This window comes from Actinoplanes subtropicus, from assembly GCF_000721705.1.
Lineage (GTDB): Bacteria > Actinomycetota > Actinomycetes > Mycobacteriales > Micromonosporaceae > Actinoplanes > Actinoplanes subtropicus.
Genome location: NZ_JOJL01000027.1, coordinates 283,094 through 337,622 on the forward strand (window position 1 = coordinate 283,094; position 54,529 = coordinate 337,622).

Annotated in this window: 57 protein-coding genes and 3 pseudogenes (2 of these 60 cut by a window edge); 28 read left to right on the forward strand and 32 right to left on the reverse strand. The window is 72.6% G+C overall.

Going from position 1 to position 54,529, the window contains the following annotated elements; genetic code table 11:
- Positions 1-377: the 3' portion of a MarR family winged helix-turn-helix transcriptional regulator gene (locus tag IH26_RS0134755; RefSeq protein ID WP_030440501.1), read on the forward strand. It extends 76 nt beyond the left edge of the window; 377 of the gene's 453 nt are visible here — the last part of the coding sequence; its start codon lies beyond the left edge, outside the window; the stop codon is at positions 375-377.
- 160 nt (positions 378-537) lie between these two features.
- On the opposite strand, the gene IH26_RS0134760 is transcribed toward IH26_RS0134755, so the two are convergent.
- Positions 538-804 (reverse strand): helix-turn-helix domain-containing protein, encoded by a 267-nt coding sequence (locus IH26_RS0134760; RefSeq protein ID WP_030440502.1) that lies wholly within the window; start codon positions 802-804, stop codon positions 538-540.
- Between the two features lie 61 nt (positions 805-865).
- On the opposite strand from IH26_RS0134760, the gene map reads away from it, so the two are divergent.
- Complete coding sequence (map, locus tag IH26_RS0134765; protein ID WP_030440503.1) at positions 866-1,654, forward strand: type I methionyl aminopeptidase; 789 nt, start codon at positions 866-868, stop codon at positions 1,652-1,654.
- 246 nt (positions 1,655-1,900) lie between these two features.
- Here map and IH26_RS0134770 read toward each other — a convergent pair whose 3' ends face one another.
- Together IH26_RS0134770 and IH26_RS0134775 are read right to left on the reverse strand one after the other, a co-directional pair.
- Complete coding sequence (locus IH26_RS0134770; protein WP_030440504.1) at positions 1,901-2,932, reverse strand: 2-oxoglutarate and iron-dependent oxygenase domain-containing protein; 1,032 nt, start codon at positions 2,930-2,932, stop codon at positions 1,901-1,903.
- A gap of 117 nt (positions 2,933-3,049) precedes the next feature.
- Entirely contained in the window at positions 3,050-6,100 is a 3,051-nt protein-coding gene (locus tag IH26_RS0134775; protein WP_084599316.1) for an AfsR/SARP family transcriptional regulator, read from the reverse strand.
- Positions 6,101-6,241: 141 nt separating this feature from the next.
- Here IH26_RS0134775 and IH26_RS0134780 point away from each other — a divergent pair, with 141 nt between their 5' ends.
- Positions 6,242-7,159: a hypothetical protein gene (locus tag IH26_RS0134780; RefSeq protein ID WP_030440506.1), complete on the forward strand. Its 918-nt coding sequence runs from the start codon at positions 6,242-6,244 to the stop codon at positions 7,157-7,159.
- Positions 7,160-7,332: 173 nt separating this feature from the next.
- Here IH26_RS0134780 and IH26_RS0134785 read toward each other — a convergent pair whose 3' ends face one another.
- Positions 7,333-8,073 (reverse strand): esterase family protein, encoded by a 741-nt coding sequence (locus IH26_RS0134785; protein ID WP_030440507.1) that lies wholly within the window; start codon positions 8,071-8,073, stop codon positions 7,333-7,335.
- Between the two features lie 155 nt (positions 8,074-8,228).
- On the opposite strand from IH26_RS0134785, the gene adhP reads away from it, so the two are divergent.
- The 7 genes from adhP to IH26_RS0134820 all read left to right on the forward strand — a co-directional run bounded on the left by adhP (position 8,229) and on the right by IH26_RS0134820 (position 15,133).
- A complete protein-coding gene (gene adhP, locus IH26_RS0134790; protein WP_030440508.1) occupies positions 8,229-9,239 on the forward strand; it encodes an alcohol dehydrogenase AdhP in 1,011 nt (336 codons plus the stop codon).
- Positions 9,240-9,395: 156 nt separating this feature from the next.
- Positions 9,396-9,623 carry a universal stress protein gene (locus tag IH26_RS64055; RefSeq protein WP_051809067.1) on the forward strand — a complete coding sequence of 76 codons (228 nt, stop codon included), beginning with the start codon at positions 9,396-9,398 and terminating at the stop codon, positions 9,621-9,623.
- A 356-nt stretch (positions 9,624-9,979) separates the two neighbouring features.
- Positions 9,980-11,185, forward strand: a complete 1,206-nt coding sequence (locus IH26_RS54365) for a PAS domain S-box protein (protein ID WP_051809070.1) — start codon at positions 9,980-9,982, stop codon at positions 11,183-11,185.
- 13 nt (positions 11,186-11,198) lie between these two features.
- Positions 11,199-11,576: an STAS domain-containing protein gene (locus tag IH26_RS0134805; RefSeq protein WP_211268805.1), complete on the forward strand. Its 378-nt coding sequence runs from the start codon at positions 11,199-11,201 to the stop codon at positions 11,574-11,576.
- Positions 11,560-12,000 (forward strand): anti-sigma regulatory factor, encoded by a 441-nt coding sequence (locus tag IH26_RS0134810; protein ID WP_157437539.1) that lies wholly within the window; start codon positions 11,560-11,562, stop codon positions 11,998-12,000. The genes IH26_RS0134805 and IH26_RS0134810 overlap by 17 nt, the downstream gene beginning before the upstream one ends.
- Positions 11,988-13,025, forward strand: coding sequence for a SpoIIE family protein phosphatase (locus IH26_RS0134815; protein WP_051809072.1), 1,038 nt, complete (start codon positions 11,988-11,990; stop codon positions 13,023-13,025). The genes IH26_RS0134810 and IH26_RS0134815 overlap by 13 nt, the downstream gene beginning before the upstream one ends.
- Positions 13,026-13,087: 62 nt before the next feature.
- Positions 13,088-15,133 (forward strand): ATP-binding protein, encoded by a 2,046-nt coding sequence (locus IH26_RS0134820; protein WP_030440514.1) that lies wholly within the window; start codon positions 13,088-13,090, stop codon positions 15,131-15,133.
- Positions 15,134-15,211: 78 nt separating this feature from the next.
- Here the strand turns inward: IH26_RS0134820 and mgtA are convergent, their stop codons facing one another.
- Together mgtA and IH26_RS0134830 are read right to left on the reverse strand one after the other, a co-directional pair.
- A complete protein-coding gene (mgtA, locus tag IH26_RS54370; protein WP_051809074.1) occupies positions 15,212-17,629 on the reverse strand; it encodes a magnesium-translocating P-type ATPase in 2,418 nt (805 codons plus the stop codon).
- A 95-nt stretch (positions 17,630-17,724) separates the two neighbouring features.
- Positions 17,725-18,765 (reverse strand): zinc-dependent alcohol dehydrogenase family protein, encoded by a 1,041-nt coding sequence (locus tag IH26_RS0134830; RefSeq protein WP_030440515.1) that lies wholly within the window; start codon positions 18,763-18,765, stop codon positions 17,725-17,727.
- 110 nt (positions 18,766-18,875) lie between these two features.
- On the opposite strand from IH26_RS0134830, the gene ppdK reads away from it, so the two are divergent.
- Complete coding sequence (gene ppdK / locus IH26_RS0134835; protein ID WP_030440516.1) at positions 18,876-21,482, forward strand: pyruvate, phosphate dikinase; 2,607 nt, start codon at positions 18,876-18,878, stop codon at positions 21,480-21,482.
- Entirely contained in the window at positions 21,479-21,814 is a 336-nt protein-coding gene (locus tag IH26_RS0134840) for a hypothetical protein (protein ID WP_051809076.1), read from the forward strand. The genes ppdK and IH26_RS0134840 overlap by 4 nt, the downstream gene beginning before the upstream one ends.
- Positions 21,815-21,828: 14 nt before the next feature.
- Here the strand turns inward: IH26_RS0134840 and IH26_RS0134845 are convergent, their stop codons facing one another.
- Together IH26_RS0134845 and IH26_RS0134850 are read right to left on the reverse strand one after the other, a co-directional pair.
- Positions 21,829-22,536 carry a VIT1/CCC1 transporter family protein gene (locus IH26_RS0134845; RefSeq protein ID WP_245665781.1) on the reverse strand — a complete coding sequence of 236 codons (708 nt, stop codon included), beginning with the start codon at positions 22,534-22,536 and terminating at the stop codon, positions 21,829-21,831.
- Positions 22,517-22,999 carry a DUF2231 domain-containing protein gene (locus IH26_RS0134850; RefSeq protein ID WP_030440519.1) on the reverse strand — a complete coding sequence of 161 codons (483 nt, stop codon included), beginning with the start codon at positions 22,997-22,999 and terminating at the stop codon, positions 22,517-22,519. The genes IH26_RS0134845 and IH26_RS0134850 overlap by 20 nt, the downstream gene beginning before the upstream one ends.
- A 65-nt stretch (positions 23,000-23,064) precedes the next feature.
- On the opposite strand from IH26_RS0134850, the gene IH26_RS0134855 reads away from it, so the two are divergent.
- Both IH26_RS0134855 and IH26_RS0134860 read left to right on the forward strand, forming a co-directional pair.
- Positions 23,065-23,724 carry a response regulator transcription factor gene (locus IH26_RS0134855; protein WP_245665782.1) on the forward strand — a complete coding sequence of 220 codons (660 nt, stop codon included), beginning with the start codon at positions 23,065-23,067 and terminating at the stop codon, positions 23,722-23,724.
- Positions 23,721-24,941: a sensor histidine kinase gene (locus tag IH26_RS0134860; RefSeq protein WP_030440521.1), complete on the forward strand. Its 1,221-nt coding sequence runs from the start codon at positions 23,721-23,723 to the stop codon at positions 24,939-24,941. Before IH26_RS0134855 ends, IH26_RS0134860 begins: the two co-directional genes overlap by 4 nt.
- Positions 24,942-24,947: 6 nt before the next feature.
- Here IH26_RS0134860 and IH26_RS0134865 read toward each other — a convergent pair whose 3' ends face one another.
- The 4 genes from IH26_RS0134865 to IH26_RS0134880 all read right to left on the reverse strand — a co-directional run bounded on the left by IH26_RS0134865 (position 24,948) and on the right by IH26_RS0134880 (position 27,843).
- The gene (locus IH26_RS0134865; RefSeq protein ID WP_030440522.1) at positions 24,948-25,562 is read right to left on the reverse strand and encodes a sensor histidine kinase; all 615 of its coding nucleotides are present in this window, start codon (positions 25,560-25,562) and stop codon (positions 24,948-24,950) included.
- Position 25,563: 1 nt separating this feature from the next.
- Positions 25,564-26,208 (reverse strand): response regulator, encoded by a 645-nt coding sequence (locus IH26_RS0134870; protein WP_030440523.1) that lies wholly within the window; start codon positions 26,206-26,208, stop codon positions 25,564-25,566.
- Positions 26,209-26,563: 355 nt separating this feature from the next.
- Positions 26,564-27,499, reverse strand: a complete 936-nt coding sequence (locus IH26_RS0134875) for a universal stress protein (RefSeq protein WP_084599318.1) — start codon at positions 27,497-27,499, stop codon at positions 26,564-26,566.
- A 68-nt stretch (positions 27,500-27,567) separates the two neighbouring features.
- Positions 27,568-27,843: a hypothetical protein gene (locus tag IH26_RS0134880; protein ID WP_051809080.1), complete on the reverse strand. Its 276-nt coding sequence runs from the start codon at positions 27,841-27,843 to the stop codon at positions 27,568-27,570.
- Between the two features lie 147 nt (positions 27,844-27,990).
- Here IH26_RS0134880 and IH26_RS0134885 point away from each other — a divergent pair, with 147 nt between their 5' ends.
- Positions 27,991-29,874, forward strand: coding sequence for a cation-translocating P-type ATPase (locus IH26_RS0134885; protein WP_245665784.1), 1,884 nt, complete (start codon positions 27,991-27,993; stop codon positions 29,872-29,874).
- Positions 29,875-30,084: 210 nt separating this feature from the next.
- On the opposite strand, the gene IH26_RS0134890 is transcribed toward IH26_RS0134885, so the two are convergent.
- From IH26_RS0134890 to IH26_RS64295, 4 genes are read right to left on the reverse strand one after another with little or no spacing between them, the layout of a single operon-like run.
- Positions 30,085-30,693, reverse strand: coding sequence for a CBS domain-containing protein (locus IH26_RS0134890; RefSeq protein ID WP_030440527.1), 609 nt, complete (start codon positions 30,691-30,693; stop codon positions 30,085-30,087).
- A gap of 4 nt (positions 30,694-30,697) precedes the next feature.
- Positions 30,698-31,711, reverse strand: coding sequence for a type I glyceraldehyde-3-phosphate dehydrogenase (gene gap, locus IH26_RS0134895; RefSeq protein WP_030440528.1), 1,014 nt, complete (start codon positions 31,709-31,711; stop codon positions 30,698-30,700).
- A gap of 29 nt (positions 31,712-31,740) precedes the next feature.
- Positions 31,741-32,139, reverse strand: a complete 399-nt coding sequence (locus tag IH26_RS64290) for a cation transporting ATPase C-terminal domain-containing protein (protein WP_030440529.1) — start codon at positions 32,137-32,139, stop codon at positions 31,741-31,743.
- Positions 32,118-32,699: an HAD-IC family P-type ATPase gene (locus IH26_RS64295; RefSeq protein ID WP_157437542.1), complete on the reverse strand. Its 582-nt coding sequence runs from the start codon at positions 32,697-32,699 to the stop codon at positions 32,118-32,120. Before IH26_RS64295 ends, IH26_RS64290 begins: the two co-directional genes overlap by 22 nt.
- A gap of 135 nt (positions 32,700-32,834) precedes the next feature.
- On the opposite strand from IH26_RS64295, the gene IH26_RS0134910 reads away from it, so the two are divergent.
- From IH26_RS0134910 to IH26_RS0134920, 3 genes are all read left to right on the forward strand, one after another.
- Complete coding sequence (locus IH26_RS0134910; protein ID WP_211268806.1) at positions 32,835-34,682, forward strand: 4Fe-4S binding protein; 1,848 nt, start codon at positions 32,835-32,837, stop codon at positions 34,680-34,682.
- A gap of 102 nt (positions 34,683-34,784) precedes the next feature.
- Positions 34,785-35,378: a DoxX family membrane protein gene (locus tag IH26_RS0134915; protein ID WP_030440532.1), complete on the forward strand. Its 594-nt coding sequence runs from the start codon at positions 34,785-34,787 to the stop codon at positions 35,376-35,378.
- Between the two features lie 91 nt (positions 35,379-35,469).
- The gene (locus tag IH26_RS0134920) at positions 35,470-37,839 is read left to right on the forward strand and encodes a glycoside hydrolase family 65 protein (protein WP_030440533.1); all 2,370 of its coding nucleotides are present in this window, start codon (positions 35,470-35,472) and stop codon (positions 37,837-37,839) included.
- Here IH26_RS0134920 and IH26_RS0134925 read toward each other — a convergent pair.
- Entirely contained in the window at positions 37,829-38,269 is a 441-nt protein-coding gene (locus IH26_RS0134925) for a hypothetical protein (protein ID WP_030440534.1), read from the reverse strand. The two genes, IH26_RS0134920 and IH26_RS0134925, sit on opposite strands and share 11 nt — an antisense overlap.
- Positions 38,270-38,671: 402 nt before the next feature.
- Here IH26_RS0134925 and IH26_RS64720 point away from each other — a divergent pair.
- The 4 genes and pseudogenes from IH26_RS64720 to IH26_RS61590 form a co-directional block, all read left to right on the forward strand.
- Positions 38,672-38,959 (forward strand): annotated as a pseudogene (locus IH26_RS64720) (GNAT family N-acetyltransferase); the annotation flags it as partial.
- 317 nt (positions 38,960-39,276) lie between these two features.
- Positions 39,277-39,462 (forward strand): hypothetical protein, encoded by a 186-nt coding sequence (locus IH26_RS61580; RefSeq protein ID WP_030440535.1) that lies wholly within the window; start codon positions 39,277-39,279, stop codon positions 39,460-39,462.
- Positions 39,463-39,503: 41 nt separating this feature from the next.
- Positions 39,504-39,857 (forward strand): YbaB/EbfC family nucleoid-associated protein, encoded by a 354-nt coding sequence (locus IH26_RS61585; protein WP_030440536.1) that lies wholly within the window; start codon positions 39,504-39,506, stop codon positions 39,855-39,857.
- The gene (locus tag IH26_RS61590; protein ID WP_030440537.1) at positions 39,854-40,243 is read left to right on the forward strand and encodes a YbaB/EbfC family nucleoid-associated protein; all 390 of its coding nucleotides are present in this window, start codon (positions 39,854-39,856) and stop codon (positions 40,241-40,243) included. Before IH26_RS61585 ends, IH26_RS61590 begins: the two co-directional genes overlap by 4 nt.
- Here IH26_RS61590 and IH26_RS0134945 read toward each other — a convergent pair.
- The 3 genes from IH26_RS0134945 to IH26_RS0134955 are packed head-to-tail and all read right to left on the reverse strand — an operon-like array spanning position 40,237 to position 42,021.
- Complete coding sequence (locus IH26_RS0134945; RefSeq protein ID WP_030440538.1) at positions 40,237-41,094, reverse strand: WXG100 family type VII secretion target; 858 nt, start codon at positions 41,092-41,094, stop codon at positions 40,237-40,239. The two genes, IH26_RS61590 and IH26_RS0134945, sit on opposite strands and share 7 nt — an antisense overlap.
- Entirely contained in the window at positions 41,091-41,414 is a 324-nt protein-coding gene (locus IH26_RS60310) for a hypothetical protein (RefSeq protein WP_030440539.1), read from the reverse strand. The genes IH26_RS0134945 and IH26_RS60310 overlap by 4 nt, the downstream gene beginning before the upstream one ends.
- Positions 41,407-42,021, reverse strand: coding sequence for a hypothetical protein (locus IH26_RS0134955; RefSeq protein WP_157437543.1), 615 nt, complete (start codon positions 42,019-42,021; stop codon positions 41,407-41,409). Before IH26_RS0134955 ends, IH26_RS60310 begins: the two co-directional genes overlap by 8 nt.
- A 205-nt stretch (positions 42,022-42,226) precedes the next feature.
- Here IH26_RS0134955 and IH26_RS0134960 point away from each other — a divergent pair, with 205 nt between their 5' ends.
- The 3 genes and pseudogenes from IH26_RS0134960 (at position 42,227) to IH26_RS54380 (ending at position 43,848) form a co-directional block, all read left to right on the forward strand.
- Positions 42,227-42,649 (forward strand): hypothetical protein, encoded by a 423-nt coding sequence (locus tag IH26_RS0134960; RefSeq protein WP_030440541.1) that lies wholly within the window; start codon positions 42,227-42,229, stop codon positions 42,647-42,649.
- Positions 42,643-42,870: a helix-turn-helix transcriptional regulator gene (locus tag IH26_RS0134965; protein WP_030440542.1), complete on the forward strand. Its 228-nt coding sequence runs from the start codon at positions 42,643-42,645 to the stop codon at positions 42,868-42,870. The genes IH26_RS0134960 and IH26_RS0134965 overlap by 7 nt, the downstream gene beginning before the upstream one ends.
- Before the next feature lies 1 nt (position 42,871).
- Positions 42,872-43,848, forward strand: a pseudogene (locus IH26_RS54380) (NAD(P)-dependent alcohol dehydrogenase).
- A 14-nt stretch (positions 43,849-43,862) separates the two neighbouring features.
- Here the strand turns inward: IH26_RS54380 and IH26_RS0134975 are convergent.
- On the reverse strand, positions 43,863-44,549 hold the full coding sequence (locus IH26_RS0134975) for a hypothetical protein (protein ID WP_034216581.1): 687 nt from the start codon (positions 44,547-44,549) through the stop codon (positions 43,863-43,865).
- Between the two features lie 187 nt (positions 44,550-44,736).
- Here IH26_RS0134975 and IH26_RS0134980 point away from each other — a divergent pair, with 187 nt between their 5' ends.
- The 3 genes from IH26_RS0134980 to IH26_RS0134990 are packed head-to-tail and all read left to right on the forward strand — an operon-like array spanning position 44,737 to position 46,840.
- Positions 44,737-45,159, forward strand: coding sequence for a GbsR/MarR family transcriptional regulator (locus tag IH26_RS0134980; protein ID WP_051809110.1), 423 nt, complete (start codon positions 44,737-44,739; stop codon positions 45,157-45,159).
- On the forward strand, positions 45,159-46,052 hold the full coding sequence (locus tag IH26_RS0134985) for an ABC transporter ATP-binding protein (protein WP_030440545.1): 894 nt from the start codon (positions 45,159-45,161) through the stop codon (positions 46,050-46,052). Before IH26_RS0134980 ends, IH26_RS0134985 begins: the two co-directional genes overlap by 1 nt.
- Positions 46,049-46,840, forward strand: a complete 792-nt coding sequence (locus tag IH26_RS0134990) for an ABC transporter permease (protein WP_030440546.1) — start codon at positions 46,049-46,051, stop codon at positions 46,838-46,840. The genes IH26_RS0134985 and IH26_RS0134990 overlap by 4 nt, the downstream gene beginning before the upstream one ends.
- A gap of 52 nt (positions 46,841-46,892) precedes the next feature.
- On the opposite strand, the gene IH26_RS0134995 is transcribed toward IH26_RS0134990, so the two are convergent.
- The 11 genes and pseudogenes from IH26_RS0134995 to IH26_RS0135040 all read right to left on the reverse strand — a co-directional run.
- On the reverse strand, positions 46,893-47,285 hold the full coding sequence (locus IH26_RS0134995; protein ID WP_030440547.1) for an Hsp20/alpha crystallin family protein: 393 nt from the start codon (positions 47,283-47,285) through the stop codon (positions 46,893-46,895).
- A 135-nt stretch (positions 47,286-47,420) separates the two neighbouring features.
- Positions 47,421-47,894, reverse strand: coding sequence for a flavodoxin domain-containing protein (locus IH26_RS0135000; protein WP_063763781.1), 474 nt, complete (start codon positions 47,892-47,894; stop codon positions 47,421-47,423).
- A gap of 16 nt (positions 47,895-47,910) precedes the next feature.
- Positions 47,911-48,822, reverse strand: coding sequence for a universal stress protein (locus tag IH26_RS0135005; RefSeq protein WP_030440549.1), 912 nt, complete (start codon positions 48,820-48,822; stop codon positions 47,911-47,913).
- An 83-nt stretch (positions 48,823-48,905) separates the two neighbouring features.
- Entirely contained in the window at positions 48,906-49,403 is a 498-nt protein-coding gene (locus tag IH26_RS64725; protein WP_425394422.1) for a GyrI-like domain-containing protein, read from the reverse strand.
- Positions 49,392-50,228: pseudogene (locus tag IH26_RS64730) on the reverse strand (universal stress protein); the annotation flags it as partial. The pseudogene IH26_RS64730 and the gene IH26_RS64725, both read right to left, overlap by 12 nt.
- A 67-nt stretch (positions 50,229-50,295) precedes the next feature.
- Positions 50,296-50,745, reverse strand: a complete 450-nt coding sequence (locus IH26_RS0135015; RefSeq protein ID WP_030440551.1) for a hydrogenase maturation protease — start codon at positions 50,743-50,745, stop codon at positions 50,296-50,298.
- 4 nt (positions 50,746-50,749) lie between these two features.
- Positions 50,750-52,048 carry a Ni/Fe hydrogenase subunit alpha gene (locus IH26_RS64060; RefSeq protein ID WP_030440552.1) on the reverse strand — a complete coding sequence of 433 codons (1,299 nt, stop codon included), beginning with the start codon at positions 52,046-52,048 and terminating at the stop codon, positions 50,750-50,752.
- Positions 52,045-52,764, reverse strand: coding sequence for an NADH-quinone oxidoreductase subunit B family protein (locus IH26_RS0135025; protein WP_051809082.1), 720 nt, complete (start codon positions 52,762-52,764; stop codon positions 52,045-52,047). The genes IH26_RS64060 and IH26_RS0135025 overlap by 4 nt, the downstream gene beginning before the upstream one ends.
- Entirely contained in the window at positions 52,764-53,564 is an 801-nt protein-coding gene (locus IH26_RS0135030; protein ID WP_051809114.1) for an FAD/NAD(P)-binding protein, read from the reverse strand. The genes IH26_RS0135025 and IH26_RS0135030 overlap by 1 nt, the downstream gene beginning before the upstream one ends.
- Positions 53,561-54,022, reverse strand: a complete 462-nt coding sequence (locus tag IH26_RS0135035) for a cyclic nucleotide-binding domain-containing protein (protein ID WP_169789866.1) — start codon at positions 54,020-54,022, stop codon at positions 53,561-53,563. Before IH26_RS0135035 ends, IH26_RS0135030 begins: the two co-directional genes overlap by 4 nt.
- Positions 54,016-54,529: the end of a 4Fe-4S dicluster domain-containing protein gene (locus IH26_RS0135040; RefSeq protein WP_034216583.1), read on the reverse strand. Its footprint extends 614 nt past the window's final position; 514 of the gene's 1,128 nt are visible here — the last part of the coding sequence; its start codon lies beyond the right edge, outside the window; it ends in the stop codon at positions 54,016-54,018. Before IH26_RS0135040 ends, IH26_RS0135035 begins: the two co-directional genes overlap by 7 nt.

The window sequence follows — 54,529 nt, forward strand, 5'->3', positions numbered from 1 at the left end:
CCTGCGACCTGGGCGCCACCGACCTGTACGCGCTCAACATCCTCGAACTGTCCGGCGCGATGACCCCCGGCGAACTCGGCACCCGCACCGGCCTGACGACCGGCCCCACCACCCGGCTGATCGACCGCCTCGAGGCGGCCGGCTACGTCAAGCGCAGCCCCGATCCGGGCGACCGCCGCAAGGTGATCGTCGAACCGGTCGGCCGGCCGGCGGAGCTGGACCGGGTGCTGGCCCCCGCCCGGCAGAAGATCGGCGAGATCCTGGCCGGGTACTCGGCCGAGCAGCTGGAGACGTTGTTCGACTACTTCACCCGGGCCGCGCAGGCGTACCAGGACGCCGGCGAACACCTTGCCGGCGGCCGGCCCGAGGGCGAGTGAGGACCCGCGGCTCCTCGCCGCCGGGGCCCCTTGTGGTCTTGGGCCGGGCGCGCCCGGCGGCCGGAGTCGGGGCCGGTGTCGCACCCAGCGGTCCGGGCACGCCGGGACTCGTCTGTCGCTCGTACGGTCAAGGCTGCGGGAGCGGAACGCCCAGCGCGACTTACCGCCCGACGGTTTCGGGGGTGGCGGTCAGCCAGATCTCGGCCAGTTCGCCGATCGGGACGCCCAGCACCTCGCTGAGGCAGACGACGGTGCCGAAGGCGGGGGTGGGCAGGCGGCCGCCCTCGATCTTGCGCAGGGTCTCGGGCGAGATGCCGGCGGCGAGGGCGATCTCGGCCTGGCTGCGGTCGCCCCGCGCGGCCCGCAGCGCGACGCCGAGACGACGGCCGGCGGCGATCTGGTCGGGGCTCAGCGGTGGGCGGTTCACAGGGAGCAGCATAGGCCCCTTCCGGCGCAGTGGTATACCTATACCGCTGAGGAGGGGTCACATGATCGAGCTCAAGGAACCGGACGAGATCGCCCGGATGGCGGTGACCGGGCGGTTCGTCGGCGAGTTGCTGGCCGAGCTGGCCGGCCTCACCGAGGTCGGGGTCAACCTGATGGACCTCGAACACCACGCCCGCGGCCGGATCAAGGAGCGCGGCGCCGAGTCGTCCTACTGGGACTACGCGCCCTCCTTCGGCAACGGCCCGTTCCACAACGTGCTCTGCCTGTCGGTCAACGACGCGGTGCTGCACGGCCTGCCGCACAGCTACCGGCTGCGCGACGGCGACCTGCTCAGCATCGACATGGCGGTCGCGATCGACGGCTGGGTGGCGGACTCGGCGGTGTCGGTGATCGCCGGCACGCCCGACCCGGCCGACCTGAAGCTGATCGAGGCCACCGAGGTCGCGCTGGAGGCCGCGATCGAGGCGGCCCAGCCGGGCGCCCGGATGGGCGATATTTCGGCGGCGATCGGCGGGGTGGCCCGGGAGTACGGCTACCCGGTGAACCTCGAGTTCGGCGGGCACGGCGTCGGGCGCACCATGCACGAGTCGCCGCACGTGTCGAACGACGGGCGCGCGGGCCGCGGGATCCGGCTGCAGCCGGGGCTGACGGTCGCGCTGGAGCCGTGGTTCTGCGCCACCACCGATAAAATCAAGTTCGACAAGGACGGCTGGACGATCCGCTCGGCCGACGGGTCGCGGACGGCCCACTCGGAGCACACGGTCGCCATCACCGAGAAGGGCCCGCAGGTCCTCACCCGCCGCCCCGGACCGGAAGTTGGGTCGCGCTGAGCGATCCGGTCCCGCTGATTCGACCGTACGTAGCAGGATGAACTCGCGGTACGGGATGTCGTACAGGTAGCCGTGCGCCGTCAGCGGCATCTACCACGACCGGCACGGGTTCGAGGACGAGACGTTCCCCGTCCTCGAACCCGGCGGCACCCTACCGGCCGGTTCGCCGCCCAGCGGTTACCGCTCAACGGAACGAAGTCCCTTCGCGGAACCCGGCCGAGGCCGGCCCGGCGCACCTGACGGCGTTCAGTCTTCCGCCAGGGCGGTGAGCAGGGCGAGGCGGTCCTCGGCCAGGATGCGGCGGGTGGTGATCCGGTCCGGGTAGCAGCGGACGAACATGTTCGTGAAGTGCGTGCCGTAGTGGATGGTCTCGTCGTTCGCCGGGCCGAACAGCGGGCGTACCGTGCTCACGAAGCTCGGCTCGTGGAAGTAGGCCATCGCGAAGCGCTCCCGGGTGTTGAGCCGCACCTTGTGCGGCGTCGACAGCAGCAGGCCGCCGGTGAGGAACTGCAGGATGTCGCCGGGAAAGACGGTGAAGACGTCGGGAACGGGCGCCACGAAGGTCCACGGCTCCTCGTTCTCGTACATACCGGCCGAGCTCTCGCTCGCCAGCCAGTTCCGGTTGCGCTTCTCCCCCTCGACCGGCGGCCGGATGTAGAGCCCGCCCACGTCGTCCTGGGCCGCGATGACGAGCATGCCGTAATCGGTGTGTGCGCCGATGCCGCGCGCGGTCTGCTCCGACCGCGCCGGGAAACGCAGGACCCGCATGTGGTGCCAGCCGTCGGCGGTGTACCTGGTCAGCGCGTCGATGTCGGGAAGATCCAGCCCCAGCGCCACCAAGCGCAGCAGCCGTTCGCCGATCGAACCGAGCATGCCCATGAACGCCCGCATGCGCGCCCGGTAGTCGTCGTCCGGCCACGGCACCGGCCCGTGGCAGGGCCACCGCGCCTCCACCCGGGCATCGTCGAGCGGGATGTCCGGGCAGACCGTGAAGATCTCCGAGTAGTCGGCCTCTCCCGCCGTCACCTCCTCGCCCGATGCGATGTAGCCGCTGTAGGTCAGATCGCTGACGTGTTGCGCCTTCACCTCGAGCGGCGCCCGGAAGAAGCGCCAGCTCGCCGCGATCGCCGTTCGCGTCGTCTCCCGCTGCGCGGGGTCGGCCGCGACCTGGAAGATCCCGTCCGACTGCCAGGCGCGGATCAGGTCGTGCCCCAGATCTACGGTGGCCCGCGTCCTCGCGACCGACGTGGGCAGATGGAACGTTTGGAGATCAGTCATCGTACGTACTCCCTGTCCCTGGAATAGCCTGCCCTTGCTACGGCCGGTCTCGGCAACCGGTTCGCGTTTTCTTGAATCGACCAAGAAAATGGCACGCCGGCCCGGCGGGTCGTCGAGTCATCGACCGACCCGGTCGGTTGCGGCCGCCGGCGAACCCGGCAGGCTTCGCACGTGGTCCTCGTCCTCGCCGAGGAGTGCGAGCAACCGGGCCGCCCGTAGCCGCCCGGCGTCGTAGCCGATCCGCGCCGCGTCCCGCACCGCGATCCGGGCGTGTCGCGCTGCCTCCCGCGGGTCGCCGCCGGACAGGGCGGATTCGGCCAGCCCGAGCAGGGCTTCGACCTGAGTACGCGGGACGCCCGCGCTGCCCGCCAGCTCCCATGCACTGCGGTAGAGCCCCGCGGGGTCGGGAGTAACCGCCCCCAGCGCAATCCTCGCGAGCGCCTCGGTGCGCGGGTCGGCGACATCGCGCGCCAGCGCCAGCGCCGCCTCCGCGTGGCCGCCCGCGAGGCCGGTCCGGCCACGGTCCGCCTCGACCCCGGCCAGCACGATGTGGACGGCCGCGAGGCCGTCACGGTCGCCGATCGCGGTGCTGTGCCGCAGTGCCTCGGCCAGACAGGCCTCCGCCTCGGCGAGCCGCCCCAGCTCCCGGTGTGCGCGGCCGAGGCCGGTCAGGGCCAGGGCCTGGCCGTGCAGGCTGCCGGAGCGGCGGTTCAGGTCGAGCACCTGCTCGTAGCAGGCGATCGCCCGGCGATGCTGGCCCCGGTCGAGCAGGACGGCGGCGAGGTTGCCGAGGTTGTTGGCGTAGCCGGCGCGCCGGCCGGTCCGGCGGTCCACCTCCAGTGCCTCGGTCAGGCGGTCGGCGGCGGTGTCCAACTGGCCTTGGGCGTGCAGCACGATACCCAAATTGCCGAGCAGGGTGGCCTCCGCCTCGTGCCAACCGGTGGCGCGGGACAGCCGCAGCGCCTCGGCATAGTGCTCGAGGGCGGCCTCGTGGTCCGCGATGCAGCGGTGTGCGGTGCCGAGACTGAGCTCGGCGGCGGCCTCGGCGCGGGCGTCCCCGAGGCCGGTAGCCGCGACCAGCGCGGTCTCGGCCACGGCCAGCCAGTCGGCGACGTACCGCCGCAACTGAAAGTAGCCGCGCAGGCCGTCGGCGAGCCGGCAGACAACGCGGCGCAGGTCGTCGGCGTCGCTGGTGGCGCCCTCGCGGATCGCCGCCACGAGGTTGGCGCGTTCGGCGTCCAGCCAGGCGTACGCGGCGGGGTGGCCGGCGAACGCCGCCGGGTCACCCGAGGGCGGCGACATGCGCAGCATGTGCGGGTAGAGCAGGGCGCCCGCGGCGTCGACCTGCCGCAGGTACCAGTCGTAGAGGCGACGGCGGGCGGCCGCCCGGACGTGGCCCGGGTCCTGGCGGAGGCTCAGCCGGACCGCGTACGCCTGCACGAGATCGTGCCGCCGGAATCGGTCGCCGGCCGGTGCGATCAGGTGCACCGCGGCGAGCCGGCCAAGCTCCCCGGCCGTATCCGGTCCGGCCAGCGCCTCCGCGGCCGGAACGCTGACCTCTCCGCCGGGGGTCAGGCTCAGCAGGCGAAACACCCGCCGGGACGACTCCGGCAGGGCCGTGTACGAGACATCCAGCGCGGCCGCGACACCGGCCTGCGCGTCCCCGTCGACGGCGAGCGTACGCAGCGTGTCGGCGCGGAGCCGGTGCACGAGTGCCGTTATCGGCAGGTCCGGCTGCCAGAGCAAGGTGGCCGCGGCGATCCGCAGGGCCAGCGGTAGGAAGCCGCAGGCCTGTGCCAGCTCCGCCGCGCGTCCCGGCTCGGCGGTCACCCGGGCGCCGCCGAGCAACCGGCTCAGCAACTCGGTGCTGTCGGCGGGGTCGAGCGTGCCGACCGGCACCGGCCGCGCACCGTCCAGGGCGACCAGCCCGCCGAGCCGGTCCCGGCTGGTGACCAGCACGAAGCAGCCCGGCTCGCCCGGAAGGAGCGGGCGGACCTGTTCCGCGTCCCGCGCGTTGTCGAGCATGATGAGCAGGCGGCGCCCCGCCACCAGCGTCCGGTACAGCGCGGCGGCCCGGTCGAGCTGGACCGGGACCTGCTGCGGTGGCACGCCGAGGGAGCCGAGGAAGCCGGACAGCGCGTCGAGCGGGCGTACCGGCGGGCCGGGGGCGAACCCCCGCAGGTCGACGAAGAGCTGACCGTCCGGGAAGCGGTCGCGCACGCGATGTGCCCAGTGCACCGCGATGGTCGTCTTGCCGGCCCCGGCCAGGCCCGCGACGACCGCGATCGGCAGGCCCTCCTGCCCGGAGATCGTGTCCAGGAGGGTCAGTTCGGCGAGCCGGCCGGTGAACGCCACAGGCGGGGCGGGCAGTTCGGCCGGCACCATGGCGGGGGCGCGACGGACCGCCGGCGAGGACTCGGGCCACGCTCGTAGCGCCGGATCGTGCCGCAGGGCCGGATCGTGCCGAAGGATGGCGGTCTGCAAGTCGCGAAGCTCGGGTCCGGGGTCGACGCCCAGCTCGTCGCCGAGGACCTCGTGCAGCCGCTGGTAGGTCGCCAGCGCGTCGGCCTGCCGCCCGGCGCGGTACAACGCGACGATGAGGTGCCCCTGCAACCGCTCGTCGAAGGGGCGCTCCCGCGCCAGCCGCTCCAACTCGGGCAGCACCTCGGCGTGCTCACCCAACCGGATTCGCGCCTCCATCAGAAGTGCCGTGGCCCGGTCGCGGAGCTCGGCGAGCCACGCCCTGGCCTCGTCGAACCCGGTCAACCCGGCCAGCTCGGCGAGCGCCGGTCCGCGCCACAGCCCCAGGGCCGTCCGCAGCATCCCGGTCCGCCCGGCCGGGGCCGGCTCCCGGGCCGCCGCGTCGATCAACTGTTCGGCCCGCGCCACATCGGTCGGCACCGCGCACCGGTAACCGGGGGCGCGGTATTCGATGGCGTCGCGGTCGCCGAGGCACTTTCTCAGGTACGAAACGTGGCTTTGCACGGTCGCCGCCGCGGTCGGCGGCGGGGCTCCGTTCCAGACCGCGTGGATCAACAGTTCCTTGTCGACAACCGTGCCCGGGCGCAGTGCCAGCATGGCCAGAACAGCCTGGCGGCGTACGCCGGGAATCGGAGTCACGCGGTCCCCTGTGACGACGTCCACGCTGCCGAGCAGTCGCACTCGCATCCCGCCAGCATATTGACGATCACCGTGTCCAAGACCTTCCAGTACCGCCGCGTTCTAGTGCCGTTCCCGTCCCGTTCCAGGGGTCCCGAGCAGCCTGAACGCAACCGCGGCGAACCACGCCGACAACGGGAAGGCAGCCCCATGCACACCAACTGTCCGAATTCCGATACCCGCCCGCGAAAAGCTGTCCGGTTCCGCCGGCGCGCCGTTCTCGCGATCGGCGCGGCCTCGGCGCTGATGGTCGCCGCGGTCGTCCAAGCCGCCGGGATGACGCCGGCCGCCGCGACCACGATCCCGGTCGGCAGCATCAAGGTCGTCGAGGTCGCGTCGGGATTCAGCGCCGGGGCGAGCAAGACCGTCACCGCCGCCTGCCCGGCATCCAACCCCCGCGTGCTCGGCGGCGGATTCACCGTCGTCGGTACGCACATCGTCGTCACCCAACTTCAGCCGATCACCGGAACGACCGACAGCTACCGGGTGAGCGCCCAGTTCGACCAGGTCGGCACCTCAGCCACCTGGCAGCTCCTGGCCTTCGCCTACTGTTCGACCGCCGCGCCGGGATGGCAGTTGGTCACCGCCGTCACGCCCACCAACTCCGACACGTTCAAGACGGCGTCCGCCTCGTGCCCGGGCGGCAAGCAGGTGATCGGGACGGGCGGCCGCATCGACGGCGGCGCCGGCCAGGTGCAACTCGTGAGCCAGAGCCAGGGATCCTTCCCCAGCAGGATGGACGCCGGCGGCATCGAGGACGTCGACGGGTTCGCCGGCTCGTGGAGCGCGACCGCGTTCGCGATCTGCGTGACCACCAACAACTTCACCGACGTCGAGCAGGTGACCGACCAGACCGCGATCGACAACACCGTCACCAAGAAGGTCACCGTCACCTGCCCGAGCGGCTACCGCCTGGCCAGCAGTGCGATCTGGGCGGATGTGCCCGGCAACGCGATCAACCTGCAGCCCAACAACATCACCCCGACGTTCCTCACCGGGACGGCCCACAACGACACCGACACCACTTCCGCATGGGATGTGATCGTCTACGGGATCTGCGCACGATAGCCCGTCGACCGGCCGCTTGGCGTCCGCACCGGCCCGGTCCCGCCGATACGGCCGGACCGGGCCGGCCCCCGACGGGACAAACCGGTACGGGTTGCCGCCTTCGTGACCGGCCGGGTGATGCCGCTCTGGCGCACCGACCGGATGTCCCGTGCCGGACGCTCGAAGGGCCGGGGCTAACAGAAGCGCGGCAGGTGGTGAGCGAACTGGGCGCGCCAGGACGGCCAGTCGTGCGGGACGTCATAGCCCCAGAGATCCCATTCGTGGCGTACGCCGGAAGCCGCCAGCAGCTCCGCCATGCGCCGCGTCGACGCCAGGGAGCCGGTGGTGTCCTCCCACTGGCCCTGGCCGCAGACGAGCAGGATCGACAGCCGCGAACGCAGCCACTCCAGATGATCGCCGTGCAGATTCCCGACGTACGCCATCGGATTGTTGAAGTAGAGCGCGTCGCCCTGCTCGCCCCAGCCGCGCCAGGTGGCCGGGTCGTAGTTGCCGGAGAAGCAGAGCGCCAGCGGGAACAGGTCGGCCCGCTTGAAGGCGAAGTTGAGGGCGTGGAACGCGCCCAGTGAGCACCCGGCCGTGACGATCTCCGCGCCGTCGCCGGTGTCCGCCCGGATGTGCGGCACGACGGCGTCGAGGATCCAGGACTCGTACGCACCGTGGCGCCGGGCCCGCTCCTCCAGCGGAAGGTCGACGGCCGACCAGGTCCCGCCGTCGAACGAGTCGACGCAGTACAGCTTGACCCGGCCGGCGTCGATCAGGCCCTCGACCGCCGCCACCATGCCCCGGTCGGCGAACTCGGTCGCATACCCGCCCTCGGACGGGAACACCAGCACCGGCCGCCCGTAGTGCCCGTAGGCCGCCACCGTGCCGCGGATACCCGCCGGCGTGTACAGATCTGCCGTGTAGTGCCGCATGCCGAACATCGTTCCCTACTTGCCCACGCTCGCGTAGCGGGTCGACCGTCATCCCCGGATGACCTGGGGCCCGGCGGGTACGGGTCTTTCGGCCCTGATCGGCAGCGGTGTCAGCGGCAAGGCTGGGACCTGATCAGAGAGAAGGAGAAAACATCATGCGCGCTGCCGTGGTCACCAGCTTCGACCAGCCCCTCGCCATCACCGACGTGCCGGTCCCGGAACCCGGCGACGGCCAGATCCAGGTCCGCATCGAGGCGAGCGGCCTGTGCCACACCGACATCCACGCCGCCCAGGGCGACTGGCCGGTCAAGCCGAACCCGCCGTTCATCCCCGGCCACGAGGGCGTCGGCATCGTCACCAAGACCGGGCCGGGTGTCACCCTGCACGCGGTCGGCGACCGGGTCGCCGTCCCCTGGCTCGGCCACGCCTGCGGCACCTGCGACTACTGCCTCACCGGCTGGGAAACCCTGTGCGAGTCCCAGCAGAACACCGGCTACTCGGTCGACGGCGGGTTCGCCGAGTACCTCGTCGCCGACGCGAACTACGCGGTCGCCGTGCCCGCCGGCATCGACCCGGTCGAGGCCGCACCGCTGACCTGCGCCGGAGTCACCACCTACAAGGCCGTCAAGGTCGGCGGGGTCACCCCCGGCGACCGGGTCGCCATCTTCGGCATCGGCGGGCTCGGCCACCTGGCCCAGCAGTACGCGCAGATCTTCGGCGGCGAGACCGTCGCGGTCGACGTCACCGAGGAGAAGCTGGCCCTGGCCAAGCAGCTCGGCGCCGCCCACACGGTCAACGCCGCCACCACCGACCCGGTCGCCGCGATCGAGGCCCTCGGCGGCGCCGACGTCGCCGTGGTCCTGGCCGCCAGCCCGAAGGTGCTCGAGCAGGCACACGCTTCGCTGCGCCGCGGCGGCCGCCTCGTGCTGGTGTCGTTGCCCAAGGACAACGCCATGGCGCTGCCGATCTTCCAGACCGTGCTCAAGGGCATCCGGGTCATCGGCTCCATCGTCGGCACCCGCGCCGACCTCGCCGAGGTGTTCCGGCTGCACGCCGCCGGCCGTACCCGGGTCTTCCACGAGCCCCGCCCGCTGGCCGAGGTCAACCAGGCCATCGAGGACGTCCTGGCCAGCCGCGTCCCGGCCCGCCTGGTCCTGATCCCGTAAGACCTGCCGACGGCCGGATCGTCGCCGGCGTGGACGACACCGACGCCGGCACACCCGTCCTGGCCGCCGTGATCACCCACCTGGAGCAGGACGCCACCGCGCGGGAAGAGCTCGGGCGGCGCCTCGCGCCCCGCACATCGAAGACCAGGCGATGCAATGGCGTTCGGCGGCATCCACGAGAAGTATCCCAGCCTGTGTGTCCTCCACTATGTACGGGAAGGATCCGCGCGCCGGGTGCTCGCGGACCGGTCCGGAACGGCCCAACTGGTCGTGGTCGACAACCGTGGCCACGGCGGCTTCACCGGCCTGCTGCTCGGCTCGGTCGGTCTGCACCTCGTCGACCACGCCGGCTGCCCGGTGGCGGTGGTGCGGCACCGGAACTGAACGACGCCTCCGCCGGCACACGCCCGCAGCTGAGGCACGGGCCTGAGTTCCCGCCGGGCGGCTCGGGCGGGCGCTCCCGCAACCGCACCGGCGGGTCACGCACCGTCTCCTGGAATCTCCCACTCAAGGCTCTCCGCCCCGGCACCGGTGGGCTCTCATTCGATCATCCGCGGCGTCGTAGGTGTGGGCGGGCAGTACATCAGGGCGGCCACAGCGTTCGATTGCTCCGCGTCGTCAGTCAGGTCGGATTTTCGCCGGCTCTTGCCGAAAAGCGGTTGGCGGTTCAGGCCCCGTCCTAGAGTTGGGTCGAGCGATGGTTGATCTCCGCGTGTGGTGCGGGTGACGGGGGCGTTGCCGTGGCAAAGGATCAGGTGGTGGCCGTCGGGGACGAACCGGCCCACTTCCGTCAGATGATCGACAGCATCGTCGACTACGAGGTGATCCGGCTCGACGAGAAGGGCGTCATCTCGAGCTGGCATCCGGGTGCACAGTTGCTGACCCAGTACACCGCCGAGGAGGCCATCGGTAAACCGGTCACGCTGTTCTACACCGAGGAGGACATCGTCGAGGGCAAGGCCGACGCCGAGTTGCGAGCCGCGGCGGAGACCGGCCGGTACGGGACCGAGGGATGGCGGGTCCGCAAGGACGGCAGTCAGTTCTGGGCCTCGGTGGTGCTCACGCCGATCCGGGAGCCGGGTGGGACGGTAACCGGCTTCGTGAAGGTGACCGCGGACCTGACCGAGCAGCGCGAGCAGACCCTGGCGTTGCGGGCGGGACAGCAGATGCTCGACGGGATCGCGGACTACGAGGTCATCCGGCTCGACTCGGACGGCGTGGTGCGTTCCTGGAATCCGGGCGCGGTCAAGCTGACCGGGTACGTGGCGGACGAGGTGGTCGGCCGCCATGTGTCGATGTTCTACACCGAGGAGGACAAGCGCGGGGCGATGGCCGAACGGGAGATGGCCAGTGCGGCCCGCGACGGCAGCCTGGAGGTCGAGGGCTGGCGCATCCGCAAGGACGGCACCCGGTTCTGGGCGAACGTGGTGCTCAGCCCGATCCTGGACGACCAGGGCGAGGTGACGGGCTTCGTGAAGGTGGCCCGCGACCTGACCGAGCGGCGCGAGCAGGAACAACTGGTGCAGCGGCAGCGCGACGAGATCCTCGAGCTGTCCACCCCGGTGATCCAGGTGTGGGACAAGGTGCTGATCCTGCCGTTGATCGGCACGCTGGACAGCGTGCGCGCCGCCCGGTTGACCGAGAGCCTGCTGGAACGCATCGCCGCGGACCAGGCGGAGGTGGTGATCCTCGATGTGAGCGGGGTCCCGGCGATCGACAGCGGCGTGGCCCGGCATCTGCTCAAGACGGTGGAGGCCGCCCGCTTGATGGGCACGGCCAGCATATTGAGCGGGATTCGCCCGGAGATCGCCCAGTCGATGGTCCACCTGGGCATCGAGCTGGGCGGCCTGCGCAGCTGCACCAGTCTCAAGGACGCCTTGCAACTTGCCCTGCGGCTGGTCCGTGCCGGCGCGGACGCAGCCGACCTGGCCGGCCGGCATGCCTGACGTCGTCCCCATCATGCGGATGGGTCCGGACCTGCTGGTGACCCTGCAGGGCGACCTCGACGACCGGGCCGTCGAGCAGATCGAGCAGGAGGTCACCGATCAGGTGGCCCGGACATCGGCGCGGGCCGTGCTGGTCGACGTCAGCGGTCTCGCGGTGCTCGACTCGTTCGTCGCGCGGGTGCTGGCCCGCCTGGTCAGCATGGTTCGCCTGCTGGGTGCGGACGCGACCCTCGTCGGGATCAGCCCGGCGGTGGCGATCACACTGGTGGAGCTGGGGGTGTCGCTGCGGCACGTGAACACGGCGCTGAACGCCGAGCAGGGCATGGGTAGGTTGCGCCGGCTACGCGAGGGCGACGCGAGTCGATGGGCCGGCCATGACGATCGCGGTTGACCCGACGCCGAGCGGCGGCATGGTGGCGACCGTAGTGGTCATCAGCGGCGAGTCGGACCTGCTGGACGTACGGTCCGCGCTGCGGACGGCCGCCGAGCGCGCCGGGCTCCGGCTGACCGCGACCACCAAGCTGGTCACCGCGGGCAGCGAGCTCGCCCGCAACATTCTGCGCTACGCCACCGGCGGGCAGGGAACCGTGACGATCGAGGAGTGCACCACCAGGGCCGGTCGCGGGGTGCGGGCCGTGTTCGTCGATCAGGGTCCCGGGATCGCCGACCTGGACGAGGTCATGCGGGACGGCTTCAGCAGCGGAGGCAGCCTCGGCATCGGGCTGCCGGGCAGCCGCCGGCTGGTCGACGAGTTCACCATCGACTCGATGCCGGGTCGCGGTACCACGGTGGTGATCAGTCAGTGGGACCGCTGACCGACGGCGCGGTCCGGCAGCCGACTCATCAACGGTTCGTGGTCACCGGCAGCGCCGGCGTCGATGCGGTACGGCATGCGGTGGCGCGGTACGCCGACCGGCTGGGTGCCGACGCGCGGTTCGCCGCCGTGGCCGAGCAGGCCGCCGCCGAACTCGCGACGAACCTGGTACGGCACGCCGCCCCGGGCGGGTGGATCCTGGCCCGCCCGCTGCCGCCGGACAGCCTGGAAATCCTCGCGGTGGATCGCGGCCCGGGCATCCGGGACGTCGCCACGGCCGTCGCCGGCCGGACCCGCACACCGAACGGAACGGGCCGCGGCCTCGCGGCGGTCCGCCACGCCAGCACCGTCTTCGACGTGCACAGCCGCCCCGGGCGGGGCACTGTCGTCCTCACCGTCATGATGGCCGGCCACCATCCTTCCGCTGCCGAGCCGCCGCCCCGGCGCTGGGCCGGTGTCTCGGTCGGCATCGTCGAGCCCTGCGGCGACGGCTGGACCGTCCTCGAAGCGGCGGGCGCGCTCACCGTAGCGGTGGTCGACGGCCTCGGTCACGGCCCGAACGCCTCGATCGCCACCGATGTGGCCCTCGACGTCCTCGCCGGGCACCCCGACGACCTCGACACGTATCTCCGCCGCGCCAATGCCGAGATGCGGCACACCCGCGGGGCCGGGATCGCGGTCTGCCGGCTGGATCCCGGCCGTGACGAACTGCGGTGCCTCTCCGTCGGAAACGTCAGCGCCCGGCTCCTGCAGGCCGGCGGCCAGCACGGCATCACGTCCTTCAACGGCACGCTCGGCCTGCGCGAAGAGCCGCCGCGCGTGAAGATCCTGACCTATCCGTGGCCGCCCGGGGCCGCTCTGGTCCTCTGGAGCGACGGCCTGACCAGCCGCATCGACCTGACCGCCGATGCCCGGCTGCTGGCGCACGACCCGGCCGTGGCCGCCGCCGTGCTGCACCGTGACCACGCCCGCGACCGGGACGACGCCACCGTCGTGGTGGTGCTGCGAAACGGTCCGCCGCTGTGATCGGCACGCCGAATGCCACACCGCCGGGAGACGCGGACGCCGCATGGGCGAGTCTTCGCGCCATGAGCCGGGCGGCGGGCCTGGCTCCGGTGCCGGCCGCCCGGCTGGCAGCCACGGTCGCGGCGCTGCTCGCCCGGTCACCGGGGGCCACGCTCGTCCGGATCGACCGGGTCGAGGACGCCCGCGGCGCCCGGGTGGAAGCCGTCATCCGAGGACCCACCGCCGAGGGCGGCGCACCGATTCCACCAGATCTTCTCGACGCCGTCGACGCCGTCGAGGAGCGCGGCGGTCCCGGCGGCCAGACCACACGAACACTCGGCGTCGCCGTCGACAACGGCGCCGCAGCCCGGCATCCGAGCTGGGCGGCCCTGAGCGGGGCGGCCGAGGACGCGACAGACCCGTGGCGCCTGCTGGCCGTCGCGCTGAGCGTGGCCACCGCCCAGCTGGGCCGGGCCGAGATCGTGGACACCCGCACGGCGGCGCTCGGCCGGGAACTCGAGGAGACCAGCCGCGGGCTGCTGGCCCTGCACGCCGAACTCTCCGAGCACCAGGAACAACTCGAACACGCCCGCGCCGCCGCGGTGGGTGCCGGTCAAGCCAAGGCGGACTTCCTGGCGAACATGAGCCATGAGATCCGGTCGCCGATGAACGCGGTGGTCGGCTACACCGACCTCTTGCTGGAGACCGACCTCACCACCGAACAGCACCAGTACGCCCGCGCGGCCCGGGCCGCCGGCGATCACCTGCTCGGAGTCATCGACAACGTCCTCGACCTGTCCAAGATCGAGGCGGGGCGTCTCGATCTCGAAGACATCCCGTTCGACCTGTACGACTGCGTCGACGACGCCGTCGGCATCGTGGCCCTGCGCGCCGCCGAGAAGAACCTGCACCTCGCCGTGCTGTTCGCCGCCGGCACACCCACCGTCGTTCGCGGCGACCCGCTACGCCTGCGCCAGATCCTGGTGAATCTGCTCGCCAACGCGGTCAAGTTCACCGCGTGCGGCCGGATCGGCGTCGAGGTCGCCCGCTCCCCCGGCCCGCACGGCGGCCACCTGCTGAGTTTCCGGATCAGTGACACGGGCAGGGGCATCCCCGCCGAGACACTGGCCCGGATCTTCAGCCCGTACGCGCAGGCCGACGCCTCCACCGCCCGGTCGCACGGCGGCACCGGACTGGGCCTGTCGATCAGCCAGCAGCTGGCCCAGCGGATGGGCGGCGCCATCACCGTCGAGTCGAGCGTCGGCCAGGGCTCCACCTTCACCTGCACGATCGAGACCCAGGCGAGCACCGCCGGCGACGCCACGGAGGATGCCGGCCTGCTCGCCGGCACGACGGCCCTGGTAGTTCACCGCGACCCCCTGGTCGTCGAGACGATCCGCCGCCACCTCACCTCCTGGGGCGCCCGCACACTGACCGCCGCGACCGTCGATCAGGCGATCGCCGCACACCCGCGGGCCGACCTGGCGCTGATCGAGGCCGGCGAGGACGACCACACCGCGACCGAGCCGGACCGTCCGACCGACCCGCCCGGGCCTCCGCCGACCATCGCGATCACGGCGCTGGCCGCCCGGGCCGAGCAATCCGACCGGCTCTCGATCGCCACGCCGATCCGGCGCAACAGCCTCCGCGAGGCGGTCCTGACCACGGTGCGGGCGAACCGGCGGAGGCCCGGCCCACCGGACGTCGCCCGGAACCCCGGCCGGCCCGCCACGATGCTCCTCCCCGGCCGGGTGCTCTACGTCGATGACGACCCGCTGATGGTCGACCTGGTGAGCCGCATCGTCGGCAAGGAGCCGGGCTTGGTCCTCGACACCGCACCGGACGGCGCGACCGCGCTGCGCCTCGCCGTCGGCGGGAGACCGGACCTCATCCTGCTCGACCTGAACCTCACCGACACCGACGGCGACACCCTGCTGCTCGAACTGCGCGCGAACATCGAGACGAAGTCGACTCCCGTGATCATCGTCAGCGGCGACGCCGCGCCGGCGACCATCGACCGGCTCACCGCTCTCGGCGCCGCCGGGTACCTCGCCAAGCCGTTCAACGCCGCCCAGCTCCGGGAGCTCATCAAGACCCGCGGGCGGGCACCGCGCGCGTCGTCGGCGTGAGCGATCGGCCGCGGAACCTCTCTTCGCAGAGGAGGCCCCCGGCGGCATCGGGTCACCGCCTATCCGGCCACTGCCTCGTCACGCCCGCCGGCTGACGCGGTTTGGCGGCTCAACCGGCGACCCTGAGCGAGGCGACCCGGATCCTCGCCGGCGGCCCGCAGCGGCTTGCCGCCCGGTCCTGGTGCTGAACCGCGCGGCCCGGCGGCGCAGGTGGCGCTCCGGGCGGACGGGGCGGGACCGGACCGCGAGAGGCACCCGGCGGTAGAACCGCCGCTTGGCGAGTTCGACGATGACCAGATAGGCGACGACGAACAGCGCGAGGACTCCGTAGTAGGACAACGGAAGCGGCGCGAAACCGAGATATCCGGCGATCGGCGTGGCCGGCAGGATCGCTCCCACGGTGACCGTGGCGATCGCGGCCAGCGCGAGCGGGAGGCTCGGCCGGCTGCGGAAGAACGGCGTGCGGCGGGTACGGACGGCGAAGATGATCAGGGTCTGGGTGGCCAGCGACTCGACGAACCAGCCGGACCGGAACTCGGCGGTCGAGGCGTGCATGACCAGCAGCAGCACGGCGAAGGTCAGGAAGTCGAAGACCGAGCTGAGCGGGCCGAAGCCGAGCATGAAGCGCCGGATGAAGCCGATGTCCCAGTGCGACGGGCGGCGCAGTTGCTCGGCGTCGGCGTTGTCGGTCGGGATGGCGAGCTGGCTCGCGTCGTACAGCAGGTTGTTGAGCAGGATCTGCGAGGGCAGCATCGGCAGGAAACTCAGGAACACCGAGGCGCCGGCGGCCGAGAACATGTTGCCGAAGTTGCTGGACGTGCCCATCAGCACGTACTTGATGGTGTTGGTGAAGATGCGGCGGCCCTCGACGATGCCGTCGGCCAGCACGCCCAGATTCTTCTCGAGCAGGATGACGTCGGCCGCGTCCTTGGCGACGTCGCTGGCCGAGTCGACGGAGATGCCGACGTCGGCGGCGTGCAGCGCGAGCGCGTCGTTGACCCCGTCGCCCAGGAAGGCGACGTCGCCGCCGGCCCGCCGCCGCACGGCGACGATCCGGGCCTTCTGCTCGGGGCCGACCCGGGCGAAGACGGTGGTGCCGTCGATCGCCTCGGTCAGCGCGGCGTCGTCGAGCGCTTCGATGTCGGCGCCGGTCAGCGTGCCGCCCGCGGCAAGGCCGAGGTCGTGGCAGACCCGCTCGGCGACGACGGGGTTGTCGCCGGTGACGATCTTGACGGTGACGCCCAGCGCGGCGAAGCGGGTCAGCGCCTCCTTGGCGTCCGGCTTGGCGGCGTCCAGGAAGACCAGCAGCCCGAGCAGGCGCAACCCGTGCTCGTCGGCCGTGGTCAGGGCGGCCCCGTCCCGGACGGCCACGGCCACCACCCGGTTGCCCGCCGCGAACTCGTCCGCGAGCCGGGCCCGCAGCTCGTCCGGGACGTCGTCGCAAATCGGCAGGACGCTTTCCGGCGCGCCCTTGACGATCAGCGTGGATGTCCCGCCCGGGTCGCCGACCAGCGCCGACATGCGGCGGCGTTCGTGGTCGAACGGCCGGGTCGCGACCACCTGAGCCGCGCGGGCGTCCGGCTGGTCGGCGCGGCTCGCCGGTGAGCGCCACAGGGCCGCGTCGAGGGTGCCGGTGGCGCCACCGCCGGCGGTGCCGTCGCCGCAGATCAACGCGGCCCGGAACAGATCGTGGACATCGGCACCGGGGGCCGGTACGGCACGCATGAAGCTGATCTTTCCGGTAGTCAGTGTGCCGGTCTTGTCGGTGAACAGCGTGTCCACGTCGCCCAGGTCCTCGATGCAGACCAGGCGCTTGACCAGGACGCGGCGGCGGGCGAGCTGCCGTGAGCCGGCGGCGAGGCTGGTCGAGACGACGGCGGGCAGTAGCTGCGGGGTGATCCCGACGGCGATCGCCAGCGAGAACAGCAGCGCGTCCAGGATCGGCTTGTGCAGCACCACGTTGACCGTGAAGATCGCCGTGGTCAGCACGCCGGCGACCACCACCAGCAGCCGGGAGAAGCGGCGCAGGCCCTGCTGGAAGGCGGTCTGCCCGGGCCGGCCGCCGAGACCGGCCGCCACCTTGCCGAAGGCGGTGCCGAGGCCGGTGGCGACCACGACGCCACGGCCGGCGCCGGCGTGCACGACGGTTCCCATGAGGGCGCACCCGGTCAGATCGGCCAGGCCGGACGGGTGCGGCGCGGGGTCGGTCGTCTTGCCGGCGGGTTCGGACTCGCCGGTGAGGATCGACTCGTCGCACTCCAGGTCGTCGGTGGCGACCAGTCGCAGATCGGCCGGAACGATGTCGCCCAGGCGCAGCTCGACGACGTCCCGGGGACGAGCGTGGCGACGTCCACGGCGGTCGCCCGGCCGTCCCGCAGGGCGATCGCCTGGGGTGTCACCGGCCGCGGCGATCGCCGTCGCGGTGGTCACGGTGATCACGCCGAGCAGCGGCGGGAGGCCCGCGACGGCAAGGGCGATGAGCTGACGCTTGAGCATGGCGATCCTCCGTCGGGGTTCAGAGGGTGCCGAAGCCGAGGCGGGAGCCGTGCACGTGGCGGTCGTCGAAGCGGTGGTCGAGCGTGGCGCGACGATCAGCGGGACAGGACGACCTTGAGGGCGCCGGTGCGGGCGGGGTCGGCGAAGACGTCGTACGCCTGCATGAAGTCCTCGAGGCCGAAGCGGTGGGTGACCATGTGGCCGAGGTCGAGCTGGCCGGCGACGAGCATGTCGAGCAGCTTCGGCGTCGAGTAGGTGTCGACCAGGCCGGTGGTGATGGTGACGTCGCGGATCCACAGGTCTTCCAGGTGCAGCGTGGCCGGTTTGCCGTGCACGCCGACGTTGGCCAGGTGGCCGCCGGCCCGCACGAGCCGCGCGCACAATTCGAAGGTCTGCGGCGTGCCGACTGCCTCGATCACCACGTCGGCGCCGAGGCCCCCGGTCAGCGCGCGGACCGTACCCAACGCGTCCTCCGTGCCGGCCAGCACGGCGACGTCCGCGCCGAACAGCTTGGCGGCCTCCAGGCGGCTCTCCGCCTTGTCGATGACGACGATGTGGGCCGGCGAGTAGAGCCGCGCGGTCACCACGGCGGCCAGTCCGATCGGGCCCGCGCCGACGATCGCCACGGTGTCGCCGGGACGGACCTTTCCGTTCCGGACCCCGACTTCGTACGAGGTGGGCAGGATGTCCGCGAGCAGCACCGCCGCCTCGTCGGCGACCCGGTCGGGCAGGTGGTAGGTGGACAGGTCGGCGAACGGGATCCGGGCGTACTCGGCCTGCACCCCGTCGACCAGGTGGCCGAGGATCCAGCCGCCACCGCCGAGGCACTGCCCGTACGCACCCTCGCGGCAGAAGCGGCAGATGCCGCACGCGGAGATGCAGGATGCCAGCACCCGGTCGCCCGGGGCGAGCCCGGCGACGCCGCTGCCGACCTCGACGACCGTGCCGACCGCCTCGTGGCCGAGCACCCGGCCGGTACGCACCTCGGGCACGTCGCCGCCGAGGATGTGCAGGTCGGTGCCGCAGATGGTGACCGCGTCGACGCGGATGATCGCGTCGCGCGGGTCGCTGATCGTGGGGTCGGGAATCTCGGTCCAGGACCGGTGGCCGGGTCCGCCGTAGACAAGTGCCTTCATGGTGGCCTCCTTCCCTCCCACCGTCGCGCCCGCCGGGCCCGGCCAGTAGGGACCTGCGGCCCTACTCGCCGGGACCTGTGCGGGCCTACCAACAAAGGGAGGAGGTAGTGATGGCCATGTACGTGTACGACTTCATCGAGGGCAACAAGGACCTCAAGGACCTGCTCGGCGGCAAGGGCGCGAACCTCGCCGAGATGACCCGGATGGGCCTGCCGGTCCCGCCCGGATTCACGATCACGACCGAGGCGTGCCGGGAGTACCTGCGCACGAACTCGGTGCCGGCCGGGCTGCTCGCCGAGGTGGAGCACCACCTGCGGCAGATGCAGGCGCGCATCGGGCGCACCTTCGGCGACCCCCGCGACCCGCTGCTGTTGTCGGTCCGCTCGGGCGCCAAGTTCTCGATGCCCGGGATGATGGAGACGATCCTCGACATCGGCCTGAACGACGCGACCGTGTCCGGGCTGGCGAAGCAGAGTGGCGACGACCGGTTCGCCTGGGACTCCTACCGCCGGCTGATCCAGATGTTCGGCCGGACGGTGTTCGACATCCCGGCCGGCGAGTTCGAGGGCGGCGACGACCCGCGGGAGCTGGTCGAGGCGTACAAGAAGGTCTTCCAGGCCCACACCGGCCGCGAGTTCCCGCAGGCCGTGCACGAGCAATTGTTCCTCGCGATCAATGCCGTGTTCCGGTCGTGGAACGCCGAGCGGGCGGTCCTCTACCGGCGGCAGGAGCGGATCCCGCAGGACCTGGGCACCGCGGTCAACGTGATGGCCATGGTCTTCGGCAACCGGGGCGAGGACTCGGGAACCGGGGTGGCCTTCACCCGCGACCCGGCCACCGGGCGGCGCGGCAGCTACGGCGACTACCTGCGCAATGCGCAGGGCGAGGACGTCGTGGCCGGCATCCGCAACACCATGAGCCTGGCCGAACTGGCCACCGTCGACCCGGCGAGCTACGGGCAGTTGCTGTCCATCATGCAGCGGCTGGAGCAGCGCTACCGGGACCTGTGCGACATCGAGTTCACCATCGAGAACGGCAAGCTGTGGATGCTGCAGACCCGGGTCGGCAAGCGCACCCCGGCCGCCGCGTTCGTGATCGCCGCGCAGCTGGTCGACGAGGGCACCATCACCCTGGACGAGGCGCTGCACCGGGTCACCGGCGAACAACTCGCCCAGCTGATGTTCCCCAGCTTCGACGACGCCACCGCTCCCCCGCCGCTGACCACCGGTGTGCCCGCGTCACCGGGCGCCGCGGTGGGCGCGATCGTCTTCGACTCCGCCGCCGCGGCCGCCGCGACCGGCCCGGTCATCCTGGTGCGCCGGGAGACCAACCCGGACGACCTGCCCGGCATGATCGCCGCGCAGGGCATTCTGACCAGTCGCGGCGGCAAGACCTCGCACGCCGCGGTCGTGGCCCGGGGCATGGGCAAGACCTGCGTCTGCGGCGCCGAGGAACTCCGGCTCGACGGCGACACGCTGGTCGTGGGCGGCCGGACGTTGCACGCCGGCGACATCATCTCGATCGACGGCACGAACGGGCGCGTCTACGCCGGCGAGGTGCCGGTGCACCCGTCCAAGGTGGTGCGCTACTTCGAGGGCCAGCTGACCGCGCACGGCGACCCGCTGCTGTCCGCGATCGAGCGCCTGATGATCCACGCCGACCACACCGCCCGGCTCGACGTGCACGCGAACGCCGACAACGGGCCCGACGCGGCCCGCGCCCGGCGGTTCGGCGCGACGGGCGTGGGACTCTGCCGCACCGAGCACATGTTCCTCGGCGACCGGCGGGTGCTGGTCGAGCGGCTGATCCTGGCCGAGAACGACAACGATCGGGACGCGGCCCTGGCCGGGCTGCTTCCGTTGCAGCGCAAGGACTTCGAGGAGCTGTTCACGGCGATGGACGGGCTGCCGGTCACGATCCGGCTCATCGACCCGCCGCTGCACGAGTTCCTGCCCTCCCTGGAGGAGCTGACCGCGCGGGTCGCCCGGGCCGAGGCGCTGGGCGAGGACCCCGGGCGGGACGGCGTGCTGCTCGCCGCGGTACGCCGGATGCACGAGCAGAACCCGATGCTGGGGCTGCGCGGCGTACGGCTGGGCTTGGTTGTTCCGGGTTTGTTCGCCATGCAGGTGCGCGCGGTCGCCGAGGCCGCCGCGGCCCGCAAGGCCGCCGGCGGCGATCCCCGGCCGGAGATCATGGTTCCGCTGGTCGGAGCAATTCAGGAGCTCGAGATCGTACGGGCGGAAGCCGAGTCGGTCCTGGCCTCGGTGCCCGGCGCCCCGCCGATCCGGATCGGCACGATGATCGAGGTCCCGCGCGCGGCGCTGACCGCCGGGCAGATCGCGGGCGCGGCGGAGTTCTTCTCCTTCGGCACCAACGACCTGACCCAGATGACCTGGGGCTTCTCCCGGGACGACGTGGAGGGCGCGTTCTTCGGCCGCTACCTGGAGCTGGGCGTCTTCGCGGCATCGCCGTTCGAGTCGATCGACGCGGACGGCGTCGGCGAGCTGGTCCGGATCGCGGTCGCACGCGGCCGCGCGGTCCGGCCGGAGCTGACCGTGGGCGTCTGCGGCGAGCACGGCGGCGACCCCGCCTCGGTGCGCTTCTTCCACGACGCGGGCCTGGACTACGTGTCCTGCTCGCCGTTCCGGGTGCCGATCGCCCGGCTGGAGGCCGGCCGCGCGGCCCTGACCGGGGCAACCGGCTCGGACAGCCGATGACCGGCGAGATCACCGTCGTACCCGTGCTGGACGGCGACCGCCAGGTCGGCGCCTGGATAGTAGGGCCGGACTCGGCGACCTACCGCCCGGTCGTCGACGTCACCCGGCTGGCCGGCGCCGCCCTGGCCACGGCGGCCGCGGTCACGATCGCGGCCACCGCCGTGGTCGCCGCCACCCGGCGGCGGACGGCGATCGGCCGGGTCACGATGGGGCCCGGCGGGTGGGTCAGCGTCAAGCGCGCCGCTTGTCCGCCGCTGTGCGACGGCTCCCCGCGGCCGTGGTGGGCACGCCTGCTCGGCGCGCACCGCCTGGTCGTCCGGTCCCGGCCGTGAGCGGAGTCCCCGGATCAGCCGACGGCGGTGCCGACCAGCGCGCCGATCCCGTACGTCACGGCCATCGCGGCGGCGCCGCCGAGCACCAGGCGCAGCACCGCGCGGCCCGCCCGGGCGCCGCCCAGGCGAGCGCTCAGATACCCGGTCGCGGCCAGCGCGGCGACCACCACGACGAAGGTGACCGGGACCCGGGCCCCCGGCGGCGGCAGCAGGATCGCCACCAGCGGCAGCACCGACCCGGTGGTGAACGCCACCGCGGACGCCCCGGCGGCCTGCCACGGATTCGTCAGCTCGTCCGGGTCGATACGCAGTTCCGCATCGGCGTGCGCGGCGAAGGCATCCTTCTCGGTCAGTTCCCGGGCCACCTGCCGGGCGGTCGCCTCGCTCAGCCCCTTCGCCCGGTACAGCCCGGTGAGCTCCTCGAACTCCTGCTCGGGGAACTCGGCCAGCTCGCCGCGCTCCTTCTCCAGCAGCGCCCGCTCGGTGTCGCGCTGGCTGCTGACCGACACGTACTCGCCCAGCGCCATCGAGACCGCGCCGGCGACCAGCCCGGCTATCCCCGCGGTGAGGATCGGACCGGTCGCGGTGGTGGCGCCGGCCACACCCACGACGAGGCCGGCGGTCGACACGATGCCGTCGTTCGCGCCCAGCACCCCGGCGCGCAACCAGTTCAGCCGGCCGGAGACGCCGGCGTCGTGCGGTTCATCGGGGTGGTTGCTCACCGGACTCATTCTGGCTCACGCTGCTGCTCCACGCCGCCTTGGCCCCGGAGTCGCCGATCCGGTAGATGCCGTACACCCCGGCCGCGCCGATGGCCAGCGACAACACCGCCACGATGCCGGTCACCACGGTGGACATCGCTTGCGTCCGCCGCTGGAGCCACCAGATGACCACGGCCAGCGCGGCGATCGGGATCGCGTAGAAGATCGCGCTGTCGCCCAGCTCGGTGTGCTGGTGCAGGGTCGCGGATTCCGGCACCCGGCGCTCCAGCCACTCGCCTGCGCTGGTGGTCAGCGGCACCAGCAGCACCACCAGCACGGACAGGATCGCGTTCGGCCCGGCCAGCCGGCGCCGGATCGCCGGCGAGAGGGCGGTGAGCACGAGCAGCAGCGCGGACAGCGGGAGGAGCACGACGATCGCGTGCACCAGCAGGACATGGGCCGGCAGCCCGTTGACGGTGTTCATGCCGCAGAAGGTTAGGGACGGGAATCTTGGAGTTTTCCCATCGACGGCCCGCATACTTGGTGCCCGTGGCGTACCTGCTGGTCGTGGAGGACGACCGTGAGCTGGGCGAGCTGCTGCTTCGGGTGTTCGGCGGGGCCGGTTACACCGCCGACCTGGCCCCCGACGGCCAGGCCGGGCTGCATCGGGCCCTCACCCGCCGCTACGACCTGCTGATCATCGACCGGGGGCTGCCCGCCATCGAGGGCCTCGACCTGCTGGCCCGGCTGCGGCGCAGCGGGGTGCCGGCGCCCGCGCTCATCCTCACCGCGCTCGGCACGGTCGCCGACCGGGTCGCCGGGCTCGACGGCGGCGCCGAGGACTACCTGGTCAAGCCGTTCGAGCTGGACGAGTTGCTGGCCCGGGTCCGCGTGCTGCTGCGCCGCCCGGCCGCGCCCGCCGGACACGTGCTGCCGGTCGGCGGCGCCGAGTTCGACCTGATCACCCGGACGGTCACCGGCGGGGACGGCGAGCCGGTCACGCTCTCCGGCCGGGAGAGCGACCTGCTGCGCCTGCTCGCCGAGAACCCGGCCCGGGTGTTCACCCGGCGCGAGATCGTCGCCACCGTCTTCCCCGAGTCGACCACCGAGACCCTGGCCGACACGTACGTGCACTACCTGCGCCGCAAGCTCGGCCCGGCGGTGATCGCCACCGTGCGCGGCGCCGGCTATCAGCTCGGCCGCCGGTGAACCGCCCCGGCCCCGACCGGGAGTTGCTGCGCCGCGCCCGCCGGACCCTGGCCGTCCGCAACACCGTGGCGATCGCCCTGATCCTGCTCTTCGTCGGCGCCGTCGCCCTGCTCGTCGTCCAGCGCGAGGAGCGCTCGGCCCTGGCCGCGTCGGTCCGGCAGACCGCGGCCACCGAGGACGACGTGATCGACCCGCCGGAACACAGCTGGATCTTCCGGCTGGACGCCGCCGGGCGGCTCACCGCGACCCGGAACGCCCCCGCCGGTTTCCCCGACCGCGCGGCCCTCGACCGGGTCCGCGCCGGCGGCCCGGCCGAGGAGGCTCAGAGCGGCGACTACCTCGTGGTCACCCGCCGGCGCGGCGCGACCACCGTGCAGGTCGTCGGCAGTCTCGCCGCCGAATACGCGGAGACGCGACGCCTGCTCGCCGCGCTCGGCGCCGCCGAACTCCTCGGCCTGGCGGCGGCCGCCCTGGCCGGCTGGCTGCTCGCCGGCCGGGCCACCGCCCCGCTCGGCGAGGCCCTGGCCCGGCAACGCCGGTTCGTCGCCGACGCCAGCCACGAGCTGCGCACGCCGATCGCCCAGCTGCACACCCGGGCCCAGCTGCTCGACCAGGACCTGCGCTCCGGCGCCGGCGGCGCGGACCTCGCGCCCGACGTCCGCCGGCTGGTGGCCGGCACCCGGCAGCTCGGCGAGATCGTCGAGGACCTGCTGCTCTCCACGCACCTGGCCGGCCGGGCGGAGACGGCCACCGAGGTCGACCTCGGGGTGCTCGCCGACGGCGTCGCCGGCGGCTTCCAGGAGCGGGCCCGCGCCCACGACATCGCCCTCGAGACCCGCACCGACCCCGACAAACCCTCGATCGTGTACGGCCGGGAGCCCGCCCTCCGCCGGGTGCTGACCGCGCTGATCGACAACGCGCTCAGCCACACGCCGGACGGCGGGCGCATCACCGTGGAGCTCGACCGGCTCGACGACCCCGACGAGGTCCGGCTGGCTGTCCGGGACAGCGGCGCCGGCTTCGCCCCCGAGGACGCCGAGCGGCTGTTCGAACGGTTCGCTCGCGGGCACGACGACCACCGGCGCTTCGGCCTGGGACTCGCCCTCGCCCGGGAGGTGGTCACCGGGCACGGCGGCACCATCGAGGCGGCGAATCTCCCGGGCGGCGGAGCGGCCTTCGTCATCCGGCTTCCGGCCCGCCGGCCCGGTACGACGTGACGAGGATCAGATCGGCACGGACCATTTCAGGCACGTGCCGGACGGGGTGTTCGGGCCGAGCGTGAAGGTGCCGCCGCGGTGCTCGGCGCGGTGACGCAGGTTCGCCGTGCCGCTGCTGCGGGTGCTGGCGCCCAGGCCGACGCCGTCGTCGCACACCTGCATCGTGAGGCGGCCCGGACCGTCGGAGTCGCCGGATTCGACGATCAGGTCGACCTCGACCCGGCCGGCCCGGGCGTGCCGGGCGACGTTGCTGAGGCTCTCGCGCAGCACGGCGGTGAGGTCGTCGACGACGTCGCCGGCATCGGCCAGGAGGGTGTCCACCGGTCCGCTGAAGCGCAGCGCGGGCGTGCAGCCGAGCGGGCCGGCCGACTCGGTGACCAGCTCGAGGACGCGGGCGCGCAGTCCCTGCGGGCCCTTGGCCGCGGCGTGCTGGATGGCGAAGATCGTGCTACGGATCTGGGCGATCGTGTCGTCGAGGTCGTCGATCACCGCGGCGACGCGGGGCGCCACCGGGTGTCCGCCCATCCGCGCGGCAGCGCCCTGCAACGCCAGGCCGGCGGCGAACAGCCGCTGAATGATGTGGTCGTGCAGGTCGGCCGCGATCCGGTCGCGCTCGTTCATGTCAGGTGTGCGGGTGTTCGCCGAGCAGGCGGGTGGCCAGGACGGCCGCCTGGGTGCGGCGCTCCAGGCCGAGTTTGGCGAGCAGGCTGGAGACGTAGTTCTTCACCGTCTTCTCGGCCAGGAACATCCGGCCGGCGATCTCCCGGTTGGTCAGGCCCTCGGCGATGAATTCCAGGATCCGCCGCTCCTGGTCGGTCAGGCCGGCCAGCTCGCGCGGCTGCTCGACGCCGTGCCGGATCCGCTCCAGCACCCGCTGGGTCACCGCCGGATCGAGCAACGACTGCCCCTCCGCCACCCGGTGCACCGCGTCGACCAGGTCGGTGCCGCGGATCTGCTTGAGCACGTACCCGGCGGCGCCGGCCATGATCGCGGCGAACAGGGCCTCGTCATCCTCGTACGAGGTCAGAATCAGGCCTTTGATCGTCGAATCGATCGCCCGCACGTCCCGGCACACGTCGATGCCGTTGCCGTCCGGCAGCCGGGCATCCAGGATCATCACATCGGGCCGGAAGGCCGGGATACGGCGGGCCGCCTCCTGAGCCGAGCCGGACTCGCCGACGACCTCGATGTCACCGTCGGCCTCGAGCAGGTCGACCAGGCCGCGGCGGACCACCTCGTGGTCGTCGAGAAGAAAAACTCGGATCATTTCCTATTCCTACCGCCACCGGCGTCCCGGCCGAAGGGCCGAAAGTCCCCTCCGGCCGGGACGACGCCCGATCAGGAGGTGATCCGCGCCGGCTTGTGGGTGAACTGCTCGATGTCGGCGGCGGTCACGTCCAGCAGATGATAGGCGAGATCCTCCTGCCTCCATCCCGGATGGCACCCGGGCCGGGCGGCCAGGGCCGTTGGTCCCGGCGGTCCCGGCCCGGCGACCCTGACCGTCCCGGCCGGTTCGCGGGACGGTGAAGGAAAGAGCGAGAGGAGATCGTCATGAGCGCGCGGCTACGGCTGGCCCAGTGCGGTCTGAGCGCCGGCAAGAAGGCCCGGCTGCACCGCATCCTCTACAAGCACGGCCTGGGCATCGGCACTGCCCTGTTCCTGCCTACGACCACGGTCTCGGGCACCGGCCAGCCGGCCGGCACGAGCACCACCGGGCAGGTGCTGCCCCGCAGGCCGACCGGCCCGGCGCCGTAGAGCAGCTCGGCGAAGCGCCCGTGCCGGCCGATCCCGGCGACCAGCAACCGGCCACGATGCGACGCCCGGTCGATGGTGCAGGCGAGGTCCAGATCCGACACGACCAACCGATCGACGGTCACCTCGGGGTACCGCTGCGACCATTCGGTCAGCGCGTCGGTCAACCGGGCGTCGGCGGCCCGGCGTTCCTCGGCGTATCCGCCTCGCACGACCACCGGCGCCCGGCCGTCCGCCGCGCTCGGCCGGACCCACATGTGCACCGCCACCAGCCGGGCGCCCCGCTGGGCGGCCTCGGCGAACGCGTATCCGAGCGTGGCGGCCCCGGACGGGCGGGCCGACGACGCCACCACGACCGGGCCGTCGTGGCCGGCCCCGCGGTTCACCAGCAGCGGGCATTCGCTGTGGTGGGCCAGGTAGGCGGCGGTCGAGCCCCAGCTCGGCCGGGCGTACGGATCGTCGCGGTGCCCGACCACGAGCAGCTGCGCCTCGGCCGAGCAGTCGGTCAGCGTCGCGGCGGCGCCACCCTCCAGCAGTTCGGTGGCGATCGGCACGCCCGGGCCGGCGAGCGCCGCCCGCCGCCGCGTGACCTCCAGCAGCCGTACGCCGTCCGCCTTCGAGGGCACGGAATCCCGGCTCCGGAATACGCCCCGATATCGTCCTGGCCACACGTGCACGATCAGCAACGGGGCTCCGCAACGCGCCGCCTCAGCAGCGGCCAGATCGACCGTGCCGGGCGTGCTGCGCGAGCCGTCCACCCCGGCCACGACCGGCCGGTTCCGCGGTGTCGAAGCTTCGCTGCCCATGTTCGCAGGCTAGGTGTGCCACGAAGCGGCCCGGCACGGCCGGAGGACCGGTCGGGCCGGGCCGTTGGTCACGCTTCGGCCGAGCCGAGGTCGGGTGGCACCGACAGGGGATGACGATCGTCGTCCCGGGCCGCGAGCCCCTCGATCGCGTGCCGGTACTGGGTCGTGCTGATCTCCCCGGCCAGCCGCTTGGCCACGAGCACACCCTCGAGGCTCTCCGGCTCGGCGGCGTGCGGAGTGTCCGGCTCCGACGGCGCGGCGGCCTGGGCAACGGTCGGCCGGGACCACACGGTGACCAGGCAGATCGTGACGACCAGCGAGACGAACAGAATCAGGAACAACATCCTCATCACCTCCCATCGACGATGGTCGCCGAGCGATCGAGATGATCGGCAGGGACCTACGTCCCCCCGGACGACGGACTTTGGGCACTGCGGCGGCGACCTGGCCGGCCGGACGATGGAGGCGGACCCACGGAAGGGGTGAATCCCGTGACCACCACCCTCGTCCCCGCCGGCCTGAGCTCGGCGGAGGCCGCGGCCCGCCTGGCCGCCGACGGGCCCAATCTCGTCGCCAAGCCGCCGCGCCGCCGCCTGATCGCCCGGGTCGGCCGGCAACTGGCCGATCCGCTGGTCGCGCTCCTGCTGGCCTGCGCCGTGGTGACAACCATCCTGCGCGACCTGCCGGACACCGCGATCATCGTGCTGGTCGTGCTGGTCAACACCGTGATCGGCGTCGTACAGGAGGTGCGCGCGGACGCGGCGATCGCCGCCCTGGACGACCTGGCCGCGCCGACGGCGCGGGTGGTGCGGGACGGCCACGACCTGATGGTTCCGGCCGCGTCGTTGGTTCGAGGCGATTGCGTACGCCTGGAGGCCGGCGACATCGTGCCCGCCGACCTGGAGCTGACGGTGGCCGAGCGGGCGTCGTTCGACGAGTCCTCGCTGACCGGCGAGTCGGTGCCGGTGTCCCGGGCGGCCGGCGAGCCGGCCGGCTCCGGCACCGTGCTCACCGCCGGCCGCGCGACGGGTCTCGTCACCCGCACCGGCGCGGCCGGCTCGCTCGGCCGGATCGCCGCCCTGGTGGCGCACACCAAGCCGGGCCCGACCCCGCTGCAGCGCCGGCTGGCCGCGCTCGGCCGGATCCTGGGCATGGCCGCGATCGCCGTCTCCGCGGTCGTCTTCGCCCTCGGCGTGCTGGCCGGCCAGCCGGTCGTCCGGATGGCGATCACCGCGGTCAGCCTGACGGTCGCGGCCGTGCCGGAGAGCCTGCCCCCGGTGGTCACCCTGGCCCTCGCGCTCGGCGCCCGCCGGATGGCCCGCACCCGCGCCATCCCCCGCCACCTGCACGCTGTCGAGACGCTCGGCTCGGTCACCGTGATCGCGGCCGACAAGACCGGCACGCTGACCGAGAACCGGATGTCCGTGCAGCGCGCGGTGACCGCCGACGGCACGCGCTACACGATCGACGGAAGCGGCTACGGTCCGGCGGGAACGATCCGGCCGTACGTCGACAAGCAGGTGCGGCGGCTCGCGCTGGCCGGCCTGCTGTGCAACGACGCCGGCCTGATCCCGCCCGCCGGCGACGGCGACTGGGCCGCGGCCGGCGACCCGATGGAGGCCGCCCTCGTCGCGTTCGCCGCCCGGTGCGGGCTCGACCCGGACGCCGAGCGGGCCCGCGCGCCCCGGGTCGGCGAGCGCCCCTTCGACCACACGACGCTGCGGATGTCCACAGTGCACGCCCTCGACACGGGCGAGTACCTGGTCGTGGCGAAGGGCGCGCCCGAAGCGGTTCTGGACGGCGACGAGACCCTGACCGCCGCCGCCCGGGAGCTGGCCGGGGACGGCCTGCGGGTGCTCGCCGTCGCGACCGCCGTCACCGGGAGACCCGACGCCGCCCCGGCGTTCCGTCCGCTCGGCATCGTCGGGATCGGTGACCCGCTGCGGGCGGCCGCGGTGGGTGCCGCCGCGGCGTTCGAGCGGTCCGGCGTACGACTGCTCATGATCACCGGAGATCACCCCGCGACCGCCGCGAGCATCGGCAGCAAGCTGGGCATTCTCGGCCCGGGCGACGTCGTCGCCCGTAGCGACGACGGACCGCTGACCGAGCAGGACGTCGCGCATGCCCGGGTGTACGCCCGGACGCGGCCCGAACGCAAGCTCGACATCGTGGCCGCCCTGCAGGACCGCGGCGAGGTGGTGGCGATGACCGGCGACGGCGTGAACGACGCGCCCGCCCGCGAGCTGAGGCTCAGGCCAGCACGACCGGGCAACCGGAACGCCGTGCCACCGCACCGACCAGGGCGGTGGCATAGGCGTTCGTGGGCCGGGCCAGCACGGCCAGGCAGCAGGACCGGCCGGCCGCGGTCAGGGTGATCGCGGGATCGATCGCGTTCCGGACGGAGACCGTGACCGGCACCTCCGGGTACTTGCCGGACCAGCGCTCCACGAGGTCCGGAAGCTCGGCCCCGTCCACGGTGGCCACCACCCGTACGGCCACGCCACGGCCCTGCGCCTCGTCGAAGGCGAGGCGCAGGACGTCCTCGGCGGTCCGCACCGCCAGGATGCCGGCGAGGACCGGCCCGGTCATGACGGCCGGCTCGACGCCACGACGACGGCGGCGACCCCGGGGACCGTACGCGCCAGCACCGTCACGATGCCCTGCTCGGTGTCGTCGTCGAAGTCGCCGGTCACCCGGGCGACGCCGCCGTCCACCACCGCCGTCCAGCGGTGGCCGTTCGCGTACTCGTCGAGCCGGTGCTGCACCTCGGCGGTGAGCACGTCGTCGCCGCGAACCATGGCGCGCAGGATGTCGCGGCGGCTGATGATGCCGACCACGGCGCCCGCGTCGAGGACCGGCATGCTGCGTACGTCGTGCTCCAGCATCTGCTCGGCCACCTCGGCGAGGTCGGCGTCCGGCCGGGTGGTGACCGGGTACGGCGACATCACCTCGACGACCATGCCGGGCCGGTCGGCCGGGTCGGTGTCCGGCCGCCGGAGGTGCGCGGTCGGGTCGGACGGCACCCGGTGCCAGAGCAGGTCACTCTCGCTCACCATGCCGACCAGCCGGCCACCGTCGTCGATCACCGGCAGCGCGGTCACCGCCTTCGCCGTGATCAGCTGGGCGGCGCTCTCCACCGTGGTCGTCTGTTTCACGGTGTGCACCGGGCTGCTCATGACATCCTTCGCGCGCATCACGTCACCTCCGGGCCATCTGCTTCGTCAGGTCGACGAGGCGGTTGGTGTAGCCCCACTCGTTGTCGTACCAGCCGAACACCTTCACCAGCCGGCCGGAGGCCTGGGTCAGCCGGGCGTCGAAGACGCAGGAGGCCGGGTCGCCGACGATGTCGGTCGAGACCAGCGGCGCCTCGGTGTACCGGATGATCCCGGACAGCGGCCCGTCCGCGGCGGCGGCCGCCACGGCCTGGTTCACCTGGTCCACGGTGACCTCTTTGCCCAGCTGGAGGGTCAGGTCGCTGATCGAGCCGTCCACCACGGGCACCCGCAGCGCGACGCCGTCCAGCCGGCCCGCCAGCTCGGGCAGCACCAGACCCACGGCCTTCGCCGCGCCGGTGCTGGTCGGGATGATGTTCACGGCCGCGGCACGGGCCCGGCGCGGGTCCTTGTGCGGCGCGTCGAGCACGTTCTGGTCGTTGGTGTACGCGTGCACGGTGGTCAGGTAGCCGTGCTCGATCACGAACGCGTCGTGCAGCACCTTCACCAGCGGTGCGACGCAGTTGGTGGTGCAGGACGCGGCCGAGACGACCTGGTGGCGTACCGGGTCGTAGGTGTCCGCGTTGACGCCGGGCACCAGGGTCGCGTCGACGCCCTTGCCGGGTGCCGAGATCAGGACGCGGCCCGCGCCCGCCTTCAGGTGCAGCGCGGCGTCGTCGCGGGTGCGCAGCTTGCCGGTGGACTCGATGACCAAGTCGACGCCGAGGGCGCCCCAGGGCAGCGCGTCCGGCGCGCGCTCGGCGAACGTCGGGATGCTGTGCCAGCCGACGCTGAGCGCGTCGCCGTCGTGGCTGACCTCGGTGCCGAACGGCCCGAAGGTCGAGTCGTACCGGAGCAGGTGCGCCAGCGTGCCGCCGTCGTACAGGTCGTTGATGGCGACCACCTGCAGGCCCGCGTTGGCCATGTCCTTGGCCAGCAGGCGACGAAGGTAGTTGCGGCCGATCCGGCCGAAACCGTTGATGGCGATGCGATAGGTCATGGTCGTCCTCCCACAGTGGTTCCCTGCCTTCAGCCTTTCGCCGATCCGCCCCGGCGGGCAGAGCCGAAGGTCCCGGCACGGCGGGACCACCACCGGTACGCCTCGTCGGCGGCCCAGACGACGACCGGGAAGGGCAGCAGGAACGCGATCTCGGCGGGCCCGAGGGCGGCGGTGCCGAAGATCGGTTGCAGCGGCGGGAGGTAGATCAGCAAGGCCGCGAAGACCAGCTCGAACACGATGCCGGCCAGCAGCAGCCGATTGCTGAACACGCCGATCGAGCGCAGCGACGCATGGTCGGTGCGGGCCGCGAACGCCGTGCCGATCTGGCAGGCCACGATCCCGGCGAAGGTCATCGTGGTGGCCTCCCGGTAGCCGGCCCGCGACAGCGTCCAGAAGAACCCGGCCGTCACCAGCGCCGCCGAGACCACCCCGAGCAGCCCCAGGCCCGCAGCAGCAACCGCCGGTCGATGACCCCCTCCGTGGGCGAGCGCGGCGGCCGGTCCATCAGCCCCGGCTCGGCCCGCTCACGGCCCAGGGCGAGCGCGGGCAGGGTCTCGGTGCCCAGGTCGATGGCGAGGATCTGCAGCACGGTCAGCGGCAACGGCACCGCGCCGCCGGAGAGCGCGAAGATCAGGAACGGGACGACCTCGGGTACGGCGTGGGCGAAGATGTAGAGCACGAACTTGCGGACGTTGTCGAAGACCCGGCGGCCGGCTTCGACCGCCCGCACGATGGTGGCGAAGTTGTCGTCGGTGAGCACCGTGGTGGCCGCCTCGCGGGCGACGTCGGTGCCGGAGCGGCCCATCGCCACCCCGATGTCCGCGTGCCGCAGCGCCGGGGCGTCGTTGACGCCGTCCCCGGTCATCGCGACGATCTGGCCGGCCGCCCGCAGTGCCTCGCAGATGCGCAGCTTGCCCTCCGGCGACGAGCGGGCGAAGACGATCTCGCCCGGCTCGGCGAGCAGCGCGTCCAGCTCCGGCTCGGTCATCCGGTCCAGCTGCTCGCCGGTGACGATCCGCCGGGCCGCGCCGCCGACACCGACCTGCCGGGCCGCGCCGCCGAGCAGGGACTGCCCGGACGCACCAACACGATCCTGCAGACCTGCTTCTTCGCGATCTCCGGGGTGCTCCCCCGGGACGCCGCGATCGCCAAGATCAAAGACAAGATCACCCAGACGTACGCCCGGCGCGGCGCCGACGTCGTGGCCCGCAACCACGCGGCCGTCGGCGCCACCGTCGAGGCCCTGCACCGGATCGCCGTCCCGGCCACGGTCACCGCCACCCGCCACCGGCCCCCGCCGGTGCCCGCGGACGCGCCGCCGTTCGTCCGCGAGGTCACCGGCCCGATGCTGGCCGGCGAGGGCGACCGGCTGCCGGTCAGCGCGCTGCCGGCGGACGGCACCTACCCGGGCGGCACCACCGCGTACGAGAAACGCAACATCGCCGATCTGGTGGCGGTCTGGGACCCGCAGACCTGCATCCAGTGCGGCACCTGCTCCTTCGTCTGCCCGCACAGCGTGATCCGGTCCAAGTTCTACGACCTCAAGGAGCTGGCCGGCGCGCCGGACGGCTTCCCGTCCGCCCCGCTGAACGCCCGCGGCCTGCCGGACCACCGGTTCACCCTGGAGGTCTACCTCGAGGACTGCACCGGCTGCGGGCTGTGCGTCGAGGCCTGCCCGGTCGGCGCGCCCGAACGCAAGGCGATCAACCTGGAACCGCGGGAGCCCTTGGTGGCCGCCGGCCGGGCCGACATCGCGTTCTTCGAGACGCTGCCGCACGCCGACCGCTCCCGGGTGGACTTCGGCACCGTCCGCGGCGCCCAGTTCCTGCAACCGCTGTTCGAGTTCTCCCTCGCCTGCGCGGGCTGCGGCGAGACGCCGTACCTGAAACTGCTCTCCCAGCTGTTCGGCGACCGGCTGATGGTCGCCAACGCCACCGGCTGCTCCTCGATCTACGGTGGGAACCTGCCCACCACGCCGTGGACCCGCAACCCGCAGGGCCGCGGCCCGGCCTGGTCGAACTCGCTGTTCGAGGACGACGCCGAGTTCGGGATGGGCTTCCGCCTCACCGCCGACCTGCACCACCGGCTGGCCGCCGACCGCCTCGGCGCGCTGCGCGACCGGCTCGGCCCGGAGCTGGTGGACGCCGTGCTCGCCGCGCCGCAGCGGTACGAGTCGGAGTTCGCCGAACAGCGGGACCGGATCGCGGAGCTGGGCCGCCGGCTGGACGAGCTGCCGCCCGGCGACCCGGCCGTCGCCGACCTGCGCAGCGTCCTGGACCATCTGGTGCGGCGCAGCATCTGGATCGTCGGCGGGGACGGCTGGGCGTACGACATCGGCTCGGCCGGGCTCGACCACGTCCTGGCCAGCGGCCGCAACGTCAACGTGCTGGTGCTGGACACCGAGGTCTACTCCAACACCGGCGGGCAGATGTCCAAGGCAACGCCGCTGTCGGCGGTCGCCCGGTTCGCCGCGGCCGGCAAGACCACCCCGAAGAAGGACCTCGCCCTGCAGGCCATCGCCTACGGCAACGTGTACGTCGCCCGGGTCGCGATGGGCGCCGACCCCGAGCAGACGCTGTGCGCGCTGCGCGAGGCGGAGGCCTACGACGGCCCGTCGCTGATCATCGCGTACTCCCATTGCATCGCGCACGGCATCGACATGCGCGACGGCCTGGGCCAGCAGCAGCGCGCCGTGCGCAGCGGCTACTGGCCGCTGATGCGCTACGACCCGGTGCTGCGCGCGGCCGGCCGCAACCCGTTCCTGCTCGACTCTCCGCGCCCGCGCACGCCGCTGTCCGACTACACCGACCGCGAGCTGCGGTTCCGCCGCCTGCGCGACACCGACCCGGAGGAGGCGGCGCGGCTCGCCGTGCTCGCTCAGGAGGCGGTCGACCAGCGCTGGCAGGTCTACGAGGAGATGGCCACCCGCGGCCCGGAGCGCTTCCCGGCCGACGCCCGGCCCGGCCGCTGACACACAGGACTTTGGACCCTTCGGGGTCGGGCTGTTCGGCACGGGCGCACGACGCACGGAACGGGCAGGCTCAAGGCAAGGACATCGATAGAGGAGGACACCATGACGACCATCGGCCGGGGCTCCACCGCCCACCACCTCGAGAAGGTTGAGGCGCCCGGCTCCATGCTCACCAAGACCGCCGCCAAGGCGCTCGCGGTCCTGCGCATCTCCACGGGATTCGTCTTCCTGTGGGCGTTCCTCGACAAGACCTTCGGGTGGGGTTTCGCCACTCCGTCCGCCCGGTCGTGGATCAACGGCGGCTCCCCCACCAAGGGCTTCCTGTCCAGCGTCGACGTCGGCCCCGGCTGGCTGCAGACCTTCTTCCACAACATCGCCGGCAACCCGGTGACCGACTGGCTGTTCATGCTCGCCCTGCTCGGCATCGGCCTCGCCTTCATCCTCGGCATCGGCATGCGGATCGCGGCCGGCGCCACCGTGATCCTCATGGCCATGATGTGGCTCGCCGAGTTCCCGCTCGACAAGACCGGCGCCAAGGGCGCGCCCAGTGGCTCGACCAACCCGATCACCGACTACCACTTCATCTACGCCGTCACCGGGATCGTCCTGGCGCTCACCTACGCCGGGCACACCTGGGGCCTGGGCAAGTGGTGGGCCTCGCTGCCCATCGTCCAGAAGAACCGCTGGCTGATCTGACCCATCTTGAAACCGCCCGGCCCGTCGAGGCCGGGCGGTTCGCCGTGCAGGATAGGGAGGCGACGTTGTCGTCCACCGAGCGGAGGCCTCCGTGATCCGTCACCCGGCGTACCCCGTGGAACCCTGGCGGGTGCGCGAGACGCACCTCGACACCGAACTGCTGGCCCGATCCGAATCGATCTTCGCGCTGTCCAACGGGCACATCGGGCTGCGCGGCAACCTCGACGAGGGCGACCCGCACGGCCTGCCGGGCACGTACCTCAACTCGTTCTTCGAACTGAGACCCTTGCCGTACGCCGAGGCCGGCTACGGCTACCCGGAGTCGGGCCAGACCATCGTCAACATCACCGATGGCAAGATCATCCGGCTGCTGGTGGACGACGAGCCGTTCGACGTCCGCGACGGCCGGCTCCTGCGTCACGAGCGCACCCTCGACCTGCGCGACGGCGTGCTGCGCCGCGAGGTGGAGTGGGAGTCCCCGGCCGGCTCGGCGGTGCGGGTTCGCTCGACCCGGCTGGTGTCGTTCACCCAGCGATCGATCGCCGCCATCGAGTACGAGGTCACCCCGGTGGACACCCCGCTGCGGGTGATCGTGCAGTCGGAGCTGGTGGCGAACGAGCCGCTGCCCGGCCCGCGCAAGGACCCGCGGGTGTCGGCCGTGCTCGGCGCGCCGCTGGTGGCCGACGACTGCCACGCCAGCGGCGCCGGCGCGTTCCTCACCCACACCACGCGGGAGAGCGGGCTGCGGCTGGCCGCGGTGATGGACCACGTCATCGAGGGGCCGCCCGGCCTGCGCCAGGACAGCGAGGCGGAGCCCGACCTGGCCCGCACCACGGTGGCCTGCCGGCTGGCACCCGGCCAGCGCCTGCGCCTGGTCAAGCTGGTCGGCTACGGCTGGTCGAACGGACGCTCCCCGGCCGCCATCCGGGACCAGGTCGCCGCGGCGATCGCGGGCGCCCGTTTCGAGGGCTGGGAGGGGCTGCTCGCCGCGCAGCGGGCGTACCTGGACCGGTTCTGGGCCGGCGCCGACGTCGAGCTGGACGGCGACGCCGAGGTGCAGCAGGCCGTCCGCTTCGCCATGTTCCACCTGCTGCAGGCCGGCGCACGGGCGGAGAAGGACCCGATCGCGGCCAAGGGCCTGACCGGCCCGGGCTACGACGGCCACGTCTTCTGGGACACCGAGCGCTACGTGCTGCCGGTGCTGACCTACATCGACCCCCGGGCGGCGGCCGACGCCCTGCGCTGGCGGCACGCCACCCTCGACCTGGCCCGGGAGCGGGCCGCCACGCTCGGCTGGGCCGGCGCGGCGTTCCCCTGGCGGACCATCCGCGGGCAGGAGTGCTCCGGCTACTGGCCGGCCGGCACGGCCGCGGTGCACCTGGCGGCCGATGTGGCCGACGGCGTGGTCCGCTACGTGAATGCGACCGGCGACGCGACCTTCGACCGGGACGTCGGCGTCGAGCTGCTGACCGAGACCGCGCGGCTGTGGGCCTCGTTCGGCCACCGCGACCGGCACGGCGACTTCCACCTCGATGGCGTCACCGGCCCGGACGAGTACACGGCGGTCGCCGACGACAACGTCTACACCAACCTGATGGCCCGGCGGAACCTGACCGCGGCCGCCGACGCCGCGGCGCGTCACCCCGACCGTTTCCGCGCCCTCGGCGGCCGCGACGAGGAGGTCACCGCCTGGCGGGCCGCCGCGGAGGCCATGCATATCCCGTACGACCGGGAATTGGGTGTCCATCCGCAGGTGCGGGGCTTCACGCTGATGAAGGAGTGGGATTTCGACGCCACCCGCCCGGACGACTACCCGCTGCTGCTGCACTACCCCTACCTGGATCTGTACCGCACGCAGGTGATCAAGCAGGCCGATCTGGTGCTGGCGCTGCACTGGTGCGGCGACGAGTTCACCCCCGAGGACAAGGCCCGCAACTTCGACTACTACGAGCGCCGTACGGTCCGCGACTCCTCGCTGTCGGCGTGCACCCAGGCGATTCTCGCCGCCGAGGTCGGGCACCTGGAGCTGGCCCACGACTACATCGGCGAGGCGGTGCTGATGGACCTGTACGACCTGCACCGCAACACCGGCGACGGGATGCACATCGCGGCGCTGGCCGGCGGCTGGCTCAGTCTGGTCGCCGGCCTGGGCGGCATGCGCGACCACGACGGCGTGCTGTCCTTCGCGCCGCGCCTGCCGAGCCGGATCGACCGGCTCACGTTCGCCCTGCTCTGGCGGGGGCTACGGCTGCAGGTGACGGTACGCGCCACGGAGGCCGACTACGCGCTGCGGGACGGGCCGGGCGACGCCAAGCTCGAACTGCTGCACCACGGCGAGCCGCTGCTGCTGTCCACCGCCGAGCCGGTGACCCGCCCGATCCCGCCGATCGTCCCGCTGACCGCCGAGCCGGAACAGCCACCGGGCCGGCGGCCGGTGCACCGGGAGGATCTCATCCGCTGAACGACCGGCCGGCCGTCGCGCGGGCCAGCGCGACGAGCTGCACGACCAGGCCGACCATGCTGCCGGCGATGCCCAGCAGCAGCAGGACCCGGGTGACCGTCGGCCACGGCGAGCCGGCCGCGAAGTCGAAGGGGAACACCTGCCACAACTTGGCGAGCGCGGCCAGCCCGACGCCGGTGGTGATCAGTCCACCGGCGGCGACCAGCCAGCGTGAGTCGCGGATGACGTAGATCAGGTTCACGGCGATCCCGGCCACCAGCGACAGGTTGATCAGGGGTAACACCCGCACCACGTCGCCGGTGAGGAACGGCAGGACGGCCCAGCCCGGCCGCCCGTTGATCAGATAGAGCAGGACGGCGTTGACGGCCGCGGCGATCACGTACCCGGCCCGCCGGGCGACCTGCTTGCCGGCCTCGGTGCTGGTAGTCATGACAACCTCCGGTAAGGCCAGCGTCTCCCCGCCGCGGACCCCGCCGCCAGGGTCGTTCGCCTGCCGTCTGCGGACCTTCGGCCCTGCCGCTCATGCCCCCGGCATGCCGAGGGTGAACTCAGCGGGGCCGGGAGGGGGCGACGAGCATGGTGGTGACGATGGCGACCTATGGCGGCCTCGAAACCGGCCCTGCCTCGCTGCGGCGTCCGTTGCGCGGTCGTGCTCACCCGGATCCCCGCCACGGCCGGTCCCGGGCCGCAACGGGAGGAATTGCGCCGGATCGCCCGGGACCACGGCATCCGCCTGGTCGGCCCGGACAGCCTCGGTGTCGTCAACACCGACCCGCTCGTGCTCCTCGACGCCGGCCTCGCCCCGGTCCGGGTGCCGCCCGGTGGCCTGGCGATGGCCGCGCAGTCCGGGGCCGTCGGGACGGCGCTGCTCGAGCAGGCCGCCCGGGACGGCTGCGGGATCGCCTCGTTCGTCTCGCTCGGCGACCAGCTGGACGTCAGCGCGAACGACCTGATCGGCCACTGGCACACCGACCCGCGGGTCCGGGCCATCGCGTTGTATCTCGACTCCTACGGCGACACCGCGACGTTCGCCCGGCACGCCCGGGCGGTGGCCCCGGACAAGCCGATCCTGGCGATCTGCGGCGCGGAGGCGGCAACCGCCCGGGACGCCCTGTTCACCCGGTCCGGCGTTCTCCGGGTCGCCGGCGTCGACGAGATGATGGATGCCGCCCGGATGTTCGTCGATCAGCCGCTGCCCGCCGGACGCCGGCTGGGCATCGTGGGCAACGCCGGTGGCCTGGTCCCGCTCGCCGCCCAGGCGGCGCGGGTGCACGGTTTCACCGTCCCGGGCCGGGCGGTCGACGCCGGGGTGGAGGCCACCCCGCGGCGGATCGCGGAGGCGGTCGGGACCGTCGTCCGCGACGGCGGGCTGGACGCCCTCCTGCTGCTGATCGCCGGAACCCGCGCCAACGTGCCGGAGGCCATCGTCGCGCCCGGGTGGTGGACGCCGGTCCCCGGCTGGCCACGGCCGCGGTGCTCACCGGTTGCGGCGAGGACATCCACCACATCGGAGCCCGCCGGGTGCCGGCCTACCGGCAGCCCGACCGCGCGGTCCGGGCCCTGGCCCACGCGCGCCGCCATGCCAGGGCTCAGGCGTACGACGTCCACGTCGCGTCAGCCTGACCGCCCGGTCGCCGGGTGGATCGCCCGCCTATGCTGCCGGGGTGAGCGATTTCGACCCGGCCGGGCTCGGCGGCCAGTTGCGGGCCGTTGCCGAGGGCCTGCGCGAGACCAGCGAGAGCGTGCGGCACGCCACCGAGCGGGCGCGGGCCGAGACGGTGCGGCTGGGCGACGACGACGGGCTCGCCGAGGTGGAGGTCGACGGCCGGGCCCGGGTCCGGGAGATCCGGCTCAGCCACGCCGCCCTGCGCAGCGCGGACCGGCTCGACGACCTGCTGACCTCGCTGCTCAACCGGGCCCTCGAGCAGGCCCGGGCGAACACTCAGGACACCGTCCTGGCGGCCTTGCCCCCGGCCCTGCGCCGGGACGTGCTCGATGCCGAGGAGGAGGGCCGGTGACCTACCCCGACTTCGCCGAGCAGGTGGCCGAGGTCCGCTCCCGGGTCGCGGCCGCGGCGGCGGCCGAGGTGTCCGGCGAGGACATGGGCGGTCTGGTCCGGGTCACCGCCACCGGGAAGGGCGACATCGTTTCCGTACGGGTGACCGAGCGCGCCCTGGACGACCTGGACGCGCGATCGCTCGCCGAACGGATCACCGAGGCGGCCAACGCGGCGCTCGCGAAGGCCGAGGCCACCCTGACCGAGGCCGCCCGCACGAACCGGGAAGCGGACGACACCGCGTACGCGATGGCCCGTTTCACCGACCGCATGGACGACCTGCTGGACCGGTTGACCCGGCTCGACCGCGACCTCGAGGACCGGCTCGGCGAGCTCGGCGGTCAGTGAGCGCTGGCGGCGTCCTGCGCGTCGCCGGCGTCCTGCCAGCCCTCCCAGTAGTCCTTGCCGCCCTCGTACAGCTTGCCGACTCCGCCGGGCGGGGCGTCCAGGCCCCCGGTCCCGTACTTGATGGCCTGGCTGACCGCGACGTTCTTGCCGATGAACGTCGCCTGGTTCTTGATCCGCTCCACGCCCTTGTACGTCTTGAGCGCCGCCTTCTCCTCGTCCAGGGCCTTGCTGAGCTTCTGCAGCAGGTCCCGGATCGTCTTGAGCACCTTGGCGGTCTTCTCCAGCGCCTCCGCGATCTTGGTGAGCACCGCGGCGACCTTCTCCACCACGCTCGCCACCCGGGCCAGCGCGACCGCGGCCTCGGCGAGCACCTCGGCGACGGCCGCGGCCAGGCTCGCGCCGAAGGTGATGATCGACAGCGCCAGGTTCGTGACCAGGATGCCGATGGCGAACATGACCAGGCTGGTGACGATGTCGATGATCATGTTCGCGCCCTCGGTGCACGCCTGCGCGCCCGACTCCAGCAGCTCCGGCATGCCCTTGAGGGCCGCCTCCAGCTGCTGCAACTGCTGGTCGATGAAGACCACGCTCTGGTCGAAAGCGTCGTACGCGTCGCCCTCCCAGTGGCCGGCCAGCGCCGCCTTGTCCTGCAGCTGCGCGGCGGCCAGCTGGTGCACCTGCTGGGCGTACTGCAGATAATGCGGCGCGGCGTCAAGCAGCGCCTGCGGGTCGCCGGCGACCTTCTTCAGCGAGTCGTCGATCCACTGGTACGGCTCGTGCAGGGTCGACTGCACGATGCCGGGCAGCCCCGCGTACCACGATTCGAGCTTGTTGACCGCCTCCGCGCTCACCGGTGACCACCCGCCCCGGTCACCCGATCGGCCGCGCCCTGATCGCCGGCGTCGTAGGCCTGGGCGGTGCCGCGCACGCCGAGCGCCAGCCAGCCCATCGCCGACGCCATCGACGTCGTGGTGAACTCGCAGCCGTCGACGAACTCCTGGTAGGCGTTGTAGATCTTCTCACCGATGCCCGGGATGTAACCGAAGGCGCCCCGGTCCAGGTGCACCGAATCCATCTGCCCGCGAAGCGTCGTGAAGTCCCGCTCGCGGTCGGCGGAGCGCCCCGCGAACCGTTCCAGCGACGGCGTATCCACCTGGACGTGATCAGTCATCGAACCCTCGCTCCCCGTTGGACCACCGCTCGGTCAGCGCCCGGATCAGCTGGTTGGCGATCCCGGCGTCGAGCATCCCGGCGAGGATAGCCAGCATCGACCCATCGGTGAAGGTCACCTCCACCTGTCCCCAGCCGAACAGCAGCTTGAAATGCCGGCGCGCCGAGCGCACCGCCGAACGCGGCACCGCGAACCCGATCGTCCACGGCCCTTTCGTGCCGGTCTCCGGGCGTTTCATGAGCAGGAACCGCCGATCGGTCACCGCCCAGTGCACGGTGCCCGGCTCCATCGCCTTGCCCGCCCGCCAGATCAGCCCGGCGTACGAGTTCGCCGCCCCCGACCCGGCGCTGCCCGACATCAGGTTGTTGAAGATGTCGGTGTTGAACTGGCCGGCCTCGAAGACCTTCTCCGACTCCGGCAGCCGATGACCGTGCTCCTGGACGTAGCGCTGCTCGAAGCCGCTGAGCTCGTCGTCGGTGCGCTCGAGCCCTCGCGTGTCCGGGTTCAGCGGGCCACGGTAGACACCCAGGGCGAGCAGCCGCTCACCCGGCGCCAGCACCTTGGCGATCTCGGGTCCGTAGATCTTCACGTGGTTCAGAAGCGGCACCACCGCACCTTAGCCAGGTCCGTTCACGATCGAAACCGGCCGGACGAGATCAGGCCAGCGACAGGAACAGCTTCTCCAGCCGGGCCACCGGACGCATCCCGGCGGACCTGCTGCGCTGGACAGTGATGTAAAGAATATTGGACACGAGGTCAAGGGAGGGTTACATTGGCTGTGTCAAAGATTCTGTACATCGGAGGGCCGGGTCATGACGCACCAGGAGAAACGGGCGTGGATCATGCTGGTGGTCACGGTCGTCGCGTACACCACGTACGCGGTCATCGTCGTCGGCCGAGCCCATGGCCATCCGCTGAGCGGCGTTCCCTACGCCGCGACCATGCTGTGGAGCATCGGCGCGGCGATCCTCGCCAGCATCGTGGCCGACACGATCACCAGTGGCCCCCGCCGCGCCCGGATCACCGACGACCGGGACCGGCAGATCGGCCGCATGGGTGAGCACATCGGACAGTCGCTCGTCGTCGTCGGCGCGGTCGCCGGCATGCTCATGGCGATGGCCGGCTGGGAGCGGTTCTGGATCGCCAACGTGATCTACCTGGGCTTCGCTCTCTCCGCCGTGCTCGGCTCCGTCGCCAAGATCGGCATGTACCACGGCAGGCTCCCGCAATGGTGAAACCGACCCGCGTCACCAACAACATCCGCGCGCTGCGCTTCGCCCACGGCGAGATGACCCAGGCCGACCTCGCCGACCGCATCGGCGTGACCCGCCAGACCGTCATCGCCATCGAGCAGGGCCGCTACTCCCCCTCGCTGGAGGTCGCCTTCCAGATCGCCCGCGTCTTCCGCGTCCCCATCGACAGCGTCTTCTCCTACACCGATCCCGAGGAGGGATGACATGAAGGCCATCGTCCAGGACCACTACGGCACCGCCGACGCCCTCCAGCTGCGCGACATCGACCCGCCCGCCCCGGGCGCCGGCGAGGTCCTCGTCCACGTCCGGGCCGCCGGCGTCGACCCCGGCGTCTGGCACCTCATGACCGGCCGCCCCTACCTGGTGCGTGCCATGGGCTTCGGGCTGCGCCGCCCCAAGGTTCCGGTCCGCGGCCGCGATCTCGCCGGCGTCGTCGAAACGGCCGGGGCCGGCGTCACCGGCTTCCGGCCCGGCGACGAGGTGTACGGCACCAGCGACACCGGCTCCTTCGGCGAATACGCCACCGTCCCGGTGGCCCGGCTCGCCCGCAAGCCGAAGACGATCTCCTTCGAGCAGGCCGCCGTCACCCCCGTCTCCGGGGTCAGCGCGCTGCAGGCCGTCCGAGACTGCGGCGGCGTCCAGGCCGGGCACCGCGTGATGGTCATCGGCGCGGCCGGCGGCGTCGGCTCGTTCGCCGTCCAGATCGCCACCGCGCTCGGCGCGACCGTGACCGGCGTCTGCTCCACCACCAAGGCCGACCTCGTGCGCTCGCTGGCGCGACCGAGATCATCGACTACACCCGCGAGGCGATCGACCAGGAGCCCGGAGCGTACGACCTGATCGTCGACACCGCCGGCAACCGGCCGTTGTCCCTGCTGCGCCGCGCCCTGACCGAGCACGGCACCCTGGTCCTCGTCGGCGGCGAGCACGGCCGCGACGCCGTGCTGGGCGGCTTCGACCGGCAGCTGCGTGCCCCGCTGCTGTCGATGGTCGTCGGGCAGCGTCTGCGCGCGCTGATGGCCAAGGAGAACGCCACCGACCTGACCACGCTCACCGAGCTCATCGAATCGGGCGCGGTCACCCCACACCTCGACCGCACCTACCCCCTGGCCCAGGCCGCCGACGCCATCCGCTACCTCGCCGAAGGCCACGCCGCCGGCAAGGTCGCCATCACGGTGTGAGCCTCCACGGAGCGTCAGGCGCTCGGCGAGTGCACGCTCAGGGAGTTGCGCTGTGCTGCCTCCGCCCGCGCCTTGATGCCCAGCATCATCCGGCGCGTCATCACGAAGCTCACGGCGCCGATCGGCGCCATCACCGCACGGGTCAGGGCGCTGCCGAACGCGGTGCGCTCCCGCACCAGCAGGCGGGTGCCGCCCGAGGGCGCCGGCCGCAGCGCGAACGTCCACCCGAACTCCCACTTCAGCTGCTCGTCACGGTCGAGCGGGCAGCCGGCGTGCAGGTCGGCGACCTTCAGCACCAGTGCCTCGCCGGGTTGGAGGGCCACCACGTACCAGCCACCACTGCGGGCCCGGTTCGCGTGGACGACGTCGCCCACGGCCAGGCGCTGCCACTCCTCGACGACCTCGGCCGCACTGTGGATCCCCAGCCCGAACAGGTTCTCCAGCCAGTCGTAGCTGTAGAAACCACCACGGTCGGCACCGAGCTGGACGATCCACGGCCACACCGCCGCCGGCGGGGCCTGGATCGTGATCGCCCGCGTGACCTGCGTCGCCGGCTCCGCCACCTGCTCGTCACCGGCGAGCCGGACGTGGCGTTCCTCCTCGGTCGCACCCCAATGCCGCTGCCAGGGCCCGGCCCACCCCTCGTATCCCACCACCGCCGCGGCCACCACGGCCGCCGACGCCATCAGACCTCGCCTCATGTCAGCCTCCCCCCACCGACCACCGTCACCCCCGACCCGGTCCAGCGGTAGAGGCCTACGGACCTACCGATGCGGTTGAGTCGTACGATCTGCGTCTGCTATGTTCAGAAAGTTTTGAACTTTGGGAGAGTTTGCCGTGGAGGATGAGCGCCGGTTCGCCGAGGAAGTGGGCACGGTGCTGTCCGGCATGGGCCTGCCGGCCGCGTTCGGCAAGCTGATGGGCTGGTTGCTGATCTGCGACCCGCCGCAGCAGACCAGCGCCCAGCTGGTGCAGGCGCTCGGGCTCGCCAAGGGCTCGGTGAGCACCGGCATGCGCGCACTGGAACAGCTCGGGATGGTGCAGCGGGTTCCGGCGAGCGGGCGCGGCCACGCGTACGAGATGCTGCCCGACGCCCTCGTGCGGACGGTCGACGCCCGCCGGCTCTACCTGGTCATCCACGCCGTGATGCAGAAGGGCATCGATGTGCTCGGCGGCGACGAGAGCGCGCCCCGGGCGCAACGGCTGCGCGTGACCCGGGATTTCTACGCCTTCGTGGCCGAGCGGATCCCGCAACTGATCGACGAGTTCGCCCAGCAGGAAGGTCTGTCTCAGCCGCGAAAGGACGCGTGATGGCGGATACCCCGGCCATCCGGACCGAGGCGCTGGTCAAGCGCTACGGCCGCGGGGGCACCACAGCGTTGACGGGCCTGGATCTCACCGTCGCCCCGGGTGAGGTCTTCGGGTTTCTCGGGCCGAACGGGGCCGGTAAGAGCACCACGATCCGCATCCTGATGGACCTGATCCGGCCCACCTCGGGCACCGTGCGCGTGCTCGGCGCCGATCCGCGCTCCGCCCCCGAGATCCGCGCCAGGATCGGCTACCTGGCCGGCGAGTTCGTCGCCAACGGCCGGCAGACCGGGCGCGAACTGCTCACCTACCTGGCCGATCTGCGCGGCGGCGTGCCGGCCCAGCAGATCGAGCGGCTCGCGTCCGCGTGGGACCTCGATCTGACCAAGCGGATCGGCAGTCTCTCCAAGGGAAACCGGCAGAAGATCGGCGTGATCCAGGCCTTCATGCACCGGCCGCCGCTGCTCATCCTGGACGAGCCGACCAGCGGCCTGGATCCGTTCCTGCAACAGCAATTCGTTGCCCTCGTCCGCGAGGCCGCCGGCAACGGACAGACCGTGTTCATGTCCTCACACGTGATGGGCGAGGTGCAGCAGACCTGCGACCGCGTCGGCATCATCCGCGCGGGCTCGCTCGTCACCATCGAACACATCGACGACCTGCGCAAACGAGCCCTTCGCAAGGTCGAGGTGCATTTCGACTCCGACGCGCCCACCCTCTCCGCCGCCGGGGTCTCCGACGTCACCGTCGACGGGAAGGTGTTGCGGTGCAAGCTTTCCGGCGACGCCGACGCGCTGGTGAAGGAGTTGGCGCGCCATCACGTGGTGGACCTGATCAGCGAGGAGCCCGAGCTCGAGGAGCTCTTCTTCACCTACTACCGGCACCAGGAGGCATGATGCGCGTCTTCTGGAAAACGGTGCGGGACAACCGGCGCGGCTGGATCGGATGGATCGTGGCCCTGACCGCGATCGCCGCCATGTACGCCTCGTTCTACCCCAGCATCAACAAGCCGGCGATGGCCGACGCCCTGAACTCGTTCCCGCAGTCGCTCAAGGAAGCGTTCCACCTGGAGGACTACACCAGGCCGGAGAACTACTTCGCGGCCAGCGTGTTCGGCCTGCTAGTGCCGATCCTGGTCGCGGTCTTCGCCATCTCCGCCGGGGTCAGGGCGATCGCCGGCGACGAGGAGGCGGGGACGCTGGATCTGATCCAGGCCCAGCCCGTACGCCGGATCTCGCTCGCGCTGCAGCGGCTCCTGGCGATCGTCACCGCCATGGCCGTGCTGGCGGGCGTCATGTGCCTCGCCGTCATCGCGCTGCGCGGACCGGCCGGGTTCACGGCGCTCTCCCCCGGCCGGCTGTTCGCCATCTGCCTGCAACTGGCCCTGTTCGGCATGCTGTTCGCCGCGCTCGCGTACGGCGTCGGCGCCTGGACCGGCCGCCGGGTCCTCGCCATCGCGGCCGGCGCGGCCGTGGCGGTGCTCGGCTACCTCGCCAACACGTTCTTCACCCAGATCCACAGTCTGAAGTGGACCGAACGACTCTCGCCCTTCGACTGGTATCTCGGCGGCGAACCGCTGAAACACGGCGTGCAGTGGGGCCACGCCGGACTCCTGGCCGGCTTCGCCCTCCTGTTCGCCGCCGCGGGCACCTGGCGCTACAACCGGCGCGACATCACGGTGTGACGCGCGGCGAAGGCCGGCGGCTCTTCGGGCCGCCGGCCGTCGCCTCAGGGGCTCACTCCACGGTGATGGCGATCTGCTTCCCGGCCGGCTGCGGCTCGGTCAGCGGCACCGTGATCTCCAGGATCCCCTTGCGGTAGGTGGCCTTGATCGCGGACTCGTCGGCGTTGTCCGGCAGCCGCACCGAGCGCTGCACCGACCCGTAGCGGAACTCGCTGCGGTGCCGGGCGGTCTCCTCCTCGCGGCGCTCGGCCTTCACGGTCAGCACCCCGTGCACGGCGCTGACCTGCACGTCCTTCTCCGGGTCCAGTCCGGGCAGCTCGGCGCGCAGGATGTACTCCTGGTCGGTGAGCTTGTCCTCGAAGCGGATCGGCGGCATCGGGCGCGGGAAGTCGAGCTCGAACCAGTCGGTCATGTCACCGAACAGACGCGGCAACAGCGAAGCCATCTCTTGCCTCCCTTCCTTCCTTTCCTCTCCATCCGATCGCGGTTCCGCCGCCCCGGTCAGGGCCGGACGGCCCGTCGTCAGGGACGGCCGGTCTCGCGGTTTCCGCCGCCCCGGTCAGGGCCGAGCGGCCCGACGTCAGGGACGGCCGGTCTCGCGGTTTCCGCCGCCCCGGTCAGGGCCGAGCGGCCCGACGTCAGGGACGGCCGGTCTCGCGGTTCCGAGCCAGCCGTGCGCCTCGGCGGTCATCCGCCCGCCGAACGTCACGTGGTCGCGGGCCGGCAGCTCACGCAGCGCGGCGTACGCGTGCGGGACGGGCGGCAGCTTTCCGGCATCGGCCGAGCTGTCCAGCGGCCCGCTGCTGAACAGCCAGACCCGGCGGTCGGCGAACCGGCCGGCGAAGCGGTGCACGAACCGGCGGACGTCGAGATGCCAGCCGTACCCGTAGAGGGCGGAGCCGAGGATCAGCGCGTCGTAGCCGGTGACGTCGGTGACCTCGGCTGCCGACATCAGGCGCACCGTCAGGCCGGCCGCCCGCAGTTCTTCGGCGACCCACTCGGCGATCTCACCGGTGCCGCCGCCCGTCGTGCCGTACGCGACCAGGACCGTCATGGCCGTCCCCTCAGTCTCAGCCCACCAGGAAGACCGGGCAATGGGCGTGCTGCACCACGGCGCGGCTCACCGACCCGAGCAGCCCGGCGGGTATGCCGCCCGGACCGTGCCGGCCGACGACCAGCGCGGCCGCCTGGGTCGACACGTCGATCAGCGCTTCGGCCGGATCCTCGGCGACGAACCGCCGGTGCATCCGTACGCCGCCGGCGGTGTCGACCCGCTCGATCCGGGGCGTCCGCCCGGCGTGCAGCAGCAGCAGGTCGCTGCCGCGCAGCTTCGCCTCGCCGTGCGCGAAGCCGACGGCCGGGCTGTCGTCGCCGTCCACGCCGACCACGATCGGCCGGGCGGCGAACCCGGGGCCTGGCGGCCAGCCGGGAATGCGGACGACCATCACCACGCCGTTGTGGTCGACGGCCACCCGCTCCCCCACGCTGACGCCGAACACCGAGCTCGCCGCGCCGTGCCGGTGCCCGACCACGACCAGGCCGGCGTGCCGGCCCTCGATCAGCAGCCGGGACGCCGCCGAGCCGGTCACGATCCGGCTGGTCACGGCGATCGAGGGGGCGCAGGCGTGCACCCGTTCGGTCAGCCGCTCGAGCAGCCGGGCGCCGGCGTCCTGGGCGGACTGACGGCCGCCCGGCACGTGGATCATGCGCAGGTCCCAGCCGCGCAGCTCGGCCTCGATCGCGGCGTGGTCGACGGCGGTGTAGCTGATCGGGCTGTCGTCCACGCCCACGAGCACCAGGCCGGTCTTCGCGACTACGCCGGGCGGGACCCGGCCGGGCGCGGGCTTGCCCGCGTCCTCCGCGTGGTAGCCGAGCACGCCCAGGTAGCGATTGATCGCCCCGCTGTATCGGGTGGTGTCGGCGCAGGCCGCGTGGGCCTGCCGGGAATCTCGCTCCGTCCGGAGCCTGTCGAGGTCGCTCATGGCCGGCCTCCTTGGAGGCGTTTCTCTGCTCCCATCACAACCCCCGGCAACCGCACCGGCCAGGGCCGTTGGTCCCGGCCGTTTCAGCCCAGCGGGTACACCACCCGGGTGCGGTACCCGGACTCGTCCGCGGCGCCCGGGCCGACCAGGTACTCCTCCCACATCCGGGGCGGCGGCACCCGGGCGTGGCCGGCGAACCAGGCGCTCAGGGCGGCGTACATGGACGGCAGTGTCCGGTACGGCCCGATGTGCTCGGCCCGGACCACCCGGCCGGCCGGGAGATGCTCGGCGGTGAGGCCGCCGACGCCGGGCGGCTCACCCTCGATGGGGAAGCCGACCGTCACGTCGAAGACCTGATGCGCCTCGTTCGTGTAGACGGCGGTCGGCGGCCCGGCCGGGGTGATGCCGTGCCGTTCGAACTCGGCGGCGACGATCGGGATGGTCCGGCCGAAGAACGTCGCGAGATCCGCCATCGGGACGCTCTCCCGCCGGCCGACGACGGTGCGCGCGGGCAGCGTGGTCACCTCGATGCGGTCGGCACCGGCCGTGGTGCCTCCGGCGCCGGTCCGATGCGGAACCACCAGGACGGGCCGGCTCAGGTGGTGCAGGGTCGCCATCGCTGCGCTGCCGAGCAGGATCTCCCGGATCGCCGACCGGCCCCGGGAGCCGACCACGATCACGGCGGCGCGCTGCTCGGCGCCCTGCCGGGCCAGTGCCTCGGCGATGCCCCGGCCGGGTGGGTGACCGGCCGGGGACTCCACCGTGATCTCCTGGAATCCGGGCGGCGCCGGCTGCGCCAGGGCGCCCTCGCGAACCGCGGCCAGCACGATCCGCCGCCCGGGGAACAGTTGTCCCGCCGCGGCCAGCGCCCGGCGGGCCCCCGGCGAGCCGTCCCAGCCGACCAGGATCGGGCCCTCCGCCAGCGCCGCCCGCTCGGCGACGAACATCGGGTACGGCACCACCAGCACGGGCTGGGCGGCGTAGTGCACGGCCATGTCCGAGACACTGCCCAGCACGGCCCGTGCGCCGCCGAGCCCGCGCGAGCCCACCACCAGCACGTCCGGCTCGAGCTTCTCGGCGAGCTCGGCCAGTTGCAGGCCCTCTCCGCCGTAACCCCGCTCGACCAGCGGCTCGGCCTCCCAGCCGGCGGCGCGGGCCAGCGCGACGCCGGCGGCGGCCAGCCGGTCGGCCTCGGCGCCGCCCTCCCGCTCGACCGCCTCGACGAACTCGTCGACCCGGCGGGTGCCGTGCCAGAGCCGCCGCCGTAGCGCGTCGCTGGCGAACGGCGGCATCCACAGGTGGGTGATCCAAGCCTGGGCCCGGGGCAGCAGAGTCGCGGCCGCCTCGATGGCCGCCCCGGCCGCCACCGATCCGTCGTATCCGGCCATCACCCGTAACGTGGTCATCGTCCGCCGCCCCTCTCCTTCCAGCCTGAGCCGCCGTCCGGGCCGGCCGGCAGAGGCATTCGGCCCGTCAGTGTGGTGCGACCAGCTCCCGGACCCGGGCGGCGACCGGACGAACGGCGGCCTCGACGGGCGCGGTCAAGCCGGCCCCGAAGCCGAGCTCGGTCCCGCAGACCGCGAGCACGACCAGCCGCTCCGGCAGCCGGCGCAGGACCCGGCCGAGCGCCACCGCGGTGCCCAGGCCGACGCCGTGGGTGCCGGCCGAGGGCTCCTCGGGCGCGTCGGAGGCCGCCAGCTCGAACCAGGCACCCGGCGGCCGGTCCGGCGCGTGCACGGCGTCGATCACCACGGCCAGCTCCGCCCCCGTCCACAGGTCGAGCAGCCGGCTCGGCTCGCCGTCGGTGACCCGCAGGTCCACGCCGGTCAGCCGGTCGGTCAGCTCGGCCACCACCCGGGGCCCGGCCCCGTCGTCGCGGCGGAACTCGTTGCCCACGCCGATCACGACGCGCCGGCCCGGCATGGCGTCACCCCCGGTCGATCGAGAGGTCGAGGAAGTGGGTGGCGCAGGAGATGCACGGGTCGTAGTTGCGGATCGCCTGCTCGCAGTCGGCGGTCAGGCGCTCGTCGACCAGGTGCAGCCGCTCGCCGACGAAGCGGGTCAGGTCGTCCTCGATGGCCGCCTGGTTCTGCGACGTCGGCGGCACTATCCGGGCCGTGCGGACGAGGCCGTCGGCGTCCAGTTCGTAGCGGTGGAACAGCACGCCGCGCGGGGCCTCGGTGGCGCCCCGGCCGGCGCCCGCCCGTGGCGGGACCTCCTCGGCCGGGCGGACCGGGGGCTCGTACGCGTCGATCAGCCGGATCGCCTCGTCCACGGCGTACACGATCTCGATGGCCCGGACCACGACGCTGCGGTAGGGATTGCGGCAGTCCGCACCGAGACCGGCCGCGGCGGCGGCCTGCCGGGCGATCGGCGAGAGCTGGTCGTGGTTGAGCGTGTAGCGGGCCGCTGGGCCGGTCAGGTAGCGGCCGCGCCCGGCCAGTCGCGCGTGCAGGGCGGTGGAGTGCGGCACCTGCTCCTCGAGCACGTGCTCCTCGAACTCCCGGACTCCGAAGCGGAGCCCGCCGGTGGTGACGACGTCGCCGGTCTCGATCGCGTACCGGCCGGGCACGGTCAGCGCCAGCAACTCGTGGTCGTGGGTGAAGTCGGGGAAGTCGAAGCCCGCCACCCACTCCACGGTCACCAGGGCCTGGTCGAGCGCGACCCGCAGCCGCTCCCGCATCGGGGCCAGCTCGCGCGGTGCCGGCGCCCGGTAGAAGCCGCCGACCCGCACGTTGACCGGGTGGATCGCCCGGCCGCCGAGCAGTTCGAGCAGGTCGTTGCCGGTCTTCTTCAGCGCCAGACCCCGTTCCACCAGGTCACGCCGGTCCTTCGCCAGCTCAAGCGCGCTGGGGTAGCCGAGGAAGTCCGGCGCGTGCAGCAGGTAGATGTGCAGAGTGTGGCTCTCGATCCATTCGCCGCAGTAGAGCAGCCGGCGCAATTCCCCGATCGGGCCGCCGACCTCGATGCCGCAGGCGTCCTCGATGGCCGCGCAGGCGCTCATCTGGTACGCCACCGGGCAGATCCCGCAGATCCGGGCCGTGATGTCGGGCGGCTCGGTGTACCGGCGCCCGCGCAGGAACGCCTCGAAGAACCGGGGCGGTTCGTAGATCTCCAGGCGTACGTCGTCGACCCGGTCGCCGCGCACCCGGACGTGCATCGCGCCCTCGCCCTCGACCCGGGCCAGCGCCCGTACGTCGAGGATCCGCTCGCCGCGGTGGGTCATGACTGTTCCTTCCGCCGGGTCACCTCGAGGAAGACCGAGCCGGGCACGCTTTCCAGTGCGGCGTAGTTCGGCGTCTCGGCCGGGCCGAAGCAGCCGTAGCACCCACGCGAGACGGCCGGGCAGAGCGCGCCGCAGCCGGCCCGGGTGACCGGGCCGAGGCAGGGTGTGCCATGCGCCACGACGACGCAGACGTTGTGCCGCTGCTTGCACTCGAAGCAGACGCTGTGCGCCGGGATGTTCGGCTTCCGCCCGATCAGCAACGCGCCGAGCACCTCCAGCAACTGGCGCCGGTCGACCGGGCAGCCGTGCAGTTCGTAGTCGACGTCCACGTGCGCCGCGATCGGCGTGGAGGTGGCCAGCGTGGCGATGTACTCGGGGTGCGCGTAGACGACCGAGGCGAACTCCGCGACGTCCGCGTTGTCGCGGAGCGCCTGGATACCGCCGGCCGTGGCGCAGGCGCCGATGGTGACCAGCGTGCGGGACACCTCGCGGACCCGGCGGATGCGTTCGGCGTCGTCCGGGGTGGTGATCGAGCCTTCCACCAGCGAGACGTCGTACGGTCCGGGCAGCACCGCACGGCTGGCCTCGAGGAAGTGCGCGACGCGCACCCGGCCGGCCACCGCCAGCAGTTCGTCCTCGCAGTCGAGCAGGCTGAGCTGGCAGCCGTCGCAGGAGGCGAACTTCCACACCGCCAGGGTCGGCATCGCGCTCGTCATCACAGCTCCCGCACTCGTAGCAACGGTTCCACCCGGTCGTACCGGAACACCGGCCCGTCCCGGCAGAGCAGCAGCGGCCCGAGCTGGCAGTGCCCGCACCAGCCGGCGCCGCACCGCATGTCCCGTTCCAGGGAGACGTGGATGTCGTGCCCGGCGAGCCCACGCCGGATCAGCGCCTCGGCGACGAACCGCATCATCACCTCGGGGCCGCAGAGGTATGCGACGGTGTTGTCCGGATCGGCCTCGGCCCGCGGGATCAGGGTCGTCACCAGCCCGACCTCCCCCGTCCAGCCGTCGGCGGGCCGGTCGACGATCGTCCGGACGTCGGCGCGCTGTCGCCAGCGCCGCAGATCCGCGGGGTACAGCAGGTCGCCGGGGGTGCGGGCGCCGACCAGCACGGAGACCCGGCCGAACTCGTCGCGGCGGGCCAGCACCGCCTCCACCACCGGGCGCAGCGGCGCGAGCCCGATCCCGCCGGCCACGATCACGACGTCGTGCCCGCGGGCGGCGTCCACGTCCCAGGTCGTGCCGAACGGGCCGCGCACGCCGATCATCTGCCCGGGCGCGGCCCCGTGCAGCGCCGCGGTGACCGCGCCGACGTTGCGAAGGGTGTGTATCAGCCTCCCGCCGCGGCCGCCCCCGCTGAGCGAGATCGGAACTTCCCCTATTCCGTACGCCGTGAGCATGGCGAACTGTCCGGGCGCGAAAGCCGGCCCGTCCTCGCCGACCAGCTCGAGGGTGACCGTGTCGGCCGTCTCCACCCGACGGTCCACCACCCGGTAGGGCACCGGCGCGGTCACGGCCGGCCCCACAGGTCGAGCAGGCGCAGCCGGGTCGCTTGCAGGCGCTCGGTGATGATCGGGGTGAGGCGGCTCAGCATCGCGTACCCGAACTCCGGGTCGGTCTCACAGCGCAGCCGTACCGCGGCCGCGTCGAAGCGCACGGCGGTGACCGGCTCGATCGCGTTCGCGCCGAAGTGCCACCGGTACGGCGGGTGCAGCCACGACCAGCCCAGCACCGTGCCCGGCCCGATCGTCTCGATCACCTGGTCGCCGCGGCCCGGCACGTGCAGCCCGAGCGCGACCTTGCCGTGTTCGAGGAGCCAGAACGCGTCGGCCGGGCCGCCCTCGGCGAAGATCGTTGCGCCGGCCGGGAAGGTCTCGGCGGTGGCGCACTCGCACAGCTCGCGGACCAGGCCGATGGTCAGGCCGGCGAAGAACGGCTGGGCCAGTACCCGGATGGTCAGGTCGCTCAGCACGGCTCCTCCTCGCTCGCCCGCCAGGCCGACAGCGCCGCAGCTTCCGCGGTGATGTCGATGCCGGCCGGGCACCAGGCGATGCACCGGCCACAGCCGACGCAGCCCGACGAGCCGAACTGGTCGTGCCAGGTGCCCAGCTTGTGACTGATCCACTGCCGGTACCGGGACTCCCCGCTGGTCCGCACGCTGCCGCCGTGCAGGTAGGAGAAGTCGAGGTCGAAGCAGGAGTCCCAGCGCCGCCACCGTTCGGCGTGCTCGCCGGTCAGGTCGGTGACGTCCTCGGTGGTGGTGCAGAAGCAGGTCGGGCAGACCATGGTGCAGTTGCCGCAGGTCAGGCAGCGGGCGGCGACGTCCGTCCAGTGCGGGGACTCGCGGGCGGCGGCGAGCAGGTCGGGCAGCGGCTCGTCCGGCATGGACCGGGTCATGGCGCCGGCCGCTCGGGCGACCGCGGCGCGGGCCTCCCCGATCACTTCCGTGCCGGCCGGCCGGGTGGGCAGCGCCGCCAGC

Bases quoted from the DNA above. Each gene is read 5' to 3' on its own strand.
- IH26_RS0134820 (WP_030440514.1), top strand. From the start codon at position 13,088: ATGAGCCGGGCGGCGGGCCTGGCTCCGGTGCCGGCCGCCCGGCTGGCA.
- IH26_RS0134985 (WP_030440545.1), top strand. From the start codon at position 45,159: ATGGCGGATACCCCGGCCATCCGGACCGAGGCGCTGGTCAAGCGCTAC.
- IH26_RS0134990 (WP_030440546.1), top strand. From the start codon at position 46,049: ATGATGCGCGTCTTCTGGAAAACGGTGCGGGACAACCGGCGCGGCTGG.
- IH26_RS0134995 (WP_030440547.1), bottom strand. From the start codon at position 47,285: ATGGCTTCGCTGTTGCCGCGTCTGTTCGGTGACATGACCGACTGGTTC.
- IH26_RS64060 (WP_030440552.1), bottom strand. From the start codon at position 52,048: ATGACCCACCGCGGCGAGCGGATCCTCGACGTACGGGCGCTGGCCCGG.
- IH26_RS0134880 (WP_051809080.1), bottom strand. From the start codon at position 27,843: ATGTTGTTCCTGATTCTGTTCGTCTCGCTGGTCGTCACGATCTGCCTG.
- IH26_RS0134840 (WP_051809076.1), top strand. From the start codon at position 21,479: ATGACCGGCGAGATCACCGTCGTACCCGTGCTGGACGGCGACCGCCAG.
- IH26_RS0134830 (WP_030440515.1), bottom strand. From the start codon at position 18,765: ATGAAGGCACTTGTCTACGGCGGACCCGGCCACCGGTCCTGGACCGAG.
- IH26_RS0134965 (WP_030440542.1), top strand. From the start codon at position 42,643: ATGGTGAAACCGACCCGCGTCACCAACAACATCCGCGCGCTGCGCTTC.
- gap (WP_030440528.1), bottom strand. From the start codon at position 31,711: ATGACCTATCGCATCGCCATCAACGGTTTCGGCCGGATCGGCCGCAAC.
- IH26_RS0134770 (WP_030440504.1), bottom strand. From the start codon at position 2,932: ATGACTGATCTCCAAACGTTCCATCTGCCCACGTCGGTCGCGAGGACG.
- IH26_RS64055 (WP_051809067.1), top strand. From the start codon at position 9,396: ATGGCGTTCGGCGGCATCCACGAGAAGTATCCCAGCCTGTGTGTCCTC.
- IH26_RS0135005 (WP_030440549.1), bottom strand. From the start codon at position 48,822: ATGAGCGACCTCGACAGGCTCCGGACGGAGCGAGATTCCCGGCAGGCC.
- IH26_RS0134975 (WP_034216581.1), bottom strand. From the start codon at position 44,549: ATGAGGCGAGGTCTGATGGCGTCGGCGGCCGTGGTGGCCGCGGCGGTG.
- IH26_RS0134870 (WP_030440523.1), bottom strand. From the start codon at position 26,208: ATGATCCGAGTTTTTCTTCTCGACGACCACGAGGTGGTCCGCCGCGGC.
- IH26_RS0134960 (WP_030440541.1), top strand. From the start codon at position 42,227: ATGACGCACCAGGAGAAACGGGCGTGGATCATGCTGGTGGTCACGGTC.
- IH26_RS64295 (WP_157437542.1), bottom strand. From the start codon at position 32,699: ATGACCGAGCCGGAGCTGGACGCGCTGCTCGCCGAGCCGGGCGAGATC.
- IH26_RS0134805 (WP_211268805.1), top strand. From the start codon at position 11,199: ATGCGGATGGGTCCGGACCTGCTGGTGACCCTGCAGGGCGACCTCGAC.
- IH26_RS0135000 (WP_063763781.1), bottom strand. From the start codon at position 47,894: ATGACGGTCCTGGTCGCGTACGGCACGACGGGCGGCGGCACCGGTGAG.
- IH26_RS0134865 (WP_030440522.1), bottom strand. From the start codon at position 25,562: ATGAACGAGCGCGACCGGATCGCGGCCGACCTGCACGACCACATCATT.
- IH26_RS0134775 (WP_084599316.1), bottom strand. From the start codon at position 6,100: ATGCGAGTGCGACTGCTCGGCAGCGTGGACGTCGTCACAGGGGACCGC.
- IH26_RS0134780 (WP_030440506.1), top strand. From the start codon at position 6,242: ATGCACACCAACTGTCCGAATTCCGATACCCGCCCGCGAAAAGCTGTC.
- map (WP_030440503.1), top strand. From the start codon at position 866: ATGATCGAGCTCAAGGAACCGGACGAGATCGCCCGGATGGCGGTGACC.
- ppdK (WP_030440516.1), top strand. From the start codon at position 18,876: ATGGCCATGTACGTGTACGACTTCATCGAGGGCAACAAGGACCTCAAG.
- adhP (WP_030440508.1), top strand. From the start codon at position 8,229: ATGCGCGCTGCCGTGGTCACCAGCTTCGACCAGCCCCTCGCCATCACC.
- IH26_RS0134810 (WP_157437539.1), top strand. From the start codon at position 11,560: ATGACGATCGCGGTTGACCCGACGCCGAGCGGCGGCATGGTGGCGACC.
- IH26_RS0134875 (WP_084599318.1), bottom strand. From the start codon at position 27,499: ATGGGCAGCGAAGCTTCGACACCGCGGAACCGGCCGGTCGTGGCCGGG.
- IH26_RS0134850 (WP_030440519.1), bottom strand. From the start codon at position 22,999: ATGAACACCGTCAACGGGCTGCCGGCCCATGTCCTGCTGGTGCACGCG.
- IH26_RS0135025 (WP_051809082.1), bottom strand. From the start codon at position 52,764: ATGACGAGCGCGATGCCGACCCTGGCGGTGTGGAAGTTCGCCTCCTGC.
- mgtA (WP_051809074.1), bottom strand. From the start codon at position 17,629: ATGCTCAAGCGTCAGCTCATCGCCCTTGCCGTCGCGGGCCTCCCGCCG.
- IH26_RS0134890 (WP_030440527.1), bottom strand. From the start codon at position 30,693: ATGCGCGCGAAGGATGTCATGAGCAGCCCGGTGCACACCGTGAAACAG.
- IH26_RS0134980 (WP_051809110.1), top strand. From the start codon at position 44,737: ATGGGCCTGCCGGCCGCGTTCGGCAAGCTGATGGGCTGGTTGCTGATC.
- IH26_RS0135015 (WP_030440551.1), bottom strand. From the start codon at position 50,745: ATGCCGGGCCGGCGCGTCGTGATCGGCGTGGGCAACGAGTTCCGCCGC.
- IH26_RS0134915 (WP_030440532.1), top strand. From the start codon at position 34,785: ATGACGACCATCGGCCGGGGCTCCACCGCCCACCACCTCGAGAAGGTT.
- IH26_RS60310 (WP_030440539.1), bottom strand. From the start codon at position 41,414: ATGACTGATCACGTCCAGGTGGATACGCCGTCGCTGGAACGGTTCGCG.
- IH26_RS0134785 (WP_030440507.1), bottom strand. From the start codon at position 8,073: ATGCGGCACTACACGGCAGATCTGTACACGCCGGCGGGTATCCGCGGC.
- IH26_RS0134925 (WP_030440534.1), bottom strand. From the start codon at position 38,269: ATGACTACCAGCACCGAGGCCGGCAAGCAGGTCGCCCGGCGGGCCGGG.